This window comes from Eubacterium sp. An11, from assembly GCF_002161065.1.
Classification (GTDB): domain Bacteria; phylum Bacillota; class Clostridia; order Lachnospirales; family Lachnospiraceae; genus Anaerobutyricum; species Anaerobutyricum faecale.
The window spans coordinates 57,672-113,045 of record NZ_NFLV01000002.1; the positions used below are offsets into that span (position 1 = coordinate 57,672).

Here is a 55,374-nt window from a genome sequence, read left to right on the forward strand (position 1 = left end):
GATCTCTCATCCCGTCTGATTCCAGCTCTTCCTGAAGCTCCAGAGCCAGATCCGTGTGCGCTGTATGTCTTATTGTGCGCGCTGTATTGTTATCTTTCATATGATCGTATCCCATGACATTTCCTCCTGCTTTAAAAAGCAGTATGCCCTCACCAGCAGGAAGTTATCCGTTTTTTACATACAGCACAAAAAATCAGAATTTTTTGCAAAATTTTTTTAAATTCCCTATTGACAAAAACAAAGCTTATCACTAAAATGTAATAGTATGTTTACATTACCGTGTCCAGTATGAATGTAAGGCAAAACATAGAAGTGAATATATTTTGGAGGTGTACAGATTGGCTAATATCAAATCTGCAAAAAAAAGAATTTCAGTAATCGAGAAAAAAACATTAAGAAATAAGATGATCAAATCTAAAGTAAAAACATGCGTGAAAAAAGTAGAAGCTGCCATCGCACAGAACGACAAGGAAGCAGCTAACGCAGCATTACAGGTTGCCATTTCTGAAATCAGCAAGGCAACATCCAAGGGAATCTTCCACAAGAACACATCTGCAAGAAAGATTTCCCGTCTGACAAAAGCTGTCAACAAGATCGCCTAGTTTTTACTGTCGAGAGAATATTTTATAAATAGAAACCCGGAAAGAGCGGCTGCTTTCCGGGTCTTTTTTGTGTCAGATCTTCTGTTATCCCGATTCAGGCAATCCGCTCCGACAGTCCCACGATCAGCGTCTCAAGACCAATCTGGTCACTGATCCGGCCGGTCTTGATCTCCTCCTCAATCTGGATACAGGAAGAAATGCAGTGTTCCAGCGTCTTTACCGTGTAGCCTCTGAGCTGCGCCGCATTTTTCCGGATGGCAAACACAGGGATTCCCGCCGCCTGGGCGATGTCTTTGTCCGGTTTATGCCGCCCTCTCATATCGGCGATCAACAACAAAATCCTGTACTGCCGCGCGATGAGAAACAGAATCCGCATGGACGGTTCCTTTAACAACAGCAGGTCATCATAATACGAGAGTGCCCGGCGCTTATCTCCCTCAGCAATAGCCGCCACCAGATCAAAAATCTTATTCTGCACTTCCCCGGAAGTAATCTCTTCGATGTCCTCCCTGGTAATCTCCGGCCGCTCTCCCACATAGGAAATGAGCTTATCCGTCTCATTTTTGATCTGAAACATATCGTCTCCCACCCGCTCCAGAAAGAAACGTACATCGCTCTCCCGGATTCGTTTCTTCTCCTTGGCCAGAAGTGCCGCCACCCAGCGCATGAGTACTTTCTCCGTCTGATCTTTTTTTAAAAACTCTCCCACATAGCCGTTCTTTTTGATCCATTTATAGGCTTTGGAGCGCTTATCCACCTCCGGCTCACAGATGATCATGCAAGTGGTCTCCGGCAATGACTGAAAGATCTCAATGAGCGCATCCTTTCCGCTTTTCAGGATTCCCGTCCGGTCCAGGAGAATCACCCGCTTTGCGGCAAAGAGAGGATAGGTCATGGCCAGCTCCCCAAGCTGCTGCATATCAATCTTGCTCTCCTCGAACACCGCATAATTCATCTCATCCCCTTCTGCCACCAGAGCATGGATCAGAAGCTCCTTCGCCTGGAGAATGAGATAGCTCTCATCACCCGTCAGCAGATATACTTTATGAAATTCCTGTTCTTTGATTTGTCGTCTGATTTCTTTCATGTTCCCTTTTCCATCCATATATACTGTCCCGCATCGTTCATCCGTGCTTCCTCAGACACCCGTAAAAATGCAGGGCCATTTTTACTTGTTTCCCCGCCATTTTACCATGTATTGAAATGCCCGTCAATTTTCATGCCGGCTTCAGCGGCCTCCACAAAACGTCCGGGTCTTCCACCGCTCTCCGTCCGTCTCCACAAAGATAGCGCCGCTTTCCGCAGTCATCAGGATCTTCGCTCCGCATCCTTCCAGACGTTCCAGGGTTTCCTTATGAGGATGTCCATACCGGTTATTTTTCCCAGCGGAGATGAGCGCCGCCTGCGGCGATACTCTCTCAAGAAATGCGTCGCCTGTGGAATATTTTGAACCGTGATGGGCCACCTTTAAAACTTCCCATATGGTTTCTTCCGGCATCGCTGTGCCATCGGATTTCTTTTCATCGCCAGTGTTCTCTCCGGCACCGGATTTCCCGGCGTCATCCGCTCCGTTCTGTTCCCCGGATTGCGGCCATTTCCCGGCTTTTCCTTTCCCATCAAAGAACTGACACAGCGCTTTCTCACCGGATGCTTCCAGGTCACCGGTGAAGAGGGCGTCAAATTCTCCATACTCCAGATGAAATACCAGAGAAGCGGTATTTTTATCTTCCGTCTCAAAACCGTCAAAGGGATGCAGGCACTCAAGGCCGGCCCCATCCGGGAACCGGATACGGTCTCCCCGCTGGAAATATACCACCTCCGCTCCGGCCTTTTCCGCCCTGCCGGCAAATGCAATCAGATCATCAGTCTCCTGCCCGCCCGGCAGCAGCAGATGCCCCACGGGATATCCGGCTTCCAGAAGCTCCCCGATGCCGGAAATATGGTCGGCGTCCATGTGGGTGGCAACCACGTAATCAATCTCCGCGATTCCATAGTACTGGAGTGCCGGTGTGATCACGTACTGTCCGACACCGGAGCGGGAAGTGCTGCCGCCATCAATGAGTACCGATTCCCCGCCGGGCATCTGAAGAAGAATACTGTCGCCCTGCCCCACATCGAGCATAGTGATCTGAAGCCGACGGCCGGACGGCGCCGCCAGGCACCAGAGTCCAAAGAGCAGCACGGCCCGCAGCCCCGTTTTCCAGCGGCGCCGGTACCAGATGTAGAGAAGAAAACCTTCCAGCAGATAGAGACCCGCCATCTCCGGCAGCGACGGACATCCCGGCATCCACACAGCTCCGGGCAGCTGACGCATGTGTTCCAGAAAGAAATCAAAGAAAGTCAGTACCATCTCCGCCGGAAGGATGAGGATATTTCCCAGTACAGCTCCAGCTGTGTCTGCAAATCCTCCAGAAAACACCTCCAGCCCGCCGGTTCCTCCCGCAGACAAGAAGAGGCTGCCGGCAATCCCCGCCACGATAGCGCTGACCATCATGGGCGTCATGCAGGGGATGACCAGAAGATTGATAAAAACACTGTAAGGTGAGAATGTAAAAAACACCCGGAGCACAATGGGCAGCGTCACCGCGCTGATGACCGTGCTGGATAGCAGCGCATCGCCACACTTCTTTCGCAGCCGGGGCAGACGGTATATCCGTCCGTCTTCCTCCCCTCTTCTTTTTTGAGCCAGCTCTTTTACCCGGGGCAGCACGCAGCCGATGGCAAAGATAGCGGCAAAGGACATCTGGCATCCGCCTTCCAGCAGTCTCCAGGGGGATTCCAGAAGCATCAGGAGGCCGGCCAGACTCATGGAGGAAGCCATATCGTAACAGGCGCCAAAATATTCCGCTCCCAGATAGACGGCATACATGATGACTGCCCGGACAATGGAATTACCGAAGCCTGTCATACATCCATAAAATAACAGCAGAACCAGTCCCCCGGCACAGGCGGGCGCATAACCGATTTTTCGCTTCCGAAGGAAGCGGAACCAGCTTCCCGCCAAAATGGATACATGGAGTCCCGACACAGAAAGCAGATGAGCCACGCCGTTCTCCTCATATCTTTGTTTCTGTTCCTCAGAAAGCGCAGATTTATCTCCCAGCACCATGGCGTCCAGAAGAGCTGCGTGATCCCCGCCCAGAGTCTGAGCATACACCGCATCCATCCGCCTCTTGATTCTGCAAGCGATCCTTGCCAGGGAAAAACGTTCCCTGGCCTCCCTCCATCCGCTGTCAGCAAAAAACTGACAGGAAATCCCCCGGGACTGATAGTAAACCTCACTGTTAAACTCCCCGGGGTTGGTGGGTACCGACAGAGCCGTCAGATCTCCCTGGCAGCAAATCCAGTCTCCCGGCCACAGGACGATCCCGCCTTCTTTTAAATGAAACACCCGGCATTTTCCCCGGATCTGCTTCCATGCAGCCTCACCGGCATTTCTTTTTCCTTTCAAAGAAGAATCCTGTTGGGGATTATTCTTCTCTTTTCCAATATAGCCCGATAAAAACTGCGCCTTTTCCAGAGTAATATCATACTCTCCCTCCTCATCCACGTTTAAAAACGCGATTCTTCCGCGGATCGTACCATGCATGGGAAGTGTCTCCCCGGGCAACGGCTCTTTGTTGGCCTGCGCCCCCATAAACAGCAGAAAACCTGCCAGCGCAAAAATTGATACCAGAAGAATATACATAAAAAAACAGCCCTGCCGTTTCCGCCATACCAGAAAACAGATTCCTGTCAGCAAAAAAAGCAGAGCCGGAAAAGCTCCTCCCTTAAAACCGAATGATATGGCGGCGGCCTCTCCAAGCACAAGTCCGGTCACACACGGAAATAAAGGTCTTTTCATTATTCCTCCAAAGGGAGACGGCAGCTGCCGCCTCCGGATTTTATTTAATTTTTGATACTTTCTACCAGAGAATAATTATTGGTCATCATCAGATGAAATGAATCAAAATCTCTGAGAGACTTCATTTTCTCCCCTTCCACCGTAAACTGCACGGAAGTGGCATTTCCCAGGGAAGTGATCGTATTTACCATGGCGTATACCATCACCTTTTCTTCCACCCCGGGAAGAACATTTTCAATATCTTTGCTCAAATCCACATAACAGACACCGTTGTGGATCTGCGTCTGATTGATGAGCAGATCAGATGGCAGAGGGCTCTGCGCCTCCAGTCCGTCCGGCACTTTCATAAGCTCCAGAAGAACCCTCGTCTCCATGGGCATATTATCTGTGGATTCCAGATTGGTTTTGTATTCCACCAGATTATCCCCATCCATATCCGCATAGTAAAGGGTTACCTTTTCGTCATTGCCAAACAGCTTCCCTGCCTCTTCTTCCAGTATAAACGTATCTGCGTTCATGGCCCCGATCGGATTATCGTCGCTGCCTAAAAGACTGTCCCCGTTGATGGTAAAACGAACGGAATCCACTCCTTTGATCTGCACCAGGGACTTCACCACCGCGGCCCGGAGAAGAATCTCTTCCGAATCTTTCAGCTGTCGGTATCCGGCTCCCATATCCACGGTTTCTTCCACCCCGTCAAGCACGATGGAATTCACAGCCACCCCGGCAGATATTGCCGGTTTATAGGTATCTGTACGGTTATTCTCCGTATCGGACAACCGCGATACCACCTCATAGGACGCCATGAGTGCGTCGTCGGTGTTCTCCAGCGTATATTCCTCCGTATGGAAACCGTCGCCGCTGGCGTTCAGATAGTAAAGCAGAATGGTTTTGTCATCCGCTGTCGTCTCTTTCTTTGTCTCAGTGGAAGTATTCTCCGCCGATGCGCATCCGCCGCCGGCAGCTGCCAGCATCAGGACCAGAAGAAGCAGAGATATCTTTTTCAAACATGTAATCATAACTTCATCTCCTCCTCATCTAGCCCAGATAATTTAACGGAATACGGATAATAAAGGTTGCCCCTTCCCCTTCCTTGCTGTGTACACGTATGGAACCTTTGTGAAGCAGAATCACATTTCTTGAAATAGCAAGTCCGAGGCCAGTGCCGCCGGTCTCTCTGGAACGGGCCTTATCCACCCGGTAGAACCGCTCAAAAATCTGCTCCTGGCAATCTTCCGGAATACCTACTCCGGTATCTTTCACCCGGATATAGAAAAACTTATGGTCACCGTTCAGGGAAACGTCCACCTTGCCGCCGTCATGATTATATTTCACGGCGTTCTCTATGATATTATTGCAGGCCAGGGATAGCTTCACTTCATCTACTTCCGCCACCACCTGACGCATGGTCTCCAGACGGATCGTGATATTCCGCTGTTCGGCGATCGGTGAAATTCTCTTTAGGAGAACTTCCAGCAGTTCGTTGATATTGGTCGGCGCGATATTCAGATCCGCCGAGGTCTTGTCCATCTTGACCAGTGTCAGCAGGTCGTTGATAATCTGATTCTCCCGGTCAATCTCATGGACGATATCATTCATAAAATCTTCATAAATCTCTGTCGGCACGTTCTCCTGCATGAGAAGGGAATCCGCCAGAATCTTCATGGACGTAATCGGAGTCTTCAGCTCATGGGAGACATTGGAGACAAATTCCTGCCGGGAATTCTCCAGCTCTTTGTAGCGGTTGACAATCCTGTTGAAAGATACCGCCATCCTGTTAAACTCCTGAAATCCGACTTCCGACATATTGTCTTCCTGGTGTCCCTCGGCAATGATGTCCAGCTCTCCCTGCATGGTCTTAAAGGACTTTCTCATGAACATTACCAGAAGGATCGTGACAATGAGAGTAATCAGAAAGAACAGTCCCGTAAGAGTCGCCCGCTGATCGTACAGGTAGGCGATCATGCTATGCACGTCATCCATGGAGGCGAGCGCCAGGACCACGGCTTCGATATCTCCGTTCTCCTGGTTATAGGCACAGGAAATCACCTGCATATTATCACCGATAAAACTGTAACTCACATTCTCTCCGCCGAAGGCCCGAATCAGTTCATCTGTCACATAGTATTGTCCGTAATTCTTATTATAAGTATCGGCAAGTATCTCAAAATGATCATCGATAATCAGGATACGCCCGCCGATATCATTGGCAAGCTGTTCCAGCTCATAAATATTTGATCCTCTGTCATCCGATGTACTCGTCATGTTATACGCGTTTATTCCGTTCAGCATCAGCTGATTGGCCAGAATCCCGCACTGTTTTTCCACGTAGGACGCTTTCTGTTCCATCGCCTTCTTCTGATAGGAACGGACCATATGGTCTGTGGCAATGGATAGAAACAGATTAAATACGATCATAAAGATAACGCCCACCACGTAGGTCATGGGAATATACCGGAAGATTTTCTTTTGACTAATCCTGGAAATAATATCCTACCCCCCATTTAGTATGGATATAAACCGGCTCGCCCGGATTCTTTTCGATTTTTTCTCTCAGGCGCCTGATATGTACATCCACTGTCCGCACATCACCCGGGTAATCATAACCCCAGACAATGTTCAGAAGATTCTCTCTGCTGTAAACTTTATTCGGATGGAAGGCAAGAAGTTCCAGAAGATCATATTCTTTTGCGGTCAGCCGCACTTCTTTTCCATCGGTAAATACTCTTCTGCTGTCGCAGTCAATCTTGAGACCGTTTTTCTCCAGTATCTTTTTCTTGTCATCTTCCGTTGTCTTTCTGGTACTCCTGCGCATGATCGCCTTGATTCTCGCCTTTACCTCCAGAATATTGAAGGGCTTGGTGATATAATCATCCGCGCCGTATTCCAGCCCGAGTATCTTATCCATGTCCTCTCCCTTGGCCGTCAGCATGATGATTGGCATATTGGAGAACTCCCGGATCATCTGGCAGACCTCAAACCCGTTGAGCTTCGGAAGCATCACGTCAAGAAGAACGATATCATACTCGGTCTTCTTTGCCATCTCCAGCGCTTCTTCCCCGTCATAGGCACAGTCCACTTCCATATCATCCTGCACCAGGGAAAACTTAATTCCCTTCACTATCAAACGTTCATCATCGACAACCAGCACTTTTTTTCCCATAATACACCTCGAGTTATACTGTAATCATATTTTTAATCTTTTCAAAAATGCCCTCGCCAATGCCGGAGACATTTTTGATCTCATCTATAGAAGAAAACGCACCGTTTTCTTCTCTGTAAGAAAGAATGGCCTCCGCCCTGGACTCTCCGATTCCGGACAGAGTCATCAGCTCCTGCGCTCCTGCCGTATTAATATTGACCGGCGCTTCCTCTGTGTCCCCGGTACTTTCCGGGAATCCGCTGCCGGAAGAATACTCTTTGGAAACATCCGGCGCACTGACTCCCTTACGGGATGCTCCGTCAGCGCCCGCTCCGGAACCTGCCGCCTCTTCCCGGGACGGCACATAAAGCTGCATGCCGTCCTCCAGCAGCGCAGCCAGATTGACCGCTGAGACGTCGGCCTTCTTGTTAAATCCTCCGGCGCTCTCCACAGCTTCTCCCGCACGGGTTCCAGCCGCAAAGGTATACAACCCCGGATTCTTCACGCAACCACAGACATGTACATAAATCTCTTTCTCTTCTGTACCGACCTTTCCGGCCTCTGTGGAAGCCGATGTGCTGCCGCTCTCTCCGGCTTCCGTGACAGCCGATGTGCTGCTGCTCTCTCCGGCTTCCGTGACAGCCGGTGTGCTGCCGGCCTCTCCGGGCTCTGCGGCGGCCGATGTGCTGCCGGCTTCTCCGGCTTCTTTTGTGATCACCGACTGTCCCTCCGGCACCGGATGCAGGAATTCCCTGCATCCGCTGCAAAATAACAGCAGACAGAACAGACAAGCCGCAACGCTCCATCTCTTTCTCTGTACTCCGTACTTCAAGTTAAGAACACTCCTTCCCAACCCGAAGCAGACGTAAAAATCCGTAATCTAGTATATAATACCTAAATTTCGTTTCAAATACAAGGGGGAAGGTTTATTTTACTTTAACTGGACCTTAAAATTATCAACGAATTTATGCCCTTTATAATGATTTTTTGTTACTAACGTGTTACTAACCGTTTCGTTTAATTATAACCCATTTGGCACAATTCTATTACATAAAGGCTTTAATCGTCTTTGCGGTTCAGGCCATCCGGTTTGATCAAATTACCATTCTTGGCCAGCTCAAACAGCGCATTTTTTACTTTTCCCTTTTTGCAGTTTGCAGCAGCAATCAGGGATAAATTATGTTCGCCGGCGCCAAAGCCACGTTTGTGCAGGAAGTCTTCAATTCCATCACAAGTATCTGGTGATTTAAGCGGCGCAAAGCACCCGTCTTTTTTCTCTGCCACTTTCGTTCCCTCCTCTGTAATCGTTTTCTTGAATTTTTCCCAGCCGCTGTTGTTCTTTCCAGTCCAGCGACCCGGGCAGGATTTTCCGTTGACATCCCAATGCCGAATCACTCGGCTAGCTGGAATATCATATTTTTCCATCAGGTATTTTGTCAGTTCCACTGTCTGATCAAACACCTTGTCCGGAACAGACCTCACGCAATTACACATCTCGATGCTGATGCTGTTCGCATTGGTGCATTTCTGATAGTAGGCGCCGGCACCGTTAGAACGGGAATAAAAACCGCCGACTGACCAGGCGACTGATTTGACCGGTACCGATTTGTAAACATAATTCCCGCCATCCACAAAATAATGGGCGGAGGCATTGCGGTTTGCGCCCTGAAAGTATTTGCAGTTATTGACCGCAGTGTCACCGTTATTTCCGGTGTAGTGGATCACAATGTACTTGATATCGTCCACGCTGCGGGTACCACCGTAATTGCTCTTGTGTGCCATCTCTTTTTTAAATTTTAATGCCATACTGATCACTCTCCTTCCGTTACGCAGATCTCGTCAATATCGGCCTGCGTGATATCCCCATAACCCAGTTTCGCCTTGACCTGAGAAATAAAATCAGCTATAGATATTTTCTTAATGTCCGATGATCCGGTTATCATGTATTCCGAGTCTGACAGCGTACTGGTCGATGTCAGATCTTTGATCAAAATTCCCTCATCCACAATAACATCACCCCTTCGTCGTTACAATTGGCCTGCCATCGGCCCTGGTCAGTATCTTTCCGGACGCCGTGGCCAGCCCGAAGATTGTCTTTTCTATTTTTACAGACAATCGTATCGCTCCCTTTGTCTGCACCGGGTTGGGCGTGATATTCACACCTGTTATCTTTACATTTGCAGCCGTCATTCCATCACCCGCACTTCCACTGTGTCGATCAGCACCTCATCCGCAATGGTATAGATCACCCGGAATTTATACGTGCCAGGTTCCTTCGGGGCGATGACCGTATCGATGATATGCTCCCGGATCACGCAGGTGCCGCTGTCTTCCGGCACCTGCTCACCCATCTTCTGCAGCACGTAAGAAGCATCCAGAATATTGAAATCATCCTTCATGGATGAACAGATCTTTAATTGCACGTGCCGGGTCTCGCCCAGATCCATCACGATTTTTAAATTATTGATACTATCACCCCCATGACATAATCGCGCGTAATACTTCCCCGGCAGGATGTTTGTACTAAATCTATCCGGCAAAATATCGGCCCAGAAAGGATACGGCTCCAATCGCACACACAGCGCATCCAGATCGACCGTTAAGATATACCGCGTCGTAAATGCCGTGTTCCCGTTATCATCATAGGCTGTCAATTCTATAATGTAGATACCGGTCAGATTTTTGGGGATAACCGCCTCCCAGTCATCCCCCTGTACATGATTAAATATGATATCCTGTCCTTCCACCTTGCCCACCAATCTGATAACCATAGGCTTAGTCCGTAACTTTGACGCGGATTACGAATGTATCCCCGGCGCCCACCGGGTTATCAACGATCTCCACGCTGACAAATACTGGTGCTCCAGTGTCTTTTGTCACATGGCGGACAATAGTCGTGCTCTTGCCGGCGCTGTCTGTCGCAATGACCGTAATCGTATTCTCTCCCTCAGTCAAGGTAACTGCCTTACTGAAAGAGCCGTTTGACTGTACTGTTACAGGGTCGCCATTAATGGTCACTGTCACAGGGCTGGACGTCGCGTCATTGGTCGTACCGGACACAGTCACAGTGTCTTCATTGGTCTTAAGATTATCGGCTGGCGACGTTAAGTTCAGCGTTGGTGCCACTGTATCCACGGTAAACTGCACCGACTTCTGGGCCGCCGCATTTCCGTCATGGTCACTGGCATTGATGTAAATGGTATGGCTGCCGTCACCCAGCGCTGTCTCCGGCGTATACGAACAGGTATATCCCTTACCGGATGGTGTCTTTGTAATGCCTGTCGATACCGCGCTGCCATTATCAATCTTGACCGTGATAGTATCCGGATCCACGCCAGAATCATCGTCTGTGATACTAAACTGGATGGTCGGCTTGTTGTTTGTAAGATGTGCGCCATCAGTCGGGCTGTTAATCGTAATGACCGGTACAACTTTCTCTTTTACAACCAGCTGACATTCTTCCTGAAAATCGCCCATTGAAGCGTTGATGGTCGTATCATTGCCAGAATCATCTGTAGCTGTAATCTCCACGCCGTAATAATGGCCAGGCTGATTGTAAGATGACGACGTTGGCGCCGTTGTCGTCGCTTCCCAGAAACCGGTTCCATCATTATAGGTCAAATTAACTGTCTGGCCGTTTATTTTGGCCTTGACCGATTGTACTGCCATTATTCACTCACCGTCCCTTCCACCTCTGGAATTCCGGCCACGCTGGTCAGTACCGACAACACCCCGGCCAGTGCTGCTGTGGATCCGACAATGCGCCAATCTACCGCCCCCAGTGTGACGGCGGCACCAATCGCGCCGATCGCGGACTGCGCCATCGTTTTGACTGCGCGGACGCCGGCTTTCTTGCACCAATCTACTGTGTTTACGTCCATTCTAAATACGCTATTTTTAAACATCTTTTTATACCTCCTACATTCCAATCAACTTAAATATGTATCCAATGACAATACCCAAAATCACAGTCAAAACATGGCTGGCCGCAGCCCTCCATTTCTCTCCATCCCTCCCCTCCAGAACCTGCAGGCGCTCGCCCTGTGATTCCTGCTCTTTGACCATGCTTTCAATGCTCAGTGCCAATTTTTCCACGGATATCGTCAATGCTCCAATCTGCTTTGTATTTTCTTCCAGCAGACCAATCCGTTTGTCTTGGCGGCGGTTTTCTTCTTCCAGCCTGCGGCGGAATTCCTCGTGCTCTGCTCTCGTGATCGGTGTATCCATCTCTACCTCCTTCCTTGTGATCAAAATAAAGGCGGCCCAGAGGACCGCCGAATAATACTATTTTGCTTTTTTGACCACGACGCAGCCGCCGTACCAGTCATCTCCGCAGCGCTTACGGATTTCCCGGTCCACAGTCACAGTCTTATACCTGCCATCTGAAAAGCGCTTAAATTTCCGGCCATTCCACAGGATGACAGCCGTATGAATCGGATTTTTCTCCTCAAACAAAACCATGTCACCACGCTTTAATGCTTTTTTCATCTCCGCCTTACTGATTTTCTCATAAAATTTTGCCGGATTCTCCGGAGCCAATTTATTAATAGCTGCACAAACCTGCCGCAATGAATACTTTGCCTTTCCGTTCAGGTTATAGTGATCACGCATATATGCATAGCATTTCTCCATAGATTTCTTTTTGCCCACAAATCGCAGAGCCATATAGAATCCGGCCAGACTGCAGCCATGATTCTGGATAAAATTATCCGCAAAATCATGCTGAGATGGTACCGGTACACTCCGGCCATCTGGAAATTTGATTTTATACGGATACTTTTTCTTCCTACTTGATTTCATGGTTGGAACAATATCAAACAATTTTCCCATGCTACCTCCATTAAAGACCCAAAGGTCTTGTGAAGGCTCAGCTCTTGATTAAATGGGAATATGAACTGGTCCGATGCAATCACCCTGGGATCTACTTACGGCATTGAAATGAAATATCGATATAACAAATATTTCGTAGAAATACAATATGGTGGGACATTACCATCAGGCGTTGGATTCGGTGCAGGTACAAATGGCTATGAATTTCCATCTATGCCGGAAGAATTCCTTCCAGGTTCAAATATTCGACAACCGATTTTTTGCCCTGGAAATGGAAATAAATTGTGTATACGTATATATCCGTGGGCCACAGATAAATGGTCAATCGCACCCGGAAGTGTGGGGATTACATCTGTGCAAGAATATATCGCAGGAACGTTCGTATACGCTAGAAGATAAACACTAAAACCACTCTATAGGCGTAACACACGCCTGAACTATAGAGACAGAAGATAACCCGTCAAAATTGTGATAAAAGTCTATCTTTATAGTCGTACGATCTGATAAATCTGCAACGTAAAAATCAGATATAGCATTATCTTGATTAGACATATGCTCTTTTAAGTTATATTTTTTAGCAGTAGGCGCTTGGATTCGTGTTCCAAAAATAGGTGCGCCTGAAGATGCAACCGCATTAATTGATAAACTCCATTCAATTTTGTAACTGCCGGGATCTAAATCAAATGACAGTACTGTTGTCCACTGGTTCTTTGTTACGGCTACACCACTACGTCCCCTGACTTTACTTATCTTCCCATTTAATCAAGAGCTGAACCTTATTTATAGTTACAAAATTATGACATGCAAATAAAACCTCCGTTTTCGCAGGTTTGAATGAACTTGTAATAATTACTTACATGTTATGCGATATATTTCTTATGTGACATCTTTACACTGGTTTTTGTCACCGTACAATAAATCAGTGTTGTATCGGCCTTCTCATGCCCCAGCATCTGCTGTACTTCCTGCAATGGCATACCCCGATTCAGGGCATCCGTAGCCAATGTCCTCCGGAACCGGTGCGGGTGCGTCTTTTCTACCTCCGCCCGGCAGCCCAGATTATGTAGCACTGACCAGATTCCCTTCTCTGATAACCTCCGGTGTGGTTTCTTCGTCCAGACAAATAATGCCGGATTGTTGTCCATCCGGGAATCCAGATACTTCTTTAGATGAATACACGCCTTTGGATTGATAAACACCTCTCTTTCTTTTGCTCCCTTGCCATATACGATACACTCTCCTTCAGTAAAATTAATCTGGTCTCGATTTAACTGCACCGCTTCACTGACACGGACACCCGTAGAATACAAAAATTCCATGATGGCCAAATCCCTTTCCCGTTGACACTCCATTCGCAGGTGCTCCATGTCCTCTGCTGTAAACGGCTGCTTTATCACCTTCGGCGCTTTAATCGGTGGAATGCGACGCATCGGATTCTTTGCAATCAGCCCCTCCTCGTGCAGCCAGGCGAAAAAACTGGATAAAGTAGCGCGCATATTATTTAGCGTTGTGTTCCCCACTTTCCGGCGCTCTTTATACGTTGCCAGATAACACCTGATATCATTGGTGTCTGTTTCCAGCAATGGCCGCCGAAGATTCAGGATAAATTTCTGCAAATTAAAACGGTATAGCTCGATTGTCCTGTCAGAACATCCGGCCAGATGCTTCACAACCAAAAACCGCTTTGCGTACTCCTCCGCGCTGCCATCATATACCGTGACTTCGGTGGATTGTCGCTCTACCGAATATTCATCCAGTACAACGGACATCACCCACTGCAGTATTGTCACCTGATCAGGATCGAGATGTTCATGCATCTTTTCCAGAACCGCTGCTATCAACTTTTCCTTCATAAATAAAGACCTCCTTATTTTTTCTTATATTATAAGGAAGTCTCTCTTCCCATTTACCAATTAATTGATTAAATGGGAAGTTTGTGTATGAATCAAAAGTAATTGATGCAGAAAATGATAGTTGGTACTATTTTGCCCCTCCTGGATCGAGTTATGAATTAATATCCGCAATGAACGGAAATTGGGACGCAAAGGGTGTGCGCGTAACAGGCGTGGCAAAACAGCCAAAAACAAATGTAGGTATCGTATTCTTCGAAACTCCTGTTACTGGAAAAATGCGAATTAATTTATTATGGATAAAATAGTCGCTATTGATTATCCAGTGTACTATCTACTATTATAGGAAATACAAATGCTTGTTTTAAATTGACAAACGGGTATTGATTTTGAATATTATGGTAAAAATCAATATATATGGTCGTTTTTTGCGAAAAAGAAACCCACGTAAAGCATGAAATCGAACTCTCCTGGTTGGAAATGTGATTTTGTAATTCCTGCTGCTGTTCAGAACCCCATCGGATTCTGGTACCCCAAATAGAGCCGGAAGACTGCACGGAGCCTATCTTGCATTTCCACATGACCAAATACTGACCAGCCTCTAACTGGAAATTCATGATATTAGTCCACTTTAGTGGATCAATATTACTACCTACCCATGCACCAAACTTCATCATCTTCCCATTTAATCCAGCAATGGCTCCCTTGATTGTCCCATCACCAATACCGGAAATGTCTGCATATCCAATCACCCCCATAAATTTCTGCCATACTGCTGCAATCGCCTGTTTTAATGTTAATGCTGTCGCCATTATACATCGCCCTCCGTTCCTATTGATGTTACCACTTCTGCCTGCTCTGTCGTCACACAGACCTCGTCGATATCGTCTTGCGTGATTGCTATCTTGGTATTTAAATCTGCCGTAGTTGCCCTCGCCACAGCATCCTTAAACAAATACAGCGTATCCCGTATCTGCATCCCCTTGATTGTCACATCCATCTTATGCACCTCCCGTTATGATCAGGTTCTCATCGCTGACCGACAATGTCACATTTCCCATGTCAATCACAATGATTTCGTCTCCTGCTTCATTCTCTGCTGGCTGCCGGCACATCTGCTTTTGCAGCACCGGCAGGCTGACCCATTGCGTGTTGAATACATTACTATCCCCGTTGATCAGGGAAACAGAAAACCAGGTATCTCCATGGTATTTACATGGATCTGCGTCAATCTGCCAGGCAAATGTGATCGTGCCATCCAGGGCCGCAGCTCCGGCGATTGCATAGCTGCCCTCACTTTTGCGCATCCGTCCCCGTTCGATGTTTTTGTAGTTGATGACGATATCATAATCAGACAAATCGATGTCCCCGTATGTGGATGGCATAGTAAATTCCAAAACCCTGACATTTTTATCGCCGGCCACACCAAGAAATGTGATATCTTCCGGTATGGCAATCGTCCGGAGGTCATTGTCAATCTGTAAGCTCATTATCCTTCACCCCTTTCGCGTATGCTGCGTCTGGTACATCATTATCTGTAAAATAAAAAAATGCCAGTCTCCTCTCCTCGCTATCCGCAGAATTTATACTGACTATACCGCCTGTATCGATGGAAAAATCCTCTCCGGTTATTGCATATTCCGCCGTAGGGCGGAAACCCGAAGGGATTGTTGCCGTATCCGTTGTATTATCCGGCGGGATCGTCACGATACCAAAACACGCCTGCGCTGCTCTTGCAACCGTCACGGTCAATGTATTTTCTGCTTGTGCGTCCGCTGTCACTGTAATCTCATATCCTGATATTCTTTCTTTGAACAGCTCCCACAAGGCGCCAAGTGCCGCGCTACCCATAAATGCCATTTTTCCGCCTCCCAACTACGTGCATATTTCCCTGACCTGGTCTGCAGTCATTTCCGTCATCTGCGCCGATGTTATACTGCTAATCATTTGTACGACGCTGTCCCGGACCGACTGCGCGATGCCGCCGGACTGGATCAGGTACTCTCCCAGCGTGACTGTAACCGTCTTGTCTGCCTCTGACGTCTCCAGCTTTAATACCCGGGAGGTCAAAAACAATTGCCCTTCCTCATCAATGACCGTCACCGTATCACCCAGGGAAACCTTTTTCTGCAGGTTCGTGATACTGCACTCGTAATTTACTGCGATATCACAGATAGATTTCAGATATTTTAGTGATTCATTAAACAGCGTAGCCTGGTCAACCGTATCGACATTATAGGGCTTCGTGATGTGACGCTTCTGGCCGTCTACCATCCGCCCCCACTTCTCCAGGGCGTTTCGGGACTGGATACAGTAACCGGTATCCGGTGTCCCGTTCCCGTCCCGGTCATCAAATGTCTGGGCCGCCACAACGAAGTCCCCGTCATCATAACTGTATCCGGCCAGTGTGATCGGGTTCCCGCCGGCATCATCGGCGCCATAGGCATAAATGGACGTGGCCAGGTTCTCGATGGTCTTGGTCACCGTGATACTATCGATATCAGTACCAAGACGCAGTGTCACGCCGCTGTCCGTGCCCCGCTTTGTGTATATGTCAATATATTTGTGTTCCACGGTGTGGCCGTCCGCACTCAGTGTTATCCGGTAATCAGTTTCACACTCAAACAGCTCCGCAATCTCTTTGATACGCTCAGAGCGGGTCTGCTCCGAAAAGCTGCAGGCCATTGTCGTTGTGGATTCAGCTAACTGATTGATGCCGATGACAAAGCCAGTATCCACGATGGTATTTTGCACCGCTTCTGTTACCGTCCATATCGGCGTATCATTTGGAGAGGAAAGCGCCACTTCGTCCAGCAGCTCCATCCCTACATCTTCCCCGTAGATCCGGATAATCCCGGCGTCCGTATCTTTCTCAGATTCAATGATCTGGTACAACTCATTAATATCGTCGCTGTTCTGGCGCAGGATATAATTCCCTGGCGTTGTCAGGTTATCGCATTTTACCGGCGTATCCCCGTAGGGAATCTCGCATTCAAACGACACCGCCTGCGTCTCTATGTCTTCGGTCTTTTTATCATTTTTCACCTCATAGCCTTTTGGCAAATCCGTGGACGCTTTCCCGATAATGGTCAGGTTTTTATCTGCAAAATATAAGATCATAACCACACCTCCCGCACGGCAAGTGTGATATCCGGGCGTTGCGCCCAGGAAGAAGACAAGGCACCGATGAGATTCTCTCCCGGTGCCAATAAAAAGGATTCCCAGGCATTACCCACAGCGCCTAGGTCATCCCGTATCACACCGTTGACGGTGATAGTTGCGCTGGCGCAATCCGCCACCACCACGTCGCCGGCGGCGAAGGTGTTACTGATCATCTGGCTTTCATCCGGATTTCCAATCTGAATAATTGTAGACGCATCCCCCAGGAACGCGCCCACATACCCGGTATTACCCTTGATGTCCCAGCGGATCCGCGGATAACACGGCTGTGTTCCCTCGTATTCGACGCGGCTCAGAGTCCGCAGGGAATACAAGGTTTCTTCCACGGAATATTTGAACGGGTCCAGACAGGTGAATTCCAACTCTGCTGTGATGTTATTTCTGCCAGGCTCAATGTCCCCCATGCTGGACAGGGTTCCCATGAAATACTTATCCGGTTCGTCCGCAAACACCATCCGTCCTTCCTGAACGTTTAAAATCCGGGCCATCTTGTTAAATGCCTGCCGGAAGTCTTCCGGTGTCCGGGACAGTAGCTGATATCCGACTGTTATCGGTCGGGTAGGGAAGCGCCGGCGTTTTAATGACGCTCCCGCCCTGGCGCCGGTATCGTAAGTATCCAGCTCTGGAGCCAGGGATTCCCGGCCGCTCACATAAAGCGTCCGGTACCCCTCTATCTCATTTTCCAGGAAGACGCCATTGAAATTCATCGCCTCCGCAGGGAGGGCGGTATCCAACGGACATCCATTGGTATCTACAAACGAATATATCATTGTCTTCTCCCTCCTTTACGCAATACCTTTCTTTCGGTTTTCCCGCTTCTGCTGTTTGTTCAGCTGTACGGCCGTATATGGCGCAGATACTCTGGCCACTTCTTTGCCATCAATGACAACCGGTACTTCAATCGTTCCGTCCATATAGTAACCATATTGGTACTTTTCGTTGAGTTCTCCATCATAACTGCCCGCGAAGGCCATGCGCGGCGTGGCCGGAATGCTGATCACCCGGTCCATGGTCCGTGCGACCACATGCCGCATACCCAGGACTGCATTGACAAATCCCTGGATGGTATCTGCACCGATACCATAAAATACTTTGGACGGAGAGTGAGATTTCAGTTTTTTCTTGGTACTTTTGGTTGCTGTCTTGGTCGTCTTCTTCGTGGCCTTTTTTACCTTTTTCTGGCTTTTTTTCGACGAGATACCTTTGGCCAGACCAGTGGAAATGCCTTCCCCAATTTCAACCGATGCAGAAATATTTTTTCCTGTCGTAACAGACGTAGCAACCTGCGTCAGGCTGGATGCCACATTTTTACCAATCTGCGCAATCTGTTCATCCAGCTTCGTCAGTGCCGCCGTAACCTGACTGATATAGTTTTGATTCAGCAGGTCCAGCTGATCTTGATAGTACGTTTTTGATACCTTATTTGCCGTATCTGTAAACTTCTGATAGCTCTTACCGTAGGCAATCAGCTCCGCATCACTCTTTTTCAGGAGAGCATTGGTATAATTGAGCCCTTCTGCCATATCCATGCCCAGGATCTCATCCATAAATCCGCTCGGCATGAGCTTTTTCAGTTTCTCCAGATTCTTTCCGTACTGCTCCACTTGTTTGGTCGCAGCGTCAAAGTCTTTGAAGGACGTAAATCCATAGCTGTCGGACGTCATCAGGTCTCCGACATCAGAAAGCTTGTCATAAAAGGCATCCCTTTTGCTGATGATATCATCGTACTGAGACTGGAAGGTCTCACCCAGGGAGGAGAGCTGGTTCTGCGTGGCAGAGATCATCTGACTTGCCTGATTCTCCAGAGACTTTGTGTACTTGTTATAGCTCTTCTCCAGCTTTTTCTGCTGCTTTTCAATCTCTTTGCGCTGTGCCTGGATATTCTTCTTCCGGTTACCCTTTGCCTTCTTCTCCTGTTTTTCCAGCCGCTTATCCGACTTCTCCAGCCGTTTTGTGATGGAATTATATTTCTTCTTGATGGTCTTTTCCTGCTTGGAGGTCTGCTTATTGACTGTCGCCTCATAGGACTCTCCCAGGCTGTCTGCCATAGATTGATAATTTCCACCAGCAATTGCCTGTTTCATGGCCGCAAGCGTTGTCGTTGCCAGACTCTGCGCTGCCTTGGCGGCGTTCTTTGTATTCTTTTTGATCGCCTTAGCAAAACCGGCCACATAGTCTTTACCATATCCGGCTGTCACTCTGGACGGAGAATGGATCTTTGCCTTGGCCGTGATGGCCTTATTGGCTGCTGCAACCATCCGGCTCGCTGCCGCTTCAATCTGGGACAGATAAGCGTTCATGCCGGCCGCAAAACCGGCGCTGATCTGGGTACCGGCCGCCCTTGCTCCGGCAGCACCGGAATTCAACCGGGCAATCACTTTGGATACTGCCTGTGATGCAATGCCTGGTGCTTTGTTCAACCCATTTTTCAGGGCATTGGTGTATCCGGTTCCCGTCTGCTTTCCGGCCTTTTTCGATGTTCCCGCTGGTTTCTCCATGGACGAGGTGATATCATCCATGTTTTGGGTCGTGATCGATGCGGAATCTCCCAGTCCGGACAATAACTCCGTACTGAACCCGCTGCCAATCTCGCTGCCGGCACTCTTCGCAGCACCGGCGCCGGCGGAGAAGGTCTGCGTCACATCATTGGTCACATTCGATGCCGCCGTGGTGACGTTGGAAGACCCGGCCGCAATTCCCTCTGCAGCACCAGAAGACGTTTCCTCACCGCCTTTTTTACCGCCGGCGAACCAATCACCGATACCGCCAAAGAAGGAACCAATCTTTCCGCCAATCTTAGAAAGTCCTCCGAAGATACCCTCTCCAATGGCGCTGACAATCTGAATACCTACTGAAATCCAGTCCGTACTCATGATTGTATCAACCAGAGACGAAATGACCGTCGGAATGGCAGAAATCAGCTGCGGGATCGCCGCGATGAGGCCGCCCGCCAGCGTAGCGATGATCTGCGCTGCTGTCGTCAAAATCTGCGGCAGGTTCTGGCCAATGCCACTGATAAACGACGTGACTGCCTGCGTGGCCGATGAGATCAATGTAGGCAGGCTGGCAACAACTCCCTGGGCCAATCCCAGAAGGAGCTGCATACCCGTGGTAATCAGCTGCGGGATTGCCGATGCAACGCTGACCACAAACTGGCCAATCATGGTCGCCGCTGAAGAAATCAGGGACGGTGCCGCTGCTGCCACGCCGCTGACAAGACTCGCGATAATCTGAGTACCGCCACCGATCAGCGCTGGCAGGTTCGCCGTGATTGTATTCATCAGACCAGTCACCAGCTGCGCGCCCGAACTGATCAACCCCGGCAGCGCGCTGGATATGCCATTCGCCAGATTACTGATAATCTGCGGCCCCTGCTGCTGCGCCATGGCAAGCATCTGGTCAATCTGCGTTCCGAACTGCTGATAAATCAGTCCCAGTCCTGCCAGAACAACACCGACCATGGCTGCCGGCATAATCGCCTTGAGTGCCACTCCCATCATGGATGTGAGCCCACTGGCCACCGTACCTCCCAGATTCAGGATGCTGCTGGCTACTGTCTGAATCGGCCCAAGAATTGTACCTACCCGGCCACCAAAAGAGGAAAGAGCACTGGTGGCGCCCTTGATTTTTGAGGTCAGGCCTTTGGAAATGCTATTTCCAAAACCAGAAATCTTTTCTCCCGTATTGGCAAACACGCTCCATACTTTGGTGCCGGATTCTGACAGTTTCGGACTGATGGCTTCCATAGACATCGCGATTTTTGCGCCATAATCATCAATGCCGCTGCCAAGGGATGCAAAGGATTTCTTAATACCTCTGACATTTTTTAAAGCACTTTTCGATATTCCGGAAAAACTCAGCCCCTTCGTTACGCTCTCCGGAATCTTAAACTTGCTGACCAGCCCTGTGACGCCGCGGAACGCTCCGGCAAAATCATTGATATGTGTCACCGCAAATGCCGCTACCAGCACGCCGCCGATCTTCTGGGCTGTTGGTATCAGGTTTCCCATATGCTGCTCGATGGCTGCGATACCGCCCTCCATGCCGCCTTCTGAAAATCCCTTGATGACTTTATTCAGTGCCTTGGTAAACGGTGTAATCTTCTGTGCCAGTGCATTTCCGTCAATGGCACTCAGTTTATCTATGATGGCCGAAATGGCTTTCACACCGGTATCCGACAGCTTCTCAAACGCTGGCTGCAGCTTATTGGCCGCCGTCTCCTGCAGGCCATCCATGGCTTGTCCGACCGTTTTGTATGTCGTTGCCATCTTTGTGAATTTCTCGGATGTCCCTGCCGCTGCTATGGCGTCAAAGAACTCCTGGGTGCTTATGGTCCCTGCCTGTACATCTTTGATGAGCTGCTGGGTCGATTTCCCCATTTGCTTCGCCACAGCCGCAATGCCGGCCGGTGTTTGTTCCACCATCAGCTTGAAATCCTGCCACTGGATGTACGGCTTTGCTGCCATCTGCGTTGCCTGCTGAGACAATGTCTTCATGGCCTGTGCGGGGTTTTCTGCTGCCGATGCCAGGCCACCGAAGCCTTTCACCAGCTTCGTGGTGCTTTTTGTGCCGACTGCCGACAACTGCGCATAGGTGGACGCCATATCGGATGAGCTGTAAATGGTCTGCTCCGCAAAGGTCTGCAGTTGCTTCTGCACTTTGGCGATCTGCTTTTCACTCTTTCCGGAAATGTCCATGTTGGACCGGAAGGTCTTCCAGGTCGCCGTGGCGGAACTCAGTTCCCCGGCCATGGACCGGATACCGTTTGATACTGTACTGATCGCTGAGTTGGCAACGGCCATGCCGGCGCCAATCCCCAGCCCGCTTTTGAATTTATCTGCAAAGGAATCCGTCACTTTGGACGCTTTCTTCATCGCGGCTGTGAATCCAGAGTCCGCCGCTGACAAAACAGCTTTCACGCTATAGCTTTCCGGCAATTATCCGTCACCTCTTTTCTCTTTCAAATGTTTGCTCAGCCTGGAAAAACGGCTGTCTGTTTTCTTTTCCTTCTTCCGTTTTTCTATGACTTCCTTGACTTCCTGCGCATAGTTGAAGAACTGCTTAAACCGTCGGTAAACCGGTCTGCCACTCTTCTTCCGTCCCTGCACTACAAAATTCAGGAACGCCTGCTCATGCAGCCGATAGTCCGTATCCACATCCCGAAGCTCTGCCGCTTTTACCAGCAGCTCATACTCCCGCATCGTGAGCTGATCAACCTGAGCAAAAGAAGTCAAATGAAGAAAACGGAAGCAGGTGAGGGCAATTTCCTCATAGTCTGCTTCCGTCAGTTCCCGGCAGGCAATTATTCCTGGAGTTCCTTGAGTGCTGTCTGTACTTTCTCCATCAATTTCTTCGTACAGTTGTTCTTCTCTAAAAAATCAACCACCTTTTCTGTCAGCTCGTCTAAGTCTTCACCCTCTTCGATATATTCTTCCAAGGCTTTAGCGGTGATCCGCGGTGTCTGCCCTTTGTTGGCTGCCATAAGAATGTCGCACAAGCTGGTTGGGTCACCCTCACCGATCAGGTTGGCAACATTGTACCGGAAGCCGACCTCTTCTCCATTAACAATCCGCGTCTTGTTAATCTCCCGCAGAAAACCAATACCAAATTTAAACGGGTACATTTTTCCATTGATTTCTAATTCAAACATAACTTAAATCCTCCTTATCACTCTTCTGTCTGCACGGTCGTATCGGTAAATACATAGGCTGCCTGGTCCTGCTGTTCTGCCGTTACCGTAACCTCTCCTCTTGCTCCGCTGCCGTTAATTCCGAATGTGAGCGAAATTTCTGCATTGTCTTCCGCATTGGTTGTCTTTTCAAACTCTGTGATGTATCCCTGGAAATACATTCCTTTAAATTTGTTCTGGCCAGTGCTGGCCGGCTCGTCCAGGTTCGCTTCCCAGATTTCAATCAGCTCATCACTATCCATAGCGTCTTCCAGCGCGTCGATGTTCGTATCACCTTTTGACAGAATGGATGTTGCTGTAATCTCTGTCTCAGCAGTTCCAGGCGTCCGGATGCTGCCGTCCTTTGTGGCAGTGGCATCGGCATCTTTGCTTTTTGTCCTGCCGTTTTCTGTGGCAAATGCAATCTGCCACGCTGCTTTTGTTGCGGCATCCTTGGCAATCCGGTACAGATAAACAATCCTTTTACCCGCGACCGCCTCCGCAAACAGCTGTAATCCATATAAATTCATGTGTCATACCTCCTATGAAAATTTAAACTCCACTTCTAACAGGCCGTGAAGAAGCGGAGTCTTTGTCGTGTTATCTGGGAGAATCCGCTGGTCTACGTTCCGCAGCTGCCAGGCAAAATTCTCCGTATGTTCCAATCGCCGGCATATCCTTTTGATCTCCAGCAGCATCTGCGACACCGTGCCGCGCTGCCTCGGATTGTTATGCCAGATATGGATCGTCTGGAAGACATTTCCGAAGACTGCCGTCTTGTTGGTGTCATCAGTCATATGGCTGTCCGCCAGATAAACAAAGGGATACGGCGTTCCCTCCGGCGGGAGGAAGGTATCATATACGTCGTATCCCTTATCTCCAATTTGTAATAATAATGCTGTAAATAATTCCTGCTGTGGGTCCACGTTATCACCTCACAAGCTTGTCCATATCTTTTTTGAACTGTTCTTTCTGGGAATCAAATGCAGGTTTGATAAATGGTTCCGGCTCCATAAAACGAGTCCCATATTCTACATAAGGGGAATATTCAGTGGTTGGCCCCACCTCCGCAGTCAACCCATTATCTTTTATGGTCGTAAAAATACTGCCCGCCGTATCGCCATGGGAATAGCCCTTCACGAATGCAGACTCTGTATTCTTCTTCATTTTTTCGTTCATCTGGTCTCCATTTTTCTGCACCACTGTTTTTACTTTATCCATGGATGCGTTGGCTTTGAGCTTCATTTGCAACCGCTCAATCCCCACAATTTTTACTTTTGGCATCCCTCTGCACCTCCGATACGATAAATGTATGCTTTGTGCGAAGCCTCCGGGAAGAATCCACCTGATACACCGCATTGCCGACACGGATCCGGTCGAATGAGCAGTCATAATGATTCTGCAGTTGAATGGTCAGGCTTCCCTGCTTCATCTGTCCGTATACCTGCATGATTCTCTCTGTGCCGGTATTCATGACCGAAGCATACCGCATGGATTCCTCCACAGGGCCTTCCACATAATCACCGGTTGATGGGTCATAGCGCGGCGGGGTGAACCTCTGGAAATAAATAGGTGTGTCATATCTCATGCCCAGCGAATCCCTCCTTTAGATATGTCAATGTTTTTCATATCTTTGTATGCCTGGATATCATCCATATATGGGTCAAAATCAGAGCTGAGGAAGCTGGTGCTTTCACCTTCCACCGTATGGGACTGCGTTCCTTCTGACCCAATCCGGTTGTATCGGACAATGGATACTTCCGTGACAATATAATCCAGGTCGTTTTCCGGGTCAATGCCTCCCAGAAGGACTTTGAGCCTCGCCTTTGTCGTGTCCAAAATCCAGTTGAGTTTCTTATCCAGCTCTTCATCCTCCTGACCGGACAGCCCAAGCATCCTCTTCAGATCTTCCAGCATAACGCCGCCTCCTTTCCGGCATCAGATCACCCATTTATTTTTCAAAGGTAGCCTGGGCAAAGTTGAACGTAACTACAGATTCCTCATCTACCAGCACTTCAAACGTATCCCCTTTCGTCACCCGGAATACATTATCTGCCTCCCACGGAATGCTCTGCTTAGTTTCAGAACCGTTCTTTTTGAATGTAATGTTCGTTCCGGATTTGGTCAGTTTAAATGGGAAGAAATAACCTTCCTGTTCTTCCGGCACACTCTCATTAAATCCAGTGTATCCCGTCACGTGTTTGAGTGTTCCGGTGACAGTTCCGTCTTCATAAACCTTCACATCGCTTCCGATGAGGGAGGAAATTCTCTTGCCGTACAGGGTCTGCCCCTGAGACGGAATCGTCAGTTTATCCGGACTGATCTCCGCTTTTGTTTCCAATTTCACAAATGCTTCATCTTTCACGATCATGAAAGCAACATCCATCGTTACTCTGAGAGCCGCCAGCTCCTGTTCAAACAGATTGACCGGGGTACCGTCTGGATTTTTCAGTGTGGACAGCTGCGCGGACTCATCAATCTTGTAGGACATGCCGAACGGGATGCCGTAGTACATATAATCAAAATCACCGGCATACAGAATCCCCTTATCCAGTCCTTTCAAATCTACAACCGGAAGACCGTCAATTGTATTTGCCCCTCTATCATACAGAGATTCCACAATCACGCCGTTCTGAATCTTATTGACGTTCCGCAGCGTGCTCCGGTTCTTCTTCGTGGAAATAAAAGCGTTCGCATCGTAGTCCTCATCATTCAGAGCATCCTCCATTGCCAGAATGTTATCATAGGTAATGCCACCGCTGATCAGGTTGCCCGCTGCCAGTGCAGATTCATCTACGGACTGAGGGAACGGGTTTTCGATGTTCAGAATCGCCGCTTCGTCAAATTTTTTATAAAACGCTTCTGCAATCTTTGGCCGCATCTGCTCAAAGAAGTCAGACATCTTGTAGTGCAGAAACTCTCTGGAACATGGAACGATGACACCCAGCTTCTTTGCTACCATCGTTACCTGCATCCACTGCGGTTTAGATGTCTGGATCTTCTCGCCCTCACCGACCCAGTAAGCACCTGGTCCTTTTGCGAAATATTCAAACTTCTTTTCTTTGCTGTCCATTTCCTCATATTTGGCCAGCTGCATCACTTTGCTGTTCTCCATGATTTCTTCCAGGATCAGTGTGTTGTACTTCTCCGGAATTGTCCCGTCCTTATGCTCATACATCGTCACGTTGTCCGGATCAAATGTCTGGGCAAATAACTGTAAAATCAGTTTCATCGCATTCATTCTATCTACCTCCATTATTTAATAATCCTTGCTTTCTTTGCCATCTCACCAATATTGATGCCGGCCTTGCCATTGGAAAAATGTCCGCTTTCCTTTGGTGTTGTCTGGCGGGCTTTCCCTTTGACAGCCTCATTTACGGCCGCATTAAATAAATTTGCGAACGAATCAACAGCTTCTTTAGTCTCCTTGGCATCCTTAGACACCATAAATGCCAGAAGCTCATCGGAAATATTGATACCCTTCTCTGAAAGCTGTTTTCTTGCCTCATCACGCATACCGGAAAGCGTTTTCTCATCCTCCAGCTCCTGGATGCGCTTCTCAAGCTGCTGCTGTTTGTACTCAGATTTCTCCTGGGCGTTCATTTTGGCAAGCTTCTTCGCCTCATCGTCCTCTTTCTGCCTAGTCTTCTCCCATTCAGCCTTCTTGCGCTTGATAAGTTCATCTACTTCTGCGTCGGTGTATTTCTTTTCCGGTTCCGGATCATCTTCGTCTGGCTCTGATCCTCCGGCGCCACCCGGCTTACCTTCTGGTTCAGGGCCTCCTTCGTCACCGCTTCCAGAATCATCCGCAAACAGCTGCAAGTACAAAAATTCTTTCTTTCTCATGTTCTACCTCCGTATTTTTAAGATTTCACGCCTATCTGCCGTAGCTTTGAATGGTTCCACGCCTGCCATATCCGTAAGGTTTACTGACACTCACGCCTGGTCACTCTATCCGGACATGGCCCGGATATTCTTCAGCAAACAAACAAATACCAATAAAAAAGGAATCCACAAGAAGCATTCCTGCTTCCGACAGATTCCCGCAATGTATATCAACCCTTCCAGGCGATATCTCGTATTCAATTTTATCATCTGTTAAATCGTTGAGAGATTTTACCAAGGACATGGTCAGCGCCGTCACACCGGCACAAACAATGTCTTTTCCAGCCTCTGCATATCCCGCATGGCCAGATACTGTGATTTTGTCCTTTCGGACACTTACTGCAATCAATCACACCACTCCTTTACTGTTCCGGTCATTCCCCGCCGGTGGGAGATTATTGGATCACCGCCTCTCAATTACTCAAATCGACGCCTTCCATAACAGCTCTTGCCTCGAGCACTGCAATATAATCAGCCATTGCCCTAATCTGCATATTGTACGTGCTCCTCGGACATGTCGGTGCAAAATTGAGTTTCCCTTCATCCCATCTGTCCAACATATTTTTCAGCTTTCCATAGCGGATTACTGTCTGACAGTATTCAGCCCTGAACCGTTCTTTGTAGTCCTCACTGTTCATCATTTCTACTGTGTCTTTAAGTTCCATTGGTCTTTTATCCATATTGATACCCTTCCTTTCAAAAAAATAATTTTATTGCATTTTGGAAAATGATATTTTTTCTACTGATAACCGCTTGCCATCAAATGATATCGTGTCGCCGATTTTCGCAATCCGATCACCCACCTTCACCCCTTTCAATTTTTCCGCACCATCAATTTGATGGTACACAAACTTTATGTTGGTATAATTAATGCGGGCAGCCAGCCACTTAGGAGCCAGCATGTCCGCATCTTCGGTTACGATATATAGTTGTTTCATGTGCCTATTCCTTAAAATAATGCTCAAACATTTGTTTTATCCTGAATACTGGGATAAGTTCCGCACCATTTGTATATTCTTCCTTTTTATCCACAAAAGAATATTGTTCTAAAAATTCTTCGGGAGTTTCAGGGAAGCTCATCATATCTCCCATGTCATTCACCGCCTTTCTTAAAAATGGGTATAAAAATACCACCGGCCGTCTCCGACTGGTGGTAGCTCTGTTATTATGCAATTTTATTTACATCGAAATCTAAGCCCAATTCTTTGAGGTCTGCATCCCGAACGTCTAATTCGTTCTTTAAAATATCCAGCATCTCATAATATGCCAGGCGACGCCCCTGATTAAAAGCATCGCTTTTATCTTTTTCGCTTTCCTCCACAGCATCATTGGCATTTTCAACCAATCTGGCAATGATATATTTTAAGGAATCTTCATTCAATTTACTCATCGTAATCACCTCGCTCTTTCAATTCGTCTATTCTGTCCTGAATAGATTGTTTAAAATTACGGATTTCCTTATTCCAATGGCGCTTTAATCCTTGCTGATATCTCTCGTCAAAACTATCCCAATCCGGATATATTTCACTCGGATTATTTATCTTTGTCTCATGTTCTTCAATTCGCGCCTGATATTTTCTAATAGCCCTTTTCAAAGAACTGGAGCTTTGATTCTTAATATCTTTTTCCGCAAAAAATTGCAAATTCATCTCGTGTATGTTCCTTTTTTCTTTTATTATACCAGAGCCAGATTTCTTTGCAACAGAATTCTCTTTCTGGTTTTTCCAGTCAGCGAAGTTTAATTCACTGCCACTATCCAACCATTGATCAAATTCGTCATTGTTCCAATACGGAGCTGTTGTACAATGGCACCACGGGTGCATGGGCGGAGCATTTGTTCCTGGAACCATATTTTTTACTTTAAATATTTTTCCGTCCAACTTTTTGCATATATCGCAGGCACCCTGTGGATTGGTCGTCAAAAATTTATATTCTGTATTTCCATTCCTTTCATATACTTGTCTCGCCGCATCCGTCTGAACACGCCGCAGTTCTGTTGTCATGAGCCGCTCTGCATTGCTCTGGCTGACCCCGAAACGCTTCTGGATATGCGTGGCCAACTTCGTAGAACTTTGCCCCCGGATCAGCCCGGTCTGCAGCAGACTGGACAATTCAGCTTTCAGCATATCCTGATACATCCAGATACGGTCTGAAAATGTAGCATTGTGGAACGATGCATTTACAATAGCGTGCGCCGCTTTGGCGTTGTCCTGGACTGTCTTCCCCAGGATACCCGCCAGACGCTCAAATTCACCCGTAGCTCTATCTGTCAGCTTTTCATCGAAAAACTTCTGTAACTCATCAAATCCGGCAATCATCTCCAGGCCGATGTTGGCCTTCAATAGCTCCAACCTGTTCGCCCGCATAGTCATATTGTAAAGTCGCATCTCCGCATTGGCTTCATCAGAGAAATCCTTCTCTTTGACGTACTTTTTCGCCTTGCGGGCATACGCTTCAATATCCAACTTGGCTGCACGCTTCCGGGCCTCGGAAATTGTGATGCCTTCCTTGCTGGCATACTTCCCATAGAATCCATTGATTTCCTTATCCATTTCATCAATCATATTCTGAAAGATTTCATGAATGCGTTTCTGATATTCTTTCTCGTCCCGGATATTATGCTTCCTCTGTTCCGTCTCCCGGTTCTTCCAGTACGTCGCGCTGTCCATTCTCTGCCGCACCTCCAAACATCTGGTTCATCACCGGATCCACCTCTTCTTCCTCTTTTTCTTTCTGGATCCGCTCCATCTCCGCCTGAATGTCTTCGATAAATGACGCCAGCCCCATCATGGTCTCCTGGCTGACCTCCATGCCGGCGTCCACCAGAGTTTTGAGTTCTTCCAGAACAGCTTTCGGAAGATTTGGCGTAAAGGTAATCGTGAGGTTTCCAAGGTCATCGTTGTCTGCCTCATTCACGAAGTTTTTAATATTCATGAGCAACCGGTACCGTCGCATGAGCCCTTTTTTAAATCCCCGCTGCCCGGTCTTTGCAATCTGCTGGAAGCCGAACAATTTATATTTCATCGCTTCCCCGGACTGCGTGCCGGCAAAGGCTTCATCTGTCAGATCTGGCACAAAGGAAATCTTATGGATATCCTTCTGCAGCCGGTCTTTATAGGCTTCGGCGCCGGTCACATCATACTGCTTGTACACATACTTGGCATCGGTCTGTTCTCTGCTTCCATCCGGATTGATTCCAGAAGCCAATAACAGCAGGTTTGCCTTTTTCATCTCCGCCATATCCTTGACCGTATATTTTCGCAGGTTCAGGTCCCCGGTAATCACCAGCGTGGCCTCGTTAAGGTCCGTCATATAATTTGCCGTATCGGACTGCGCTGCATCATATAGGTCAATCAGCGGAATCACATCCTCATATCCGCCCATCCGGTACCGGTCCGGAGAATATTCCGTGACGGGCACTTCTCCCCACTGGTGCTGTTCCCTGCCCTCTTCTTCCAGCTTCAGTGCCATAATCTGGCTTGTCTTGTATGTAATGACCTCTGTATCTGTATAAACAAAGACCTTTACCCTCTCCTGTGTACCGATGCGGTAGCGTGGGTACCGGACAGCAAACAGCGGCGTCCGCTCCACATCCGTCCCATAACAGACAAATGTCTCGAATACATTGCTGATCACAGAACGATCCTCGTCTTTTTCGTTCCGATATTGCAGCTCATAGGCCCGGCCGTATTTTTTCATATCCCGCCAGAGTTCACTGTCCAGCGCCTCAATGTCATTGATTCGGTCGTACTCCGCAATGATTTCATTCACCTGGTCAATATCACTAACCTTCTTGATCGGGACGCCGGTGTTATATCCAACATCAAATACATTGATGATTTTCGCAAAATTATGGGCCGCCCGATGGTCTGCCCGTTCTTTTTCTATCCGCCGGCAGTCATCATTATAGATGCCGTCATTTCTGGCTTTCATGTAATCGTCCAGCGCCGCCAGCCTCGGGCACTGGGTCTGGTAATGATCCAATATCATCTCCCGGAGCTTGCCCAAATCTCCCAGTATTTCTTCCGCGCTGTCCGCCCGGTAGGAATAGTTGGTCTCCGGGCCGTAAAGCTGTTGGAAGCTCTTATGCACGTTATACGGTCCATCTATGCCGTGTTCAAATTCATTTGCTTTTAATATCTCATCCGCCATAGTTACAACATTCCTTTCAATCGTCTGGCCTGCTCCATCCGGCTCTGTCCAGGCTGCTCAATTTTGTTCACCGTCATATCTGAATAAATGCCGTACCGGATTGCGCAGAGGACATCGTCATTCTCTTTCAGCGGTTCCCCGGTATTCTTCTTCCAGATGTATTTATAGATTTCATCCCGGAACCTCGGGCACTGCGAATACACAATGAAAAACTGCTTGTTTGTCATCAATGTTGCCACCGCTTCGATTCCGGATAACACCCTGTTATTTCCCAGGAAGGCATTGATCCCCGCCTCCTGGAAGGATGCCACGTGCTCCGGCCTGGCCGGATCGCAATAAAAAGGGATATTACCATACCGCCTGATAATATCCTTCGCTACAGTTATCCAGCTGTTTATATGTTTATGTTGCGCCGCATGTTCTTCAATAACGTAATAGCTGCCGGCTCTGATGCCAATCACTACGATGGCTCCCCAGTGTTCCCATCCCCAGTCCACGCCAGCCAGAACACGCTCAAATATAAGGTCCCTGGCCTGCTCCGGCGTGATTACATGCACGTTCTGGTCAAAATCCGGATAGACAACGCCTTCCCCGGACACCCATAGCCCTTTAATTCCCCGGTCAGAGAACATTCCTTTCGGCGTGGTCTCTATAATGTTCTTCACATACCGCTCATCCAGGAAAGCGTTATCCGTCAGCGTAAAATGAAAGCTCAAAATCCCTTCTGCTGAAGACTTGATATAATCTTTCAGGAGCCAATGCTCCGGATGGTCCGGGTTCGTGTCCGCAATGATCCGCGCTCCCGGACCGCTGCACCTGGCCTTAATCTCATCGAATACTTCCTGATTTGCCAGGGAAGCCTCATTGATGTATGCTCCGAATGCAGTCATGCCTCGGATCCGGCCAAGCCCACTGATATTCCCGTGGGAAGTCTGCACCACCTTCACTCCGAACATCGTGAAGTTGTTGAACCGGTCAAACTTGAACTCAAAGCCATACTTATTCGACAGCTCTGTGAGAATATTGTCCTGAATGTTCCCCATGGAATATCCGGCCAGGATGTACTGTGGTGTATCGATTCCCAGCTGATCCGCAATCCCGCGGACCCGAATCAGTTCCTGCAGAAAAATATCATTGTCCAGCTGCGTCTTCCCGGAACGCTTCGCCCCATGGTTGATCAGCATGAACCAGTCTGTATTCCGACAGGCTTTCAAGATCTCGATCTGCTTCGGCGTGTAGATGCTATTCAGATTCATCCAACGCACCCCCGATCGCGTCAAATAACTTCTGGACTTTATCCTCAATAGGATTCTGGTCGCTGCCCTTAATCTGTTCTGTCTTTGCACGCAGATGTTCAATCCGCGTCCTCTGCTCCTCGCTGGCCAAATCCCAGTTCCGATGCAGAAGCTCATCGTATTGCTTTATCAGAGACCGAAGCTCCGACTGTGCCCTGGCCTGCGCCTTCAGGAAGGTTGCCTGCTTGTCCCAGGCCTGCTGATAATTGTAGGTGTCCCCATTGTCAAAGGAGCCTGTGTGTTCCTCGGTTAAGTCCCTCTGATCCCGTACATACATGATCTGCTGCGCCCGGACAATGGCAGCATAAGCAATCTGGATATTTCCCCAGAGGATATCCAGCGGGTCTTGCTTGTCAATATCTTGTATAATAGAAAAGGTCTCTTCCGGAAGATACTTCGAGAAGAAACCATGTTTTTCTGCATTCTTATTCTTTTTTGGTGCGCCATGTCCGACAGCGTTCTTATTGCCTGGCTGACCGCCACGATGTTTCGCAGCGTTGCGTTTTTTCTTTTGCAACGTTGCGTTGCCCCATTTATATCTGCTCTTCCAGCTTCGGACTGTCCCTTCCGAAACGGAAAGCTGCTTTGCAATATCAATTAATTTCATTCCCTGGTCGAACAGCTCCTTTGCCTCTTCGACGCGGGGATCTGGTGCTCTCGGCAAGCCTCACCACCTCTCAATCGTTTGTTTGGGGAAAGAAAAGCACCTCGGAGGATGCTTTTTTATGATTATTTATTTTCTTTTTTCATTTCAATTAATTTAATTAAATCATCTGATAACTTTGGCATTTCTTCTTGTTCTGGAAACAAATCCTTTATTTCATCTGGGGCATCAATGGCCGAATAAATTTGTAATCCTTTATCCATCCAAAAACTAAGTTTTTCCAAACTTTTTCCAACCTTTCCCTTTTCTTCCCCATCCTTTAAAGCTCCTAATTCTCTTTCGAGATCTTCAACGCAATTCTGCACCACAACATTATTGGCCTTATCAAATGCTTCTGTAACTTGAATCATAACGTCATTCTGTAATTTCAATGATTGAAAAGCCTCTTCCTGTGCTTTTACTGTCAAGAAATGTGATTTAATTTTAATTGCATAATCCACTATGCTACACAGATTTTTTATTAGAGTTATTCCTGCTGCCCCTATAACTAAAAAAGTAAGCCATGTTGACCCTACATCAACAGAACTATATTTTATTTCTGCGTCTTTATTTTGAAGATATGGGCATTGTTTTATTACAAAATCTAAATCTTGCAAGCATTTAGAAAATTCACCAATATCATTGAACTGCGGAAGTTTTATATCAATCCCCATTACATTATTACTACTTTTAGAGGAATTTATTGATTCATATAAATTTACTATAGCCTTCATAGAAGTTAATAATTCTTTTCTTGCCGCTATATACTTATTTGCATTAGACGTTGTTATATCGAAACGATCTTGATCACGATACATAACTGGAATCGTTTCATAAAACTTTCTTACCTCCTGCCTAAGGGGTTCAATTTTAGCTAGTTCATTTAAAATCGTAGCTTTGTTTTTCCATCCGGAAATGAACTTTATAGTGCTTCCATTGGCAATTCTGTTCTCGACTTCCATGTCAGCAACAGCTTGCAAATATTTTTTACACGCATAGTACATTCCATACAACCTCATTATAGCGTTTTCCTCCCGTAAAACATTTTTCTCCATTTTACACCAAACACCTGTAAAATACTACAATATCCGATAAAAAATATTGCACGAACAAAACACCCCATATTTCTACAGGGTGTTTCAAAAAAAAATGTTTTAAGGGGAGGAATCTCAATGTCCCAGTATCTGGTAATCGTCCTCTGTGATTAAATCACGCTATCATAATATCACGTTTTGGTGCTCAATTTGTGCTCCAATTTTTAATTCATTTAATATTGCATAGAATTTTCTTCGCGTACCATAGAAATCACTTCTACACATTGGAATCTTTCCTTGCTCTGCATCATATTCAATAAACTCATACGGCAGCCCTAGCGTGACTGATTTCAGTATGTACTTCCATATTCCCGGATTCGCCCGGACAGCAGCTTCTTCAATCATGAGACAATCCCTCTTGTACTGCTCATTGTCGATCGCCTGCCGTTCCGTTGGCCTTCCGACACCGCCGCCGGCGGGAGCACCATCGTTTTGCACAGAAGACAATCCATACCTTATCTTGTTCTTTTTCTCCTCATACTGAAGGCAAAACGCCTTGAGTTCCTGGTAACGATGTTTTGATATCCCGTAATCATCCCAGGTCATGTCTCGCAATCTTTTTCCCAAAGGAATCACTCTTCCTTTCCCTTTGTCATATTTAATCTTTTTGGCTTAACTGTCGGCGTACATCAGCCAGCCCACACAATGCTGTATTGCCGATCCGAACGTCATTCCAGCTGCAGCTCTCACAGTTCCTGCAGATGCAATCCCTATAGTCTTCAACCATCCGATCCGACACATGCAGCACTAATTCTACATGCGGCGCCGGGAATACCCTGATCTTTTTCAATCCCCTTCACCTCTGATTGTTTCATAAATCTTTTTCTTTGCATTGTACTGGACGGCTACAGGCATCCCACAATTGATGCAGTTTACGTCCAACATCTCATCGGTTATATTTGTCAGATACGCAGCATTCCTGCCGCACTCACAGTTCAGGAACATCTGCGCCAGGTCATGCAGTTCCGTTTTCTTCCCACAGCTGTCACATTTATATTCTCTCAACTTGCGTCTGGAACAGAAAGCTCTACGTTTTCCACAATACGGGCATTCCAGGTACAAGAATCCACCGTATCCACTATTCTTTTCTCCCGGAAGTATCTCTTCCTCACTCTCGTTACCGGAAGGAGTGAGATTATCAAAAATCTTTTTTTTGTGAACCTCAGATGGTGATTGTATCTTCAATGCCTCATTCATCGCCGGCACGGACGTGCTTGCTTTATCCCCTACAGCAACTGCTTCATTCACATCCGGCTCCAGCAGTATCTCCGGGAGATAGCAATCATCCTGCGGATTATCATCCCCCGCCAGGATATCTGACACAATCCTGTTAAATAACGCCTCACATTTTTCTTCGTCCATTTTCAAACAAAACCGTCTGTCTTTTGTTGCAATAGTAAGTCCCATGATCACATTCTCCCTTTCTTTTTCATCTCTTCTTTCACTGCCTGGATCCTTGCTTTTAAGCTCTGCATCACATAATCCTGTACGTCTTCTTTCCGGCTGAGAGCGGCCATAACGTCTTCGTCTCTTGTGCCTGTACAGACCAGATGATGGATAATCACCCGCTCCGTCTGTCCCTGCCGGTGCAGACGCTTATTGGCCTGCGTATACTGCTCGTAATTCCAAGTAAGCCCGAACCAGATGACATGATTGCCACCGTCCTGCAGGTTCAGCCCATAGGCACTGCTGGCCGGGTGGGCCAGAAGGACATCCACCTCCCGGCGGTTCCAGGCATCTTCATCCTCTGGCCTTTTTAATTCCCGTACCGTCAGCCCGGTCTTCTCCAATGCTTTCAGGATCCGGAACTTATCGTGTTGGAAATTATAAAACACCAGGGCCGGCTTCCCCTGCAGGGACTCGATCAGCTCCATGAAAGCCTCAATTTTGCAGTTATGTACCTCGTGGACATTATGGTCATCGTCATATACCGCCCCATTGGACAGCTGCAGAAGCTTGTTGGATAATGCCGCCGCACTAGTCACGCTGATCTCTTCTTCCTCCGGCAGCCCTAAGATCATCTTTTTCTCCAGCTCCTGGTATGCCTTTTTTGCTCTGGCGTCCAACACTACCGGCACTTCGTGGAACGTCACAGGTGGAAGCTGCAGATAATCTTCTGCCTTCATGGATACACAGATATCTGAGATCTTCGCCATGATGCTCTCCTCACTGCCCTGCTTTGGCTTGTAATTATAAATCACATTCTGCCCGCGATCACCCGGATCGAAGTAATGTTCCCGGAACTGTGTATACCGTTTTCCCAGGCGCTCTCCGCCGTCCAACAGATAGACCTGCGACCACAGGTCATTCAGACCATTCGGTGAAGGAGTACCAGTCAACTCTACCAGGCGATCGATGTGTCCGCTGACACTGGCCAGGGCTTTGAACCGCTTTGCGTTATGGCTTTTAAAACTGCTGCTCTCATCGATGACCACCATGTCAAATGGCCAGGCATTCCGGTAATAATCCACCAGCCACACAACATTCTCCCGGTTCGTGATATAAAGGTCTGCCGGCGTGTTCAGCGCCCGGATGCGCTTCGCCTGACTTCCCAGTACCTGAGACACCCGGAGGATCTTCGTGTGTTCCCACTTGTCCTTTTCCCTGGTCCAGGTCCCTTCTGCCACTTTCTTCGGCGCAATGATCAGCACCTTCCTGACCTCGAACCGGTTGCATTTTAATTCCCGGATGGCCGTCAGTGTTGTAACTGTCTTGCCTAAACCCATGTCAAGGAACAGGCCGATCTTTTTGGCGTCGATGATCTTCTGGATGCAGTAATCCTGATAAGCGTGTGGCTTAAATTGCACCGTCGCCACCTCCCAACAGTTCATCCATGATTTTCTGCAGTGTTTCCTGCAGGCTTAAAAATTTCAAGACGTCGTCTTTCCCGTAAAGCACCCGGACATCCTGTCCCAGAGAACGGAGACGCTCGATCTGCACCTCTTGCAGTTCTGTGAGTCTCCCTGCCTTTGTCTTCAACTCCACAAAGATCGGTGCCCGGCCCCGGAAAACGACCAGCCGATCCGGAACCCCGCTATTTCCCGGGCTTGTAAACTTGTATGCAATACCACCCAGCCTCTTTACTCCATCCCGCAGCAATGCCTCTATCTCTTTTTCCCGCATCTCATCAACTCCCCACTTTTCTCACACCAGACGTCATCTGGACTTTTACTGTCTGACCATGACCATACATACACATCACCTCTGTGATGACTCGTGATTCCCAGGTTCTTCCGGGCCTCTCTGATATCTGACCGGCGTACCCCGGAACCTTTCATCTGTGATTTCACATATGCGATGATTTCTTGGGCCAGTCCTTCTTTTCTGCCATCTGAAAAATATTTTGCCAGCAACATTTCTGCACAGATTATGTTTTCACTTTTCATGATCCATTCCTCCCGCCATGCCCAAATTGCCTTTTATTTATATATTATGACTACTTTATTAGGCTATTTAGGTAATATTAGGTAATACAGCTATACTACCTATTTTATTTATTTTTTCCTTTATATAGATAAATGGTAACATTGGTAACGTATAATAAAATAACCTTTGTTTATCAGGGTTTTTGCGTTTCTGAAACTGTTGTCTTTCCGTGTTGCCGTAATTTTGTGGTATCACTCGCGTTCGATACCGTTACCATTTACAATTGTCACATATCTACCCTTTTGTCATCGCCTTTTGGTATCGCTTCAAACCCTCTTTGTATACCATATGGACCATACCTCCGCTTTGATTTATTCCGTCTCCAACCTTTGATACCAGACAAAATCCCGTTGATTTCTCTGCTGTCAGATTTCTTCATGTACTTTGGGTCCCCGCTGAAGCATTCTGTCCATACTTCCACCGCACAGACTTTTTCCCTCTTTACCAGCTTGACATCCGGCCCACGGAGGTTCCCACTCCAGAATTGACGTCGCTGTGTAAGCGAGAAAGCGTTCCAGTTTTCCGGGACTTTCTGCTCCAGAAATTCCAGCACGAGTCCTTCCTTCCCGGAGTTTTCCCGGTGATGTTCCTGCATCTCTTCTGCCAGCTTTTCCACGTCTTTGTCCAGATACAATGGCTCTCCCAGCATCCAGTAGGTATAGGCTTCCGCCCAGATCTGGTCCACCTCTTCCGGAAGGTCCCGCCATATGGATTTCTTTGCCGGGTATACGCCCACATCCACTGGCCAGAACCGCCGGTTCCCGGTCGTATCCTTCAAAAATTCTTCCTCATTACTGGTCCCGAAGAACACGCACCGGCGAGGATGCCGGTTCACCCGCCGGCCGTATGCCGCCCGGTAGATATCTTCCCGTTTGGATAAAAACTGCTTGACCGCGTTCGTCTCCTGTTTTGTCATGGCAGTCAGCTCACCCACTTCGTTGATCCAGGTTCCCTGTATCAGTTCTGCCGCCTCTTTCCCTTCAAAGGACGTGAGGCTGTCGGAAAACCATCCCTTTCCAAGGGTGCTCAAAAAGGTACTCTTGCCGATGCCCTGCGGTCCAGTGAGGATAGGCATATAGTCGTACTTCACGCCGCCCACGATGGCACGGGCCACCGCGGCGCAGAGGGATTTGCGCATCACTGCGCGGGTATACGCATTATCTGCAGCGCCCAGATAGTCCGGCAGGAGGGTATCCAACCGGGGAACGCCATCCCACTGCAGACTCTCCAGATAATCCTTCACATCATTCACCTTATTCTGGCTGCTCACAATGAGGAGGGCATTGTCCAGCTTTTCCCGCCCGGTGATGCCGTAGAAGAGCTCCAGATAATTATAATAACCAGCGTCGTCCTCATCCTTCCACCGGTGTTTCTGCGCCGTCTTATCCCATGGCACAGGCCCTGTCAGCAGGCTGCACCCGGCGAACTCGTCTGTCACGATCTTTCCCTTCAGGTTCGGGTCATTCTCGAGGACGAGGACCGCGTTATTGATGGTCTTTGCAATCTTTCCGGATGCATCTTTTGTAAGCCGATCCATCCAGGAATAATCTGTCTCCTCCGAATCTTCCACCGGCGCATCAAACGCTGCCTGCGCCTGTTCAAATGCCTCCTTCGTCATGAGGGTAGATACCTGTTTATCACCCCTTGCCAGCCGCGACATCGCCATAAAAGAGGGCAGCTTGTTGTTCGGCGTCCCCTCTTTCGCCTCCGCATCCTGGTCGCCAAACATATGCAGGCGCACCATGTCAAACGCATTGACCAGCAGGCCGGAACACGGGTCTGTCGCATGATGGGAATAGAGGAACAGATCTCCGTCATAGACAACAGCTCCACCCTGCGTGGAACCGCCGGTATATGTATATCTGCCTGGTATGGCTGTCTCCTCATACATGCCGGGGATAAAGGCTGCCATCGCCTGTGTGATGCTGTACGTCCGGCAGAAGGCGCCGATCACGCCGCGCTTTGTGGTCGGGTCTTCCTGGCGCGCCAGGCGGCGCTTTTCCAGTTTCTCTGTCCCCGGTACTTTTGGCCATTGGCTGACATCCGTCCAGTCGCCGTACATGGCCAGCAGGCCGGCCTTGCTGCAGAACGGGCTGTCGTAGACCTGGTAAATGTATTCCCCATCCTGACAGCAGCTTGGCCAATACATGAGCCGCGCTGATTCAAATGTTGTTGGGTCGCAGAACTCGATCCCGATGAGCGACGCCAGTTTCCGCGCTGTCGGCTCATATTCATCCGATGAGGCCGTTACATCCAACGGGATGATGACCCGCAGCCGCGGGGCATACCCGGTATGTTTTCTTGTGCTGTAAACGACAGCAGCGCATCCAAGGCCGCCGATCCGCCGCAGGATATCCTCTGTGCCCCCGGCGGGGATATTGTCCATGTCCAAGGTCACAAGATCCCTGCCCGTAAGATATACCGGTTTTCGCCGGCCATTGGAAAAGGTACCGCCGACAAATCCGCCGACGTCTTTAAGCTCCGCCTGTTTTGCCTTTCCCATGGCCAGATATTCTTCCATGGTCTCACTGCTGCGGACCGGCGTTTTCAGTTTATCCACAAACTCAGACCAAAGGAGAGAACTCTCCGGCCAGTGCGTTGCCTTCCGGCTCCCCGCCGTGCTGATGCGTAATGTTCGGTTATACTGCAAACGTCTCCCTCCTCTAATCTTTCCTGTAATAGCTTCCCTCAAACCCGGCGCCCCGAAGGATCAGTCCCGGCGCCCAGGAAATGGGTTCAGCCATGATGCTGCAGATCTCTTCCACCGTCACATCCATGGGAGCATCGATGATGACTTCGTCATGGACGTGAAAGACTACCTGCAGCCCTCGGTCATCTATCTTTTTCAGTGTCTCTGCCAGGCAATCCCTTGCGACTGCCTGGACAATGTTTTCCGTCATTTTTCCGCCGTATGTCGATGTGACTTCCCACTTCTTCGACTGCTGTCCTACTGTATGATAATGGACTGCCATTTTGCCAAACTGGTTCTCCTGCAGGAACGGCTTAGGGTAATACAATTTCCTGCCCGATGGCAGCTGCACCGTCAGGAAACACTGTCCATACACGATGTCTCCTTCCAGGGCAAATATCAATCCATGGATCGCCTGTGGCTGCGCCGTCTGCATGGTCGTGAGCGCCGCCTGTTCCACGGCATACCACAGGTCACAGATCCGCCGGTTGGCCTGCCGCCAGCGCTGGACGATATCCGGGAGTTCCTCTTCCGGGATTCCCATGTTCAATGCGCCCATGGACACCAGCGCATTTATCCCGCCCTGATAACCCAGTGCAAGAGTGGCCACTTTTCCTTTTTGCCGCAGGCTGTACTCCGGGTTTCCCTTTACGATCTTCTCGATCGGCACATGGAACATCTGCGATGCTGTCGCTTCGTAGATCTTTCCGTGCGTGGCGAATACTTCATTGACCCATTGTTCCCCGGCCATCCATGCGATGACACGCGCCTCGATGGCAGAGAAATCAGCGACCACGAACTTATGTCCCTCAGACGGGATGAACGCCGTCCGGATGAGCTGGGAGAGCGTATCCGGCACATTCCCATACAGCATCTGGAGACCATCATAATTTTTCTTCTTCACGAGGTTCCTGGCATAGTCCAGTGTCTTCAGATAATTCCTCGGCAGGTTCTGCATCTGGACCATGCGGCCGGCCCACCGCCCCGTACGGTTTGCCCCATAATACTGCGTGAGTCCCCTTACCCGGTCATCCCTTCCCTTGGCCGCGTGTATCGTCACATATTTCTTGATGGATGTCTTTCCCAACTGTTGCCGGATCTCCAGAACCCGCCGCACGTCCGCCGGAAGGTCCTCTATCCTCAAAAGGTTGGAGACGTCCTCTTTCCGTAGGCTATCTATCTGGATGTCTGTCCCACACCAGTCGAACATCGTTTCTTCCAGCCACGCTTTTAGCTGCGCTGTGCTGTTTGGGTTTGCAAGCCCTGTGATCCTTACCGCCTCGTCTGTCAGTTCCTGCGCCGACTGCTCATGGATGGTGAGCGCACCTTCGATCAGCGTGGCATCCACCCGGACGCCGAGGGTGTTCATCTCCGTGGTCATCCGCCACAGGCGTTCCTCATCTTCTGGCATCGGGTACAGATTAAGCCTCTGCAGGATCTCGTACTCCGTCACCACGTCCTGTCGGTTATACTCCATAAACAGATCCCATTTTATAGGATCGTGTTGCGGCAAGTTCCATATTCTCCCGCCGTTCCTCTTTGTAGGTTTGCAGGGCACGCAGAAATACCGAATGAGCGCCTTGCCGACAGACAGTTTCTGCTTATCTTGTGGCAGCCCGATGGCTTTGCCGGTGGCATCCAGTCCTGCAGGATATCCGCAGTACAGGCTGTGCGCCATCGTACAGCGCCACTGCGCAAGGGGCGTCACATAACCCGCCTGGTTCAGGCAATACCACTCAAAGGCTGCATTATACGCATGCTTGATTACTTTCGGATCAGATAGTGCCAGCAGAATTTCTCCCGGGATCTGCTCCCCCTGTGCCATGTTGATGACTTCCACCGGCTCCCCGTCCGCTTTATAGGCAAAAAGGAGGATAGAAAAATCATCTGACTGCGCATATTTATACAGTCCGACTTTCCCGATATCCTCGCTGGATCTTGTCTCAATGTCTATACTTAAATGTCTCATTCTGGCCTCCATTAGAAAGGCAGAGGGGCGCAATGCCCCTCCCTGTTATCAGTACGGCATCCCAGTGATCGGATTGATCGCCTGCGCCGCTGGCTGCTGGTATGCCTGCTGGGTCGTCTGAGCCGGCTGTACAGGTTGTGTGAAACCGAACGCCTGCGCCGCCGTTGGTGCAGATCCGCCAAGAGGCTCTCCATCCTCCAGTTTCTGCACCGGACCCAAGCCGCATCCGATTCCTTTTTTCCCGCCAAACGCGTATGGAAAAAACGATACATTGACCCGGCCATAGATCCCGGAATACACTTCGGAATGGTTGATGATAGGATTTCCCATCTTGTCCACGACTTCCGGAGGATAGTCTTCTTTGGCACTGGCAGTAAAGACCCAGTGCCCTTTGCACTCCGGACCAAACGGCATCCCATCAGATGGCCGTACTCCATCCCCATCATAAACTGGTGTTGGCACGATCGGCGGGCACTGCCCATTCCATTTTTCATTGATTCCTCTCTGCTTTGCCGCTTCGATGGCCGCATCGATGCGGGCTTTTGTGTCTGCATCTGATTTTGGTACGAGGACGGTCACGCTGAACTTTTCTTCCTGCCCTGGCTGATATGCGTATGGTTTAAATAAATGTACATAAGATAATCTTGCTTTTCCTGTTGTTACGTTCGTTAATTCATTCATCTGGATTTTCCCCCTTCTTTCCTGCCTCTGATCCGCCAAAGGCTTCTGCCGCGCTCACTTTATTTGTGACCGCCGGACGTTTATCTGATTCTTTTGCCAGTGCTGGCTTCCCTGGGTTTTTGACCACATACTCTCCGACCAGGGTCTGGAATTCTTTTTTGCCGACTGTTTTTTCCACCTGTGCCAATGACAATGGCGTCCTTTCCCACAAGATGGCAGCATCGATACCATTATCTGTCAGGGTCTTAAACGCCTTGTCCATATCGGTCCAGTCGCGGGAACCTCTGCCTTCCACGGCTTTCCATCCTGAGATCTCTTTGCCTGCCAGGCATTCTTTCAGGGCATACTCTTTCAGGTCTTTCAGCCATTTGGCCACATCTTCCCCTTTTTCCAGGTATTCCCCTACTTCTTCATTGGTGATGAGCGGTGGCTTTTTGTCGGTAAAAAATGCCAGCCGTACATTTTCCTCCGCCCTGGCCCGGCACTGCGCCCGCGCCCGGCAGAACCGGCAGGCTTCCTCACCGGGAGCAAACTCTCCCTCTCCTTTAAATGCGATTGCTGCCCGATCAGCGATAAAATCGCCGTAAGCCAAAAGTTCCGGAATGCCACATTCCCACTCCGATATGTTACTGAGACGTGGCTGCACAATGGAAAGTCTGACCCGATCGATGGAGTAAAGGATAGAGCATGCCGCATACGCTCCCAGCGCATACAGGATCATCTGCAGGTTTTCCTCCGCACTGACCGGCACGCCTTTCCCATACTTAAAATCAATAACATGGAGCGTACTGCCGCCGATCAGGATGCAGTCCGCTGTCCCGAAACCTTCCGGGACATATTTATCAAAGTAAACGGTCTTCTCCACATCCGCATGTGGCGCATGGTCAAACGCCATTGCTGCAGTCTTTATGTAATCCAGGTATTCATCCGTATACCCCTGCATCTCATCGTTCCAATGCTCCTCTTTTTTCAGCTTATTGACCGTTCGGGTCATCTTCTGCTTACTGACTTCCTGCGGATAAAAATACTGCTGTACCTTGATCTCTGCCAGCGCGTGAGCGAGAGTCCCCTCCGCGGCTGCATCGGATCCGGTATCCGGGAACTGTTCTTCCAGCCTGGCACTCGGAGTGCAATGCACCCAGCGATGGGCGCTGGATGCACTGAGAAGGGCATGGGCACGTTCTTCTTTTTTCATCAGATCTGCGCCCCCAATCCCCGTAATGCCGTGGCAAATGCCCCATACTGCTCCTTCGGCAGATCCGGAAGGGATTGCACGCCAAACTGTGCCAAAAGGTTCCGCAATTCTCCCTGCCGTCCAGAATCCATAAGAGTCATTCCCGCCTTAGACAAGTCTTCCATTGTATAGGAGGGCTGTGCTGTTGGCACTGTTGTCTGAATCGGTTGCTGTACCCGTGGCGGTGCCGATTCTTGCGCCGCTGAGGTCGACGGTGCCGCCACAGGAGCTATAGCCTGTGTTGGCGCAGACTGTACTGGTACCTCTTGCTGCACAGGTACCTGAGGCGCCGGCACCGCAGATACCACGTCAGCCGTGGTCTTTTTCCCCTCTGTCTTGGATATTGTTCCGTCTTCCCCTGACAAAATCATTTTTGCAAAGTCTTTCAGTTCTTCCATCGATTCAAATGTTACTTTCATTAACATCTTTATTCCTCCTCATCCTTGTGTTCCCTTCAATCATCAAACATCTTCTCTGAAAATGCAGCCTGTAATACTGCATTCGCAAGGGCGTTTCCATCCGCCAGGTCATTCAGTACGTTCGCTACGGAAGCACCGAGTGCAGCCGCTATGTCGACCGGATTACCGCTTCCGAAGCTTATACCGTCTGCCTCCATCGGATCACTGTCCGTTTTGAGTGCGATGGCAAACACGTAGTTGCCCTCAAACACTTTTCTCTCTTCGTCGCTTTCGACGATCACTTTTATCATGTCTCTTCCTCCCTTATTCCGTTAAACCAATCATCATCACAATCGCATTGCCGGGCATGTACTGCTTGTCCCCGGTGATGGGATCGTTGTGCATCAGCACATCCGCCCAGCTTATGACCAGCCAGAGAAAGATCAGGATACCGACTGCCGTCAATGCGTTGATGATCAGATTTTTTATAAATTTCATCTTCACTTTTCCTCTTTATTGATGTAAAATAATAATCGTAATATTATTATGCTTTGTTGCGCCCAGTCTGGAGTTACTGCTCCTTTGGGCGCACTCCCTGATGAACAGAATCCGGAATTTCCATCCCAAAAAATTGATACATCCGGCGAGCGTAGATATCATAGGTCATTTGCCCGCCAGACTTAGCTGGTGGAATAGCCTTACCGAATGCCCATCTGCCAGCCTTGATCCGTTCCCGGACTTTCTGCGGCCGGCAATGTAAAATCCGGGCGGCTTCCGCTGCGGAAATGATCTCCCTCAATTCTCATCGCCTCCTTTTTCATCTCAATTCTTTTTGGCCGACGCTCTTCTTCCAGTTTTAAAGCCATTGATACAAATTTATGAACCCTTACGCTTCCTTGCTGAGTGACTGCCAAAAGAATGTATTTTATACCGTAAAAATCTTCGACTTCTGACAACGCTGTTATAAAATCCGCAATAATTGGATTTTTAATTTTTTTGTATGATTATGTTCCGTCATTTTCCTTCCATCTCATTTCTACTTTTCCAGGTATCAATTGTTTATTGACTTTTTTACACTATTCTCCTACTCAATCCTTACAGGTGCTGCCACACCAAGTACAAGAGAAAGGAGATAAATAGTGTATGGATCAAATTGATAAATCTTTCAAGCAATGGATATCCGCTTTTACTGTGACAGACACCAACCTGGGGGATCTCGCTTCAGACATTGCAAGAGATCCTTCTTTCCCAGATAGCTCAGATAAGAGCGTTCTCATGGAGTACATCATTCGGAAGACCCATAACTCGTTGGTCCATCGGACTCTTTCGGCTGCGATTGACCTCTACCACGCATCGGATTCGGAATAAACTTCCGTCCATATGGCTCTCGTATCCATTCTGCGTTAGGCTCCAAGCATCTTCGGATAGCTTGGAGTTCTTTTCGTATCACCACCAGCTCCTGTAAAATATTCTTTAAAACCATCCTTCTTTCACCTCCCTACTCTTCCAGAAAATAATCAACAGTCACACCGAAATAATCAGCGACTTTTTTAAGCTTTTCGATTGACGGAGAACATTTATCCCAGCTACGGATTGTCCCGTTTCCAAAAGAAAGCTTTTTCTCAAGAGCTGTAATTGACATATCATGCTGCTTTGCAAGCTCGTCGATTTTCTTCAGAATCAATATTTTCCCTCCTCTCATGTTTTGATATAATGAATTATGCGGGTCGCAAATCGCACTCCTTGAAAGGAGGTGACATGCATCAGATTTTATAGAATGATTACTTCCGCTGAGCTTGCCCAGAAATATCGACGCATTGGATATAACGTAGTCGCTCTTTCTTATTGGGTTGGAGAGTCACTCCCAATGACTATCCATCTTGAAAAAGTGGTGTAAGGCCACATATAACTGTTAATTCACTGCGACCCGCAAAATCAATCAATAATACTCGAAAAAATTCTAATATATTATTGACAACAAAGAGAAAATATTCTATTATTGTTTTAAACAATTTGAAAATATTCTAGTTACAGCTTTTTTGTTTGGTGTTTATTGGCTGTTCTACGCTATTTACGAGAATGTTTTCTCTTTACATCCTCTATAATACGAGAATATTTTCTTGTTGTCAAGTATTTTTTCGAGAAAATTTTCTTGTAGAAAGAGGTGGCTTATGACTTTAAAAGAAAGAATTAAAGAATTAGCCAATGCCGAAGGAATAAGCCTTCCCACTTTGGAGGCAGAGCTTGGTTTTGGTAATGGAACCATTGTTAAATGGGATAAATCTACACCTAATGCAGAAAAGTTAAATACAGTTGCAAAATATTTTGGCGTAACTATGGATTACTTATTGAATGGGGAGACAGAAAAGGGATTAACAAATAAAGATAAACGGGACATCTCAAAAACCGTCAATGAGTTGATGGAAAAATTAGATTCCAATGATGGAGCACCATTGTTCTACGACGGAGAAGAAATGGACGAACAGACAAAACTTTTGTTCCGCAACCAGCTTAATTCTTTGGTCACGACTGTAAAAGAAATTAACAAAGTAAAATACAACCCCAACAAAAACAAAGGGGAAAAGTAGGTGATAATTTGCAGCGGGATATCAAGAGCATCGTAAATCAGCTCGTAAGAAAATATCACACTCGCAATCCATATGAATTATGTGATTGCACTGATGTCCTGGTTCAGATCGGGGATTTAGGAAAGATCATGGGATGTTATCTACTCATCAAACGGCAGAAATGCATTATGCTAAACAGCAGCATTATTGATACACCCTTGGAGAAAGTAGTCCTAAGCCACGAACTAGGACACTCAAGACTTCATCGAAAAAATGACTGCTATTTCTACGGCAGCACATTTTTTAATAAAGCCAAAGAGGAAAACGAAGCCAATACCTTTGCGGCGGAACTTTTAGTACCAGATGAAATAATCTACTCCAATCCTGACCTGACCAAAGAACAAATTGCTCGGATGCTGGGATACACAGAAATGATTATGGAGTTCAAAAATATAGGAAAGAAATAAATATGAGTGTTAATAAATTAATTAAATTTTACATTCTCAAACCTGAACCATGTTTAAATAATACATCCTTTTTACAAAATACTAGTGATTCCATCTCCTATCAAATATTTAAAAGTGCTTTTCCAGAGGAAAACTTTTATCGTATTGATATTGATAAAAGAACATTGTATTTTGATATAAAAACATATTCAAAAAATCATATATTTGGAACATGTTCTGTAAAAGAAGCTCTTAAAGCTACAAATTTTATTCAACAACGAAATAAAGAAACTTTGCAAGCCAAACCGTTCACCGAATTGAATGATGAAAACCAATTAGAGGCTTACACCTTCTTTTATGTTGATTTCATTCATAATAGAATGGCAGCAATTGCAAATAAGAAAATCCCTCAAATTCATAATGTTTTAATGCAAACTATTTGGGAAAATTCTCATAATTTATCCCAAATTAGTATTCAGCCTGAACTCATACAAGATGTAAAAAAAGAGGCGGAAAAGCTTGTAAATCCTTCTTGGTTAGAAATAGAATTTGCTAGTCCTCCATCATCTGCTGAAATACCTAAAATGGATTTAATATTAAATGAGCCTGATTTTAAAAGCACAAAATATAGAGTTAAAATCAAAATTGAAAAAACCAACAAAAAATTTATAGATAAAATTATGCAGCTAGGAAATAAAAAAGATGAAGATCATATTTCTATGCTTAAGTTAATTGGTAAAAATGAATTAGGACTGGATGAGACTTTTAACTTCATTGAATCGCTATATGCAAAAACTGTGCCGTTAGAATTGACTGACGACACAGTAAAAAATATTGCATATATCGAGGAAAATTTAAAAAAATATTTAGATAAACATACTTTAGAGCTTGCCTAATTTATATAAGTAATAACTACATATAATAATATTACTAAAGGATGCAACTGATAAAATAACTATCTCTTCATAATATGATGAAAACATCCAAAGTAGCACAGCTAATGATAATAAACATATTCCAAAGAAAATATTTTTTAATAAAATTTCATTATGTTTAGTTTTTTTCATTCGTTCTACTATTTTATCATTTTTTGGAAAAGATAGATAAATAGTTAGAATTGTTAGTAATATACCTATTAATGTAACAATTATACTAATTAATGTATCCATATGCTCAAAATTAAATTTTAATACTGATTTTCCCATTAAAAATTTTAAAGCAATTATTATAATTGCAGGAAATATAATAAAAGAATACAATTTGATTTTACTCTTAATTTTTTGCATTTTATCACCCCTGAGTAAAATATAAACAAATCGCGAGAAAAAGTCAACAAAAATCGAACATATGTTTTAATTGATATTTTAAACATCTATTTAAAGAAAGGAGCGTACCACCATGCCATTACCAAGAGAAAAATCTCACACCATTAAAGACATCTACTCTCTCCCGGAAGGACAGCGCGCAGAGCTGATCGACGGCGATATGTATATGATGGTGCCGCCCAGCCGGATTCATCAGAAACTTGTTATGCAGCTTAGCCGTATTATTTCCAATTATATTGCTGATAAGAGGGGTTCCTGTGAGGTCTATCCTGCCCCATTTGCCGTCTTCTTGAATGCCGACGATAAGAATTATGTCGAGCCGGATATCTCCGTCATATGCGACCGTGATAAGCTCAATGACAAAGGCTGCGTCGGTGCGCCGGACTGGATTATAGAGATTGTCTCCCCGAGTTCCCAGCGTATGGATTACCTGACGAAGCTGTTTAAATATCGAACGGCCGGAGTTCGGGAATATTGGATTGTGAATCCAATCAAGGAAACCGTGCAACTATATTCATTTGAGGGCGAAGAAGACTCGACACAGTCCTCCTTTTCTGATTCTATTACATCTACAATCTTCAAGGATTTTTCTATATGCATTGAAGATCTGCTGAAATAAAAAAACTCCGCCCCTGCGCCAACAGGAGCGGAAGCAGTTACATATCCGAAGATGATGCAACCTAACACCAAAAATATTGTATCATCTCCGGGCAGCCACCGCAAGCGGAACATCCGTTTCCCGCTGGCTGTTATTTTTGTACCCATTTTTATCGCCAAGGAGATGACACTATGGCAAAACGAAAGAAATATCCAAAGCTCCCAAATGGCTACGGCAGTATTAAGTACCTCGGCAAAGGTCGCCGCAATCCCTACGCCGTCCATCCTCCAACCACGGAATTTACCCTGGACGGCGTTCCAAAGACACCAAAGGCCCTCTGCTATGTAGATGATTATATGAAGGGATTTGCCGTTCTGATGGCCTACAAGGCCGGTACATACGTTCCGGGCATGGAACGGGATCTGACGGACATTGACAGCAGTAAAGGCAATCTGGACAGTCTGGCACAGTCTATTTTGGCTGATTACGGCCGCATCAAGCATACTGAGCTGACAGAAGAAAAGAAACCGACTTTTGCAGAGGTATACGAAGAATTTTATGATTATAAATATGAACGTGATAAAAGCCGGCAGTATTCACAAGCATCCCGGGATTCTACGAGGGCCGCATTTAAAAATTGTGCTGCTATCCACGACAAGATATTTGAAAATCTCAAACATAAAGATTTGCAAAATATCATAGATAATTGTCCCAGAAAGCATGCCAGCCTTGAACTTATTCTCTCATTGTTCCGTCAAATGTATCAATACGCCATTGCCTATGAGATTGTTGATAAAGATTGCTCTACTGCCCTTAGAATCAACACCCCGGAAGATGATGAGCACGGAGAGCCATTTACTGATGCCGATCTACAAATATTATGGCAGCATGCTGATAACCCAATCGTAGAAATGATATTGATCATGTGTTATAGCGGGTTCCGGATCAGCGCTTATAAAACCTTAGAAGTCAATTTAAAAGAAAAATATTTCAAAGGCGGCGTCAAAACTGCAGCAGGCAAGAACCGGATTGTTCCTATACATAGTGGCATCTATCATCTCGTCTGCCGCCGGATAAAACGCGACGGAAAAATGCTCATCCAGAAAACAGGAGATTTCCGTCGGAACATGTATGCCACACTGCGAGAAATAGGCGTTGAACGACACACACCGCATGACTGTCGGCATACTTTTTCCCGACTATGCGAAAAATATAAGGTGAACGAAAATGATCGTAAAAGAATGTTGGGTCACAGCTTTAAGGGCGATATCACCAACGAAGTCTATGGTCACCGGACACTGGAGGAACTGAGGGAAGAGATTGAGAAAATTAAGATTTGTTACTAACGTGTTACTAACCGTTTCGTTTATTGCTGTTTTATTCAAGAAAATCCGGAACTGTTTAAATCTCCAAATACCGCGTATTTATGCGCTCTAATGGAACTCAACGCATGAACACGCGGTATTGTCTGATTATCATGATTTTAACTGAACCTTAAAAAGCACGATTCCTGCCACAAACAGCGCGGTCCCCAGAAGTTTCGTCCAGGCAAAGCCAACTTTTTCCACGCCAAAAATCCCAAATACCTCTATGAGATAGGCGACGATCACCTGGGAAGATACAATGAGCATCACTGCCCGGGCCGGACCCAAAGACGCCATCCCCGCGATGACCGTAACGGTGATAAAGGCTCCGATGACACCGCCGAGAAGCAGATACTTCGGCTCCACAGTTAACAGGTCAGAAAAAGACGTTGTTTTTCTTTCCTTAAAAAACCAGAGGGCAAGGCAGACAAAAAATCCTGTCAGCTGCACAAAAACGTTGGTGATCCACGGTCCCGTTTTATCGGTGACTTCTGTGTTGAACACTCCCTGAATACTCATAAGCGCTCCGGAAATGAGCGCCGCAATCCATCCGGACATAAGAAAACCTCCATACTTTGTTTGGTACCGATATTCAAACATCAAACCGCAGTCCGACGATGAAATCTGGTACATTTTATCCATAGTATGGAGGTCTTTTTCTATTTTATACCACCGATTGTTTCGCTTTATGCCATTGATGATTCCGCAATCACACTTCGAAGAATTCTGCACATTTCATCCACATGCTCTTCTGTGATGATCAGCGGCGGAACAAAGCGGATCACGTTGGCTCCGGCCGACATGAGAATCAACCCCCGGTCCATCGCTTTCACAATGATATCTCCCACCGGACCGTCAAATTCCAGCCCCTGCATCAGGCCTAAGCCCCGGTGGCCGGTAATCTGGCTGTATTCATCCTTCATTTCTTCCAGTTTCTTGTAAAGATAACCGCCCACTTTCTGTACGTGTTCCACGATCTTTTCTTCTTCAAAAATCTCATAGACACTGTTGACAGCCGCTGTGGCAAGAGGATTGCCGCCATAGGTGGTGCCATGATCGCCGGGAACCAGCGCATGGGACGCTTTCTCTGCCGTCACAAAAGCTCCAACCGGGACGCCGCAGCCCAGCGCTTTGGCAAGAGTCATCACATCCGGTTTCACCCCGTACAGATCATGGGCATACAGAGAACCGCACCGACCCATGCCGCACTGTACTTCATCGAAGATGAGCAGGATATCTTTCTCATCACAGAGCGCGCGCAGTCCGGAAAGGAACTCTTTTGTTGCCGGGTAAATACCGCCTTCTCCCTGCACTACCTCACAGATGATACCGCAGGTTTTGTCGGTGACCTTTGCCTTTACATCGTCAAGATCATTAAACCGGGCAAACACCGCCCGCAGATCCTTTGGCACAAATCCTTCCTGATAATGGACATTGCCGGTCACCGACAGCGCTCCCTGACTTCTTCCGTGGAAAGAATGGTTCATGGCGATAAACTCATATTCCCTGGACGGATCTTTCAGATACGCGTATTTTCTGGCCACCTTTAATGCGCCTTCAATGGCTTCCGCGCCACTGTTGGTAAAGAAAACTTTATCCATGCCTGACGTCTTTACGATCTTTTCCGCCGCATCCACCGCCGGCACATTGTAAAACAGGTTGGAGGTGTGAAGAATCTTGTCAATCTGTCCTTTCAGCGCATCGTTATATTTTTTGTTCTGATACCCCAGGGCGAAAACAGCGATCCCGGCTCCAAAATCCAGATATTGTTTTCCGTCCACATCGTAGAGATACACTCCTTCGCCTCTGTCCAGCACCACCGGATAACGGTTATAGGTCTTTAAGAGATATTTTTCCCCTTTATCAATATATTCCTGTGTTTTGCTCATCGGCTTCTTTCCTCCCGCTTTTTATTCTCATCCATTCCGTGATCTTTTCTCAAAACAGCGGTTCTTTTAAGATGGCTGTTCCGATACCTTTCTCTGTAAAGAACTCAAGCAGCAGACAGTGGGCCACTCTTCCGTCCAGAATATGCACCCGGGAAACTCCCTGCTCGATGGCGTCGATGCAGTTGTTGAGTTTTGGCAGCATACCTCCGCCCACCACGCCGTTGGCGATAAATTCCTTGGCAGTATTGACGTCCATCTCGGAAATCAGAGTCTTCTTGTTGGCCGGATCCACGAAGACACCTTCGATATCGGTCAGGAAAACCAGTTTTTCCGCCTCCATGGCCTTTGCCACACCGCAGGCCGCATCATCAGCGTTGATATTATAAGAATCAAAATTCTCATCCATGCCGATCGGCGCGATGACCGGAATAAATTCCGCATCCATGAGAGTCGTCAGCAGTTCCGTGTTGACGGACTTCACATTGCCCACGAAACCGATGTCCCGGCCGTCCGGCATCTTCTTATCCACCTGAATCATGTTGGCGTCCTTTCCGCAGATACCCACAGCGTTGATGCCCATCTTCTGCATCAGGCCCACCAGCTCTTTGTTCACTTTATTGAGTACCATCTCCGCGATCTCCATAGTTTCCTTATCGGTCACCCGGAGTCCGTTATAAAATTCCGCTTCCTTTCCGGAAAGCTTGACCCATTTGCTGATCTCTTTGCCGCCGCCGTGAACGATGATCGGTTTCATACCGATCAATTTCAGCAGCGCCACGTCCTTGATCACATTATATTTCAACTCTTCGTCAAGCATGGCGCTTCCGCCATATTTTACGACAACAATCTTTCCATAAAAACGGCGGATGTACGGCAGCGCCTCGATGAGAACGCTGGCTTTCATCATCTCGCTGTTCATATCATTCAGCTCCAACATACTTTCTCCTTTCTAAGAACGATAATCCGCATTAATTTTCACATATTCGTAGGTCAGATCACAGCCCCAGGCGGTGGCTTCTTCTTTTCCGTTATGCACATCAAGAATCGCCTTCACCGGGTTGCCGGAGAGGATTTTTGTGGCGGTTTCCTCACTGTAATCGGCGGCTATACCGTCTTTTACGATGACCAGACTGCCTTCCCCGCTTTCCAGGATGATATCCACTGCTTCCGGATCAAAGGAAGCACCGCTGTATCCCATGGCGCAGAGGATTCTTCCCCAGTTGGCATCTTTTCCGAACACTGCCGCCTTTGTCAGACTGGAGCAGACCACTGCCTTGCTGATTTTCTTTGCCTCTTCTTTGGTAGCTGCGCCGTGGCAGGTCACCTCAAAAAGTCTTGTGCATCCTTCCCCGTCTCCGGCAATCTGCTTAGCCAGGTATTCAAGGACGGTATGGAGCGCTTCCCGGAACGCGGAAAGTCCCTCGCTGTCCCTTGTCAGGATATCATTTCCGGCCATACCGTTACACAGTACCAGACAGGTATCGTTGGTGGAGGTATCCCCGTCCACAGAGATCATATTGAAGGTATCTTCCACCTCTTCCCGGAGAATCTCCTGCAGAAGCGGCTGCTCGATAGCTGCGTCGCTGGTGACAAAGGCAAGCATGGTACCCATGTTCGGGTGAATCATACCGGAGCCCTTGCTCATGCCGCCCACAACGACTGTCTGTCCGCCAATCTCACACTGAACAGCGATTTCTTTTTTATGGGTATCGGTGGTGAGGATGGCTTCCGCTGCGTCAGCAGCCGACTGGACATCCGCCTTCATGGCAGGTACCAGCATCTCGATTCCTTTTCCCACCACATCCATGTCAAGCTGCATGCCGATGACTCCGGTGGAACACACGAGCACCTCTCTTTTTCCGATACCGAGGAGGGACGCCGCTTTTTCTGCTTCCTTCGCGCAATTTTCATAACCTTCCTCTCCGGTGCAGGCGTTGGCGATACCGCTGTTGATCACCACTGCCTGAGCCCTTCCTTCCTCCTCGACCACTTTTTTATCCCAGAGTACCGGAGCTGCCTTTACTATATTTCTTGTAAAAGTGCCGGCACAGACCGCCGGCGCTTCCGAATAGATCATCGCCATATCTTTGTTGGTCTTTCCGGCCTTGATCCCGGCACGAAGACCTGCGGCACGAAATCCTTTGGCCGCTGTCACACCTGATGATATCTCTTTCATTGTATTTTCACATCCATTTCTCTTATTTCTGTTTTGCCGGCTTTTGTGATCTTCCTTCCGGAATCTTCCGCACCTGCCGGCAGCGCTGCCAGGCATCTCCCACTTTACCGTGGAAAAGACCGGCTGTTACGGGAATACCGGCGGCATGAGAAGACCGGTATTTTCCGGCAGACCGAACATCAGGTTCATATTCTGCACTGCCTGTCCGGCTGCTCCTTTCACCAGATTATCCATGGCTCCCAGCATGAGGATCCTGCCGGTACGCTCATCTTTTTTCACATTGACATCCACATAATTGCTGCCTTCCACCCAGCGGGTTTCCGGGCAGACGCCGGCCGGAAGCACCCGGACAAACGGTTCCTCTTTATATGTCTCCTCATAAAGCGCCCGGATCTCTTCCTCCGTAACATCCTTTACCAGATTGGCG

General features: G+C 47.7%; 71 protein-coding genes (2 of these 71 running past the window's edge). 9 read left to right on the forward strand and 62 right to left on the reverse strand.

Translation table 11 applies throughout. The annotated features are described in order from the left end of the window. Positions 1–115 carry the 5' portion of a GPR endopeptidase gene (gene gpr / locus B5E53_RS02110; protein ID WP_242963484.1) on the reverse strand. 905 nt of this gene lie to the left of the window's left edge, so the window shows 115 of its 1,020 coding nt (coding positions 1–115); it begins with the start codon at positions 113–115; the stop codon falls past the left edge of the window. 223 nt (positions 116–338) lie between these two features. Between gpr and rpsT the strand changes: the two genes are divergently transcribed. After that, on the forward strand, positions 339–602 hold the full coding sequence (gene rpsT / locus B5E53_RS02115; protein WP_162611749.1) for a 30S ribosomal protein S20: 264 nt from the start codon (positions 339–341) through the stop codon (positions 600–602). Positions 603–696: 94 nt separating this feature from the next. Here rpsT and holA read toward each other — a convergent pair whose 3' ends face one another. The 14 genes from holA to B5E53_RS02180 form a co-directional block, all read right to left on the reverse strand. Further along, positions 697–1,689: a DNA polymerase III subunit delta gene (gene holA, locus B5E53_RS02120; RefSeq protein ID WP_162611750.1), complete on the reverse strand. Its 993-nt coding sequence runs from the start codon at positions 1,687–1,689 to the stop codon at positions 697–699. 141 nt (positions 1,690–1,830) lie between these two features. Next, a complete protein-coding gene (locus B5E53_RS02125; protein ID WP_087312321.1) occupies positions 1,831–4,446 on the reverse strand; it encodes a ComEC/Rec2 family competence protein in 2,616 nt (871 codons plus the stop codon). A 44-nt stretch (positions 4,447–4,490) separates the two neighbouring features. Continuing rightward, positions 4,491–5,465 (reverse strand): GerMN domain-containing protein, encoded by a 975-nt coding sequence (locus tag B5E53_RS02130; RefSeq protein ID WP_087312323.1) that lies wholly within the window; start codon positions 5,463–5,465, stop codon positions 4,491–4,493. A gap of 19 nt (positions 5,466–5,484) precedes the next feature. Continuing rightward, a complete protein-coding gene (locus B5E53_RS02135; protein WP_242963485.1) occupies positions 5,485–6,891 on the reverse strand; it encodes a HAMP domain-containing sensor histidine kinase in 1,407 nt (468 codons plus the stop codon). A 28-nt stretch (positions 6,892–6,919) separates the two neighbouring features. Next, positions 6,920–7,609 carry a response regulator transcription factor gene (locus B5E53_RS02140; protein ID WP_087278947.1) on the reverse strand — a complete coding sequence of 230 codons (690 nt, stop codon included), beginning with the start codon at positions 7,607–7,609 and terminating at the stop codon, positions 6,920–6,922. 13 nt (positions 7,610–7,622) lie between these two features. Further along, a complete protein-coding gene (locus tag B5E53_RS02145) occupies positions 7,623–8,420 on the reverse strand; it encodes a helix-hairpin-helix domain-containing protein (RefSeq protein WP_140401424.1) in 798 nt (265 codons plus the stop codon). Positions 8,421–8,647: 227 nt separating this feature from the next. Then, entirely contained in the window at positions 8,648–9,394 is a 747-nt protein-coding gene (locus B5E53_RS02150; protein ID WP_087312327.1) for a peptidoglycan recognition family protein, read from the reverse strand. A 5-nt stretch (positions 9,395–9,399) separates the two neighbouring features. Continuing rightward, the gene (locus B5E53_RS02155) at positions 9,400–9,594 is read right to left on the reverse strand and encodes a hypothetical protein (protein WP_140401425.1); all 195 of its coding nucleotides are present in this window, start codon (positions 9,592–9,594) and stop codon (positions 9,400–9,402) included. A gap of 7 nt (positions 9,595–9,601) precedes the next feature. Further along, positions 9,602–9,778 carry a hypothetical protein gene (locus B5E53_RS19035; RefSeq protein ID WP_162611751.1) on the reverse strand — a complete coding sequence of 59 codons (177 nt, stop codon included), beginning with the start codon at positions 9,776–9,778 and terminating at the stop codon, positions 9,602–9,604. Continuing rightward, positions 9,775–10,359, reverse strand: a complete 585-nt coding sequence (locus tag B5E53_RS02160; protein ID WP_087312331.1) for a PF13754 domain-containing protein — start codon at positions 10,357–10,359, stop codon at positions 9,775–9,777. Before B5E53_RS02160 ends, B5E53_RS19035 begins: the two co-directional genes overlap by 4 nt. A gap of 4 nt (positions 10,360–10,363) precedes the next feature. Further along, on the reverse strand, positions 10,364–11,257 hold the full coding sequence (locus B5E53_RS02165; protein ID WP_087312333.1) for an Ig-like domain-containing protein: 894 nt from the start codon (positions 11,255–11,257) through the stop codon (positions 10,364–10,366). Further along, a complete protein-coding gene (locus B5E53_RS02170; RefSeq protein WP_087312335.1) occupies positions 11,257–11,493 on the reverse strand; it encodes a holin in 237 nt (78 codons plus the stop codon). Before B5E53_RS02170 ends, B5E53_RS02165 begins: the two co-directional genes overlap by 1 nt. Positions 11,494–11,506: 13 nt before the next feature. After that, a complete protein-coding gene (locus B5E53_RS02175) occupies positions 11,507–11,815 on the reverse strand; it encodes a hypothetical protein (protein ID WP_087312337.1) in 309 nt (102 codons plus the stop codon). A gap of 57 nt (positions 11,816–11,872) precedes the next feature. Then, the gene (locus B5E53_RS02180; protein WP_087312339.1) at positions 11,873–12,418 is read right to left on the reverse strand and encodes a hypothetical protein; all 546 of its coding nucleotides are present in this window, start codon (positions 12,416–12,418) and stop codon (positions 11,873–11,875) included. 60 nt (positions 12,419–12,478) lie between these two features. On the opposite strand from B5E53_RS02180, the gene B5E53_RS19040 reads away from it, so the two are divergent. Beyond that, a complete protein-coding gene (locus B5E53_RS19040; protein ID WP_162611752.1) occupies positions 12,479–12,817 on the forward strand; it encodes a hypothetical protein in 339 nt (112 codons plus the stop codon). A 461-nt stretch (positions 12,818–13,278) separates the two neighbouring features. Here B5E53_RS19040 and xerA read toward each other — a convergent pair whose 3' ends face one another. Next, complete coding sequence (xerA, locus tag B5E53_RS02185; protein ID WP_087312341.1) at positions 13,279–14,271, reverse strand: site-specific tyrosine recombinase/integron integrase; 993 nt, start codon at positions 14,269–14,271, stop codon at positions 13,279–13,281. An 83-nt stretch (positions 14,272–14,354) separates the two neighbouring features. Here xerA and B5E53_RS18810 point away from each other — a divergent pair, with 83 nt between their 5' ends. Next, entirely contained in the window at positions 14,355–14,576 is a 222-nt protein-coding gene (locus B5E53_RS18810) for a hypothetical protein (RefSeq protein WP_140401426.1), read from the forward strand. Positions 14,577–14,579: 3 nt separating this feature from the next. Here the strand turns inward: B5E53_RS18810 and B5E53_RS02190 are convergent, their stop codons facing one another. The 39 genes from B5E53_RS02190 to B5E53_RS19055 form a co-directional block, all read right to left on the reverse strand. Beyond that, complete coding sequence (locus tag B5E53_RS02190) at positions 14,580–15,080, reverse strand: hypothetical protein (RefSeq protein ID WP_087312343.1); 501 nt, start codon at positions 15,078–15,080, stop codon at positions 14,580–14,582. Continuing rightward, entirely contained in the window at positions 15,080–15,268 is a 189-nt protein-coding gene (locus tag B5E53_RS02195) for a hypothetical protein (RefSeq protein WP_087312345.1), read from the reverse strand. The genes B5E53_RS02190 and B5E53_RS02195 overlap by 1 nt, the downstream gene beginning before the upstream one ends. Position 15,269: 1 nt before the next feature. Further along, the gene (locus tag B5E53_RS02200; RefSeq protein ID WP_087312347.1) at positions 15,270–15,758 is read right to left on the reverse strand and encodes a hypothetical protein; all 489 of its coding nucleotides are present in this window, start codon (positions 15,756–15,758) and stop codon (positions 15,270–15,272) included. Beyond that, the gene (locus B5E53_RS02205; protein ID WP_087312348.1) at positions 15,742–16,128 is read right to left on the reverse strand and encodes a hypothetical protein; all 387 of its coding nucleotides are present in this window, start codon (positions 16,126–16,128) and stop codon (positions 15,742–15,744) included. Before B5E53_RS02205 ends, B5E53_RS02200 begins: the two co-directional genes overlap by 17 nt. A gap of 15 nt (positions 16,129–16,143) precedes the next feature. Next, positions 16,144–17,388 carry a phage tail spike protein gene (locus tag B5E53_RS02210; RefSeq protein ID WP_087312350.1) on the reverse strand — a complete coding sequence of 415 codons (1,245 nt, stop codon included), beginning with the start codon at positions 17,386–17,388 and terminating at the stop codon, positions 16,144–16,146. Further along, complete coding sequence (locus B5E53_RS02215; RefSeq protein WP_087312352.1) at positions 17,385–18,218, reverse strand: distal tail protein Dit; 834 nt, start codon at positions 18,216–18,218, stop codon at positions 17,385–17,387. Before B5E53_RS02215 ends, B5E53_RS02210 begins: the two co-directional genes overlap by 4 nt. Before the next feature lie 15 nt (positions 18,219–18,233). Beyond that, on the reverse strand, positions 18,234–22,385 hold the full coding sequence (locus B5E53_RS02220) for a tape measure protein (protein ID WP_087312354.1): 4,152 nt from the start codon (positions 22,383–22,385) through the stop codon (positions 18,234–18,236). Beyond that, positions 22,386–22,682, reverse strand: a complete 297-nt coding sequence (locus B5E53_RS02225; RefSeq protein WP_087312356.1) for a hypothetical protein — start codon at positions 22,680–22,682, stop codon at positions 22,386–22,388. It abuts the gene before it with no gap. A gap of 68 nt (positions 22,683–22,750) precedes the next feature. Beyond that, positions 22,751–23,098, reverse strand: a complete 348-nt coding sequence (locus tag B5E53_RS02230) for a tail assembly chaperone (RefSeq protein ID WP_087312358.1) — start codon at positions 23,096–23,098, stop codon at positions 22,751–22,753. Positions 23,099–23,115: 17 nt separating this feature from the next. Then, positions 23,116–23,646, reverse strand: coding sequence for a phage major tail protein, TP901-1 family (locus B5E53_RS02235; RefSeq protein ID WP_087312360.1), 531 nt, complete (start codon positions 23,644–23,646; stop codon positions 23,116–23,118). A gap of 12 nt (positions 23,647–23,658) precedes the next feature. Further along, complete coding sequence (locus B5E53_RS02240) at positions 23,659–24,042, reverse strand: hypothetical protein (RefSeq protein WP_087312362.1); 384 nt, start codon at positions 24,040–24,042, stop codon at positions 23,659–23,661. Between the two features lie 4 nt (positions 24,043–24,046). Continuing rightward, on the reverse strand, positions 24,047–24,400 hold the full coding sequence (locus B5E53_RS02245) for an HK97-gp10 family putative phage morphogenesis protein (RefSeq protein ID WP_087312364.1): 354 nt from the start codon (positions 24,398–24,400) through the stop codon (positions 24,047–24,049). Beyond that, positions 24,372–24,704 carry a hypothetical protein gene (locus B5E53_RS02250; protein WP_087312366.1) on the reverse strand — a complete coding sequence of 111 codons (333 nt, stop codon included), beginning with the start codon at positions 24,702–24,704 and terminating at the stop codon, positions 24,372–24,374. The genes B5E53_RS02245 and B5E53_RS02250 overlap by 29 nt, the downstream gene beginning before the upstream one ends. Next, positions 24,701–25,033, reverse strand: coding sequence for a phage head-tail connector protein (locus B5E53_RS02255; protein WP_087312368.1), 333 nt, complete (start codon positions 25,031–25,033; stop codon positions 24,701–24,703). Before B5E53_RS02255 ends, B5E53_RS02250 begins: the two co-directional genes overlap by 4 nt. 34 nt (positions 25,034–25,067) lie before the next feature. Further along, positions 25,068–26,357, reverse strand: a complete 1,290-nt coding sequence (locus B5E53_RS02265; protein ID WP_242963486.1) for a phage major capsid protein — start codon at positions 26,355–26,357, stop codon at positions 25,068–25,070. 14 nt (positions 26,358–26,371) lie between these two features. Next, positions 26,372–26,962, reverse strand: a complete 591-nt coding sequence (locus B5E53_RS02270; RefSeq protein ID WP_087312370.1) for a DUF4355 domain-containing protein — start codon at positions 26,960–26,962, stop codon at positions 26,372–26,374. 100 nt (positions 26,963–27,062) lie between these two features. After that, positions 27,063–27,350 carry a ribosomal-processing cysteine protease Prp gene (locus B5E53_RS02275; RefSeq protein WP_087312372.1) on the reverse strand — a complete coding sequence of 96 codons (288 nt, stop codon included), beginning with the start codon at positions 27,348–27,350 and terminating at the stop codon, positions 27,063–27,065. A gap of 64 nt (positions 27,351–27,414) precedes the next feature. Beyond that, entirely contained in the window at positions 27,415–27,681 is a 267-nt protein-coding gene (locus B5E53_RS02280) for a hypothetical protein (RefSeq protein ID WP_242963487.1), read from the reverse strand. 30 nt (positions 27,682–27,711) lie between these two features. Beyond that, entirely contained in the window at positions 27,712–27,939 is a 228-nt protein-coding gene (locus B5E53_RS02285; protein WP_087312374.1) for a hypothetical protein, read from the reverse strand. A 4-nt stretch (positions 27,940–27,943) separates the two neighbouring features. Continuing rightward, a complete protein-coding gene (locus B5E53_RS19045) occupies positions 27,944–28,093 on the reverse strand; it encodes a hypothetical protein (RefSeq protein WP_162611753.1) in 150 nt (49 codons plus the stop codon). Positions 28,094–28,166: 73 nt separating this feature from the next. Continuing rightward, a complete protein-coding gene (locus B5E53_RS02295; RefSeq protein ID WP_087312378.1) occupies positions 28,167–28,391 on the reverse strand; it encodes a transposase in 225 nt (74 codons plus the stop codon). Beyond that, complete coding sequence (locus B5E53_RS02300; RefSeq protein WP_162611754.1) at positions 28,384–29,565, reverse strand: minor capsid protein; 1,182 nt, start codon at positions 29,563–29,565, stop codon at positions 28,384–28,386. Before B5E53_RS02300 ends, B5E53_RS02295 begins: the two co-directional genes overlap by 8 nt. A gap of 52 nt (positions 29,566–29,617) precedes the next feature. Further along, positions 29,618–31,153: a phage portal protein gene (locus tag B5E53_RS02305; RefSeq protein WP_087312382.1), complete on the reverse strand. Its 1,536-nt coding sequence runs from the start codon at positions 31,151–31,153 to the stop codon at positions 29,618–29,620. A 2-nt stretch (positions 31,154–31,155) separates the two neighbouring features. Further along, a complete protein-coding gene (locus tag B5E53_RS02310; protein ID WP_087312384.1) occupies positions 31,156–32,409 on the reverse strand; it encodes a PBSX family phage terminase large subunit in 1,254 nt (417 codons plus the stop codon). Beyond that, entirely contained in the window at positions 32,396–33,112 is a 717-nt protein-coding gene (terS, locus tag B5E53_RS02315) for a phage terminase small subunit (protein ID WP_087312386.1), read from the reverse strand. Before terS ends, B5E53_RS02310 begins: the two co-directional genes overlap by 14 nt. 65 nt (positions 33,113–33,177) lie before the next feature. Next, entirely contained in the window at positions 33,178–34,146 is a 969-nt protein-coding gene (locus B5E53_RS02320; RefSeq protein WP_140401428.1) for a hypothetical protein, read from the reverse strand. A gap of 162 nt (positions 34,147–34,308) precedes the next feature. Next, the gene (locus B5E53_RS02325; protein ID WP_140401429.1) at positions 34,309–34,752 is read right to left on the reverse strand and encodes a hypothetical protein; all 444 of its coding nucleotides are present in this window, start codon (positions 34,750–34,752) and stop codon (positions 34,309–34,311) included. Positions 34,753–34,971: 219 nt separating this feature from the next. After that, positions 34,972–35,592, reverse strand: a complete 621-nt coding sequence (locus B5E53_RS02330; protein WP_087312392.1) for a hypothetical protein — start codon at positions 35,590–35,592, stop codon at positions 34,972–34,974. A 2-nt stretch (positions 35,593–35,594) separates the two neighbouring features. Continuing rightward, positions 35,595–37,016 carry a DEAD/DEAH box helicase gene (locus B5E53_RS02335; protein WP_087312394.1) on the reverse strand — a complete coding sequence of 474 codons (1,422 nt, stop codon included), beginning with the start codon at positions 37,014–37,016 and terminating at the stop codon, positions 35,595–35,597. Continuing rightward, positions 36,982–37,308 (reverse strand): VRR-NUC domain-containing protein, encoded by a 327-nt coding sequence (locus B5E53_RS02340; protein WP_087312396.1) that lies wholly within the window; start codon positions 37,306–37,308, stop codon positions 36,982–36,984. Before B5E53_RS02340 ends, B5E53_RS02335 begins: the two co-directional genes overlap by 35 nt. Then, positions 37,290–37,571, reverse strand: coding sequence for a hypothetical protein (locus tag B5E53_RS02345; RefSeq protein WP_087312398.1), 282 nt, complete (start codon positions 37,569–37,571; stop codon positions 37,290–37,292). Before B5E53_RS02345 ends, B5E53_RS02340 begins: the two co-directional genes overlap by 19 nt. 266 nt (positions 37,572–37,837) lie before the next feature. Beyond that, on the reverse strand, positions 37,838–40,171 hold the full coding sequence (locus tag B5E53_RS02350; protein WP_343215571.1) for a virulence-associated E family protein: 2,334 nt from the start codon (positions 40,169–40,171) through the stop codon (positions 37,838–37,840). Between the two features lie 103 nt (positions 40,172–40,274). Continuing rightward, positions 40,275–42,269 (reverse strand): DNA polymerase, encoded by a 1,995-nt coding sequence (locus B5E53_RS02355; protein ID WP_087312621.1) that lies wholly within the window; start codon positions 42,267–42,269, stop codon positions 40,275–40,277. Positions 42,270–42,317: 48 nt separating this feature from the next. Then, the gene (locus B5E53_RS02360; protein WP_087312402.1) at positions 42,318–42,950 is read right to left on the reverse strand and encodes a DUF2815 family protein; all 633 of its coding nucleotides are present in this window, start codon (positions 42,948–42,950) and stop codon (positions 42,318–42,320) included. Continuing rightward, positions 42,943–44,145, reverse strand: a complete 1,203-nt coding sequence (locus tag B5E53_RS02365; protein WP_087312404.1) for a DUF2800 domain-containing protein — start codon at positions 44,143–44,145, stop codon at positions 42,943–42,945. Before B5E53_RS02365 ends, B5E53_RS02360 begins: the two co-directional genes overlap by 8 nt. After that, a complete protein-coding gene (locus tag B5E53_RS02370; RefSeq protein ID WP_087312406.1) occupies positions 44,145–44,609 on the reverse strand; it encodes a hypothetical protein in 465 nt (154 codons plus the stop codon). The genes B5E53_RS02365 and B5E53_RS02370 overlap by 1 nt, the downstream gene beginning before the upstream one ends. Positions 44,610–44,638: 29 nt before the next feature. Continuing rightward, entirely contained in the window at positions 44,639–44,893 is a 255-nt protein-coding gene (locus tag B5E53_RS02375; RefSeq protein WP_087312408.1) for a hypothetical protein, read from the reverse strand. Between the two features lie 13 nt (positions 44,894–44,906). After that, on the reverse strand, positions 44,907–45,080 hold the full coding sequence (locus B5E53_RS19050; protein WP_162611755.1) for a hypothetical protein: 174 nt from the start codon (positions 45,078–45,080) through the stop codon (positions 44,907–44,909). A gap of 200 nt (positions 45,081–45,280) precedes the next feature. Then, positions 45,281–45,448 (reverse strand): hypothetical protein, encoded by a 168-nt coding sequence (locus B5E53_RS19055; RefSeq protein WP_162611756.1) that lies wholly within the window; start codon positions 45,446–45,448, stop codon positions 45,281–45,283. Positions 45,449–45,725: 277 nt separating this feature from the next. On the opposite strand from B5E53_RS19055, the gene B5E53_RS02380 reads away from it, so the two are divergent. Further along, positions 45,726–45,950: a YozE family protein gene (locus B5E53_RS02380; RefSeq protein WP_087312410.1), complete on the forward strand. Its 225-nt coding sequence runs from the start codon at positions 45,726–45,728 to the stop codon at positions 45,948–45,950. Positions 45,951–46,080: 130 nt separating this feature from the next. Here the strand turns inward: B5E53_RS02380 and B5E53_RS02385 are convergent, their stop codons facing one another. Continuing rightward, entirely contained in the window at positions 46,081–46,266 is a 186-nt protein-coding gene (locus B5E53_RS02385; RefSeq protein ID WP_087312412.1) for a helix-turn-helix transcriptional regulator, read from the reverse strand. 487 nt (positions 46,267–46,753) lie between these two features. Between B5E53_RS02385 and B5E53_RS02390 the strand changes: the two genes are divergently transcribed. Genes B5E53_RS02390 through B5E53_RS02400 form a run of 3 tightly spaced genes read left to right on the forward strand, consistent with a single transcriptional unit; the run spans position 46,754 to position 48,491 of the window. Continuing rightward, positions 46,754–47,170, forward strand: a complete 417-nt coding sequence (locus B5E53_RS02390; protein ID WP_087312414.1) for a helix-turn-helix transcriptional regulator — start codon at positions 46,754–46,756, stop codon at positions 47,168–47,170. Between the two features lie 8 nt (positions 47,171–47,178). Then, positions 47,179–47,616, forward strand: coding sequence for an ImmA/IrrE family metallo-endopeptidase (locus tag B5E53_RS02395; RefSeq protein WP_162611757.1), 438 nt, complete (start codon positions 47,179–47,181; stop codon positions 47,614–47,616). Between the two features lie 2 nt (positions 47,617–47,618). After that, positions 47,619–48,491: a hypothetical protein gene (locus tag B5E53_RS02400; RefSeq protein WP_087312418.1), complete on the forward strand. Its 873-nt coding sequence runs from the start codon at positions 47,619–47,621 to the stop codon at positions 48,489–48,491. On the opposite strand, the gene B5E53_RS02405 is transcribed toward B5E53_RS02400, so the two are convergent. After that, positions 48,477–48,881, reverse strand: coding sequence for a hypothetical protein (locus tag B5E53_RS02405; protein WP_087312420.1), 405 nt, complete (start codon positions 48,879–48,881; stop codon positions 48,477–48,479). The two genes, B5E53_RS02400 and B5E53_RS02405, sit on opposite strands and share 15 nt — an antisense overlap. Before the next feature lie 112 nt (positions 48,882–48,993). On the opposite strand from B5E53_RS02405, the gene B5E53_RS02410 reads away from it, so the two are divergent. Both B5E53_RS02410 and B5E53_RS02415 read left to right on the forward strand, forming a co-directional pair. Beyond that, a complete protein-coding gene (locus B5E53_RS02410) occupies positions 48,994–49,539 on the forward strand; it encodes a Uma2 family endonuclease (RefSeq protein WP_087312422.1) in 546 nt (181 codons plus the stop codon). A 170-nt stretch (positions 49,540–49,709) separates the two neighbouring features. Next, positions 49,710–50,864: an integrase gene (locus B5E53_RS02415; RefSeq protein WP_087312424.1), complete on the forward strand. Its 1,155-nt coding sequence runs from the start codon at positions 49,710–49,712 to the stop codon at positions 50,862–50,864. 129 nt (positions 50,865–50,993) lie between these two features. Here the strand turns inward: B5E53_RS02415 and B5E53_RS02420 are convergent, their stop codons facing one another. The 5 genes from B5E53_RS02420 to argC all read right to left on the reverse strand — a co-directional run. Continuing rightward, positions 50,994–51,440, reverse strand: a complete 447-nt coding sequence (locus B5E53_RS02420) for a DMT family transporter (protein ID WP_087312426.1) — start codon at positions 51,438–51,440, stop codon at positions 50,994–50,996. Between the two features lie 128 nt (positions 51,441–51,568). Further along, positions 51,569–52,771 carry an aspartate aminotransferase family protein gene (locus tag B5E53_RS02425; RefSeq protein ID WP_087312428.1) on the reverse strand — a complete coding sequence of 401 codons (1,203 nt, stop codon included), beginning with the start codon at positions 52,769–52,771 and terminating at the stop codon, positions 51,569–51,571. Positions 52,772–52,820: 49 nt separating this feature from the next. Then, positions 52,821–53,690, reverse strand: a complete 870-nt coding sequence (argB, locus tag B5E53_RS02430) for an acetylglutamate kinase (RefSeq protein ID WP_343215578.1) — start codon at positions 53,688–53,690, stop codon at positions 52,821–52,823. 30 nt (positions 53,691–53,720) lie between these two features. Further along, positions 53,721–54,947, reverse strand: coding sequence for a bifunctional glutamate N-acetyltransferase/amino-acid acetyltransferase ArgJ (argJ, locus tag B5E53_RS02435; RefSeq protein WP_087312622.1), 1,227 nt, complete (start codon positions 54,945–54,947; stop codon positions 53,721–53,723). Between the two features lie 126 nt (positions 54,948–55,073). Next, positions 55,074–55,374 carry the end of an N-acetyl-gamma-glutamyl-phosphate reductase gene (gene argC, locus B5E53_RS02440; RefSeq protein ID WP_087312432.1) on the reverse strand. Its footprint extends 740 nt past the window's final position, so only the last 301 of its 1,041 coding nucleotides appear in the window; its start codon lies beyond the right edge, outside the window; the stop codon is at positions 55,074–55,076.

What these genes read in the sequence shown, in the direction of transcription:
- B5E53_RS02280 (WP_242963487.1), bottom strand. Translation starts at nt 27,681, where the DNA reads ATGGATAAAAGACCAATGGAACTTAAAGACACAGTAGAAATGATGAAC.
- B5E53_RS02245 (WP_087312364.1), bottom strand. Translation starts at nt 24,400, where the DNA reads ATGCCAAAAGTAAAAATTGTGGGGATTGAGCGGTTGCAAATGAAGCTC.
- B5E53_RS02295 (WP_087312378.1), bottom strand. Translation starts at nt 28,391, where the DNA reads ATGAGTAAATTGAATGAAGATTCCTTAAAATATATCATTGCCAGATTG.
- B5E53_RS02140 (WP_087278947.1), bottom strand. Translation starts at nt 7,609, where the DNA reads ATGGGAAAAAAAGTGCTGGTTGTCGATGATGAACGTTTGATAGTGAAG.
- B5E53_RS02305 (WP_087312382.1), bottom strand. Translation starts at nt 31,153, where the DNA reads ATGGCGGATGAGATATTAAAAGCAAATGAATTTGAACACGGCATAGAT.
- B5E53_RS02130 (WP_087312323.1), bottom strand. Translation starts at nt 5,465, where the DNA reads ATGATTACATGTTTGAAAAAGATATCTCTGCTTCTTCTGGTCCTGATG.
- xerA (WP_087312341.1), bottom strand. Translation starts at nt 14,271, where the DNA reads ATGAAGGAAAAGTTGATAGCAGCGGTTCTGGAAAAGATGCATGAACAT.
- B5E53_RS02310 (WP_087312384.1), bottom strand. Translation starts at nt 32,409, where the DNA reads ATGAATCTGAATAGCATCTACACGCCGAAGCAGATCGAGATCTTGAAA.
- B5E53_RS02400 (WP_087312418.1), top strand. Translation starts at nt 47,619, where the DNA reads ATGAGTGTTAATAAATTAATTAAATTTTACATTCTCAAACCTGAACCA.
- argJ (WP_087312622.1), bottom strand. Translation starts at nt 54,947, where the DNA reads ATGAAAGAGATATCATCAGGTGTGACAGCGGCCAAAGGATTTCGTGCC.
- B5E53_RS02320 (WP_140401428.1), bottom strand. Translation starts at nt 34,146, where the DNA reads ATGGAGAAAAATGTTTTACGGGAGGAAAACGCTATAATGAGGTTGTAT.
- B5E53_RS02345 (WP_087312398.1), bottom strand. Translation starts at nt 37,571, where the DNA reads ATGAAAAGTGAAAACATAATCTGTGCAGAAATGTTGCTGGCAAAATAT.
- B5E53_RS02270 (WP_087312370.1), bottom strand. Translation starts at nt 26,962, where the DNA reads ATGAGAAAGAAAGAATTTTTGTACTTGCAGCTGTTTGCGGATGATTCT.
- B5E53_RS02355 (WP_087312621.1), bottom strand. Translation starts at nt 42,269, where the DNA reads ATGAGACATTTAAGTATAGACATTGAGACAAGATCCAGCGAGGATATC.
- B5E53_RS19050 (WP_162611755.1), bottom strand. Translation starts at nt 45,080, where the DNA reads ATGAAATTTATAAAAAATCTGATCATCAACGCATTGACGGCAGTCGGT.
- B5E53_RS02365 (WP_087312404.1), bottom strand. Translation starts at nt 44,145, where the DNA reads ATGAAAAAAGAAGAACGTGCCCATGCCCTTCTCAGTGCATCCAGCGCC.
- B5E53_RS02370 (WP_087312406.1), bottom strand. Translation starts at nt 44,609, where the DNA reads ATGTTAATGAAAGTAACATTTGAATCGATGGAAGAACTGAAAGACTTT.
- B5E53_RS02170 (WP_087312335.1), bottom strand. Translation starts at nt 11,493, where the DNA reads ATGTTTAAAAATAGCGTATTTAGAATGGACGTAAACACAGTAGATTGG.
- holA (WP_162611750.1), bottom strand. Translation starts at nt 1,689, where the DNA reads ATGAAAGAAATCAGACGACAAATCAAAGAACAGGAATTTCATAAAGTA.
- B5E53_RS02405 (WP_087312420.1), bottom strand. Translation starts at nt 48,881, where the DNA reads ATGCAAAAAATTAAGAGTAAAATCAAATTGTATTCTTTTATTATATTT.
- B5E53_RS02250 (WP_087312366.1), bottom strand. Translation starts at nt 24,704, where the DNA reads ATGAGATATGACACACCTATTTATTTCCAGAGGTTCACCCCGCCGCGC.
- B5E53_RS02380 (WP_087312410.1), top strand. Translation starts at nt 45,726, where the DNA reads ATGGATCAAATTGATAAATCTTTCAAGCAATGGATATCCGCTTTTACT.
- B5E53_RS02150 (WP_087312327.1), bottom strand. Translation starts at nt 9,394, where the DNA reads ATGGCATTAAAATTTAAAAAAGAGATGGCACACAAGAGCAATTACGGT.
- B5E53_RS02390 (WP_087312414.1), top strand. Translation starts at nt 46,754, where the DNA reads ATGACTTTAAAAGAAAGAATTAAAGAATTAGCCAATGCCGAAGGAATA.
- B5E53_RS02265 (WP_242963486.1), bottom strand. Translation starts at nt 26,357, where the DNA reads ATGAATGCGATGAAACTGATTTTACAGTTATTTGCCCAGACATTTGAT.
- B5E53_RS02235 (WP_087312360.1), bottom strand. Translation starts at nt 23,646, where the DNA reads ATGAATTTATATGGATTACAGCTGTTTGCGGAGGCGGTCGCGGGTAAA.
- B5E53_RS19045 (WP_162611753.1), bottom strand. Translation starts at nt 28,093, where the DNA reads ATGGGAGATATGATGAGCTTCCCTGAAACTCCCGAAGAATTTTTAGAA.
- B5E53_RS02175 (WP_087312337.1), bottom strand. Translation starts at nt 11,815, where the DNA reads ATGGATACACCGATCACGAGAGCAGAGCACGAGGAATTCCGCCGCAGG.
- B5E53_RS02215 (WP_087312352.1), bottom strand. Translation starts at nt 18,218, where the DNA reads ATGATATATTCGTTTGTAGATACCAATGGATGTCCGTTGGATACCGCC.
- B5E53_RS02360 (WP_087312402.1), bottom strand. Translation starts at nt 42,950, where the DNA reads ATGAATGAATTAACGAACGTAACAACAGGAAAAGCAAGATTATCTTAT.
- B5E53_RS02420 (WP_087312426.1), bottom strand. Translation starts at nt 51,440, where the DNA reads ATGTCCGGATGGATTGCGGCGCTCATTTCCGGAGCGCTTATGAGTATT.
- B5E53_RS02125 (WP_087312321.1), bottom strand. Translation starts at nt 4,446, where the DNA reads ATGAAAAGACCTTTATTTCCGTGTGTGACCGGACTTGTGCTTGGAGAG.
- B5E53_RS02195 (WP_087312345.1), bottom strand. Translation starts at nt 15,268, where the DNA reads ATGGATGTGACAATCAAGGGGATGCAGATACGGGATACGCTGTATTTG.
- B5E53_RS02210 (WP_087312350.1), bottom strand. Translation starts at nt 17,388, where the DNA reads ATGATCTTATATTTTGCAGATAAAAACCTGACCATTATCGGGAAAGCG.
- B5E53_RS19040 (WP_162611752.1), top strand. Translation starts at nt 12,479, where the DNA reads ATGAACTGGTCCGATGCAATCACCCTGGGATCTACTTACGGCATTGAA.
- argB (WP_343215578.1), bottom strand. Translation starts at nt 53,690, where the DNA reads ATGAACAGCGAGATGATGAAAGCCAGCGTTCTCATCGAGGCGCTGCCG.
- B5E53_RS02330 (WP_087312392.1), bottom strand. Translation starts at nt 35,592, where the DNA reads ATGGGACTTACTATTGCAACAAAAGACAGACGGTTTTGTTTGAAAATG.
- B5E53_RS02425 (WP_087312428.1), bottom strand. Translation starts at nt 52,771, where the DNA reads ATGAGCAAAACACAGGAATATATTGATAAAGGGGAAAAATATCTCTTA.
- B5E53_RS02190 (WP_087312343.1), bottom strand. Translation starts at nt 15,080, where the DNA reads ATGGCGACAGCATTAACATTAAAACAGGCGATTGCAGCAGTATGGCAG.
- B5E53_RS02340 (WP_087312396.1), bottom strand. Translation starts at nt 37,308, where the DNA reads ATGCGGGAAAAAGAGATAGAGGCATTGCTGCGGGATGGAGTAAAGAGG.
- B5E53_RS02230 (WP_087312358.1), bottom strand. Translation starts at nt 23,098, where the DNA reads ATGTTTGAATTAGAAATCAATGGAAAAATGTACCCGTTTAAATTTGGT.
- B5E53_RS02205 (WP_087312348.1), bottom strand. Translation starts at nt 16,128, where the DNA reads ATGGCATTTATGGGTAGCGCGGCACTTGGCGCCTTGTGGGAGCTGTTC.
- B5E53_RS02300 (WP_162611754.1), bottom strand. Translation starts at nt 29,565, where the DNA reads ATGATTGATGAAATGGATAAGGAAATCAATGGATTCTATGGGAAGTAT.
- B5E53_RS19055 (WP_162611756.1), bottom strand. Translation starts at nt 45,448, where the DNA reads ATGGCTTTAAAACTGGAAGAAGAGCGTCGGCCAAAAAGAATTGAGATG.
- B5E53_RS02165 (WP_087312333.1), bottom strand. Translation starts at nt 11,257, where the DNA reads ATGGCAGTACAATCGGTCAAGGCCAAAATAAACGGCCAGACAGTTAAT.
- B5E53_RS02180 (WP_087312339.1), bottom strand. Translation starts at nt 12,418, where the DNA reads ATGGGAAAATTGTTTGATATTGTTCCAACCATGAAATCAAGTAGGAAG.
- B5E53_RS02375 (WP_087312408.1), bottom strand. Translation starts at nt 44,893, where the DNA reads ATGATAAAAGTGATCGTCGAAAGCGACGAAGAGAGAAAAGTGTTTGAG.
- B5E53_RS02415 (WP_087312424.1), top strand. Translation starts at nt 49,710, where the DNA reads ATGGCAAAACGAAAGAAATATCCAAAGCTCCCAAATGGCTACGGCAGT.
- B5E53_RS02410 (WP_087312422.1), top strand. Translation starts at nt 48,994, where the DNA reads ATGCCATTACCAAGAGAAAAATCTCACACCATTAAAGACATCTACTCT.
- B5E53_RS02200 (WP_087312347.1), bottom strand. Translation starts at nt 15,758, where the DNA reads ATGAGCTTACAGATTGACAATGACCTCCGGACGATTGCCATACCGGAA.
- B5E53_RS02285 (WP_087312374.1), bottom strand. Translation starts at nt 27,939, where the DNA reads ATGAAACAACTATATATCGTAACCGAAGATGCGGACATGCTGGCTCCT.
- B5E53_RS02135 (WP_242963485.1), bottom strand. Translation starts at nt 6,891, where the DNA reads ATGACCTACGTGGTGGGCGTTATCTTTATGATCGTATTTAATCTGTTT.
- B5E53_RS02255 (WP_087312368.1), bottom strand. Translation starts at nt 25,033, where the DNA reads ATGCTGGAAGATCTGAAGAGGATGCTTGGGCTGTCCGGTCAGGAGGAT.
- B5E53_RS02335 (WP_087312394.1), bottom strand. Translation starts at nt 37,016, where the DNA reads ATGAACTGTTGGGAGGTGGCGACGGTGCAATTTAAGCCACACGCTTAT.
- B5E53_RS02160 (WP_087312331.1), bottom strand. Translation starts at nt 10,359, where the DNA reads ATGGTTATCAGATTGGTGGGCAAGGTGGAAGGACAGGATATCATATTT.
- B5E53_RS19035 (WP_162611751.1), bottom strand. Translation starts at nt 9,778, where the DNA reads ATGACGGCTGCAAATGTAAAGATAACAGGTGTGAATATCACGCCCAAC.